Below are 56,354 nucleotides of genomic sequence, written 5' to 3' on the forward strand. Positions count from 1 at the left end.
TTGCAGGAGGCCATCAGAGCGCCCCTTAGAGGCTGAAGCGTCCGCGGCGCCGCGTCAACCGGTGGCGTGCATCCTTGCCGGCGATGGCGTGTCCAGTTCGGCGAGCAGCCGCTCGACTTCGGCCTTCACCTTCAAAATCGCGATGTCCTTCACCGGGCCATAGCCGCGGATATCCATCGGGCCTTTGGCGATCGCCACGAGATTTGGCAGATGCGCCGCATCGAGCTCGCCCAGCATCCGATCGACCAGGCCTTCATACCAGGCGATCAGTTCACGCTCGGCGCGCCGTTCCGCGGTGTAGCCGAACGGATCGAACGGCGTTCCACGCAGTGCTTTCAAGCGCGCGAGCATGGCCAGAGGCACCTGAATCCACTGGCCGAAGGCGCGTTTGCGCGGACGTCCCCGTGCATCGCGCCGCGACTTCAGAAACGGCGGGGCGAGGTGGTACTGGATGCTGAAGCCGTCCTCGAATTCACGCTTCAGCTCGTCGAGAAAGCCGCTTCGCATGTGCAGCCGCGCCACCTCGTACTCGTCCTTGTAGGCCATCAGCTTGAACAGGCCGCGAGAGACCGCCTCGGTCAGCGCCTGGCTGTTCAGCTTGGCCTCGGCATTGCGGACCTTTCCGACCATCGCCCGGTAGCGCGCCGCGTAGGCGTCGTCCTGATAGGTCGTGAGGAACTCGGCGCGCCGGGCAATGATCTGGTCGAGCGTCTCGGCTTCAGGTGCCTTGTCCGAGGTCGGCAGAAAATCCGGATCGGCAGCGGCGATCCGGCCCCAGGCAAAGGCCTGCTTGTTGCGCTCGACCGCGACGCCGTTGAGCTCGATCGCGCGGAGCAGCGCCTGCAGCGAAACAGGGACGAGACCGCGCTGCCAGGCAAAGCCCAGCATGATGATGTTGGCGTAGACGGCATCGCCGAGCAGGCGCTCGGCCAGCGCATTGGCATTGAACCTGTCGAGATTGTGCTCGCCGATGACCTGACCGATTGCGCGCAGGCGGCTTGGCGCAGCGAGATCGGCGTCGCGGAAGCGGACCACGTCGCCGGTCGGCATTTCCGCGGTGTTGACGGCGGCACGGGTGCCGCGGCGATATGTGCCTGATGCCTTGGGCGAGGAGCTGACGACGAGGTCGCAGCCGATCAGCGCATCGGCCGCGCCCTGGTCGATGCGAACCTGGTGCAGCGCCTCGGGGCTCGCGGCCAGGCGAATGTAGCTCAGCACAGGCCCGAATTTCTGCGCAAAGCCGGTGAAGTCGAGCACCGAAACGCCGCGGCGTTCCAGATGCGCGCCCATGCCGATCAGCGCGCCGACGGTGATCACGCCGGTGCCGCCGACGCCGGTCACCAAGAGATCGTAGGGCCGCTCGAGCGTTGCGGGCGCGGGCAGGGGTAGTGTGGCGGCGCGGTCGGCCGCGTCGATATGGCTCGCGCTCTTCTTCCGCCGCGTCGCGCCTTCGACCGTGACAAAGCTCGGGCAGAAGCCGTTGAGGCAGGAAAAATCCTTGTTGCAGGCCGACAGATTGATCTGCCGCTTGCGGCCGAACGGCGTCTCCTTCGGCTCGACGCTGAGGCAGTTGGATTCGACCGAGCAGTCGCCGCAGCCTTCGCAGACGAGGTCGTTGATGTAGGCGAAGCGCTTGGGATCGGCCATCTGCCCGCGCTTGCGCCGGCGCCGCTTCTCGGTGGCGCAGGTCTGCTGGTAGATCAGCACCGAGACGCCGGGAACCTCGCGCAGCTCGCGCTGCACGGCATCCATCTCCTCACGCGGATGGATGGTCACGCCGGATGGCAGGTCGGCCGGCCTGAATTGCGCGGGATCGTCCGACACCAGGGCGATGCGCTCGACACCTTCGGCGCGGACGCTGTGGGCGATGGCATGGACGCTGACGGGCCCGTCGACCGGCTGGCCGCCGGTCATGGCGACCGCGTCGTTGAACAGGACCTTATAGGTGATGTTGGCCTTGGCCGCGATCGCCTGCCGGATCGCCATCGAGCCGGAGTGATAATAGGTGCCTTCGCCGAGATTCTGGAACACGTGCTTGCGGCCGGTAAATCGCGATGAAGCAGCCCAGTTCACGCCCTCGCCGCCCATCTGGATCAGCGAGGAGGTCTCGCGGTCCATCCAGCTCGCCATGAAGTGACAGCCGATGCCGGCGAGCGCCTTCGATCCTTCCGGCACTTTGGTCGAGGTGTTGTGCGGACATCCCGAGCAGAAATAGGGCGTGCGCGTCGCGCCGCTGACATTGATCGTTCGCGCGGCTTCCGGCATCAAGGCGGCCGCGCGCGCGGCGAGATTGAGACCCGGAAACATCGGATCGAGCCGGCGCGCGAGCACGTTCGCGAGCGCGCGAGGCGACAATTCGCCGATCCAGGAGATCAGCCGTACGCCGGTTTCGTCGTGCTTGCCGACCATGCGCTCGGGCTTGCTGCCGGGATAGTCGTAAAAATACTCCTTGAACTGGCTCTCGATGATGCCGCGCTTCTCCTCGACCACCAGGATCTCGCGCTTGCCTCTCACGAACTCCATCGCGTCGTGCAGCGCCAGCGGCCAGACCATGCCGACCTTGTAGACGTCGATGCCGATGCGGCGACAGGCCGCTTCATCGAGGCCCATCAGCCGCAGCGCTTCCATCAGGTCGAGATGCGCCTTGCCGGTGGTGACGATGCCGTAGGTGGCGCTGGGGATATCGTAGATGTGCCGGTCGATCGGGTTGGCCTTGGCAAAGGCGTAGACCGCGTGCTTCTTCGCTTCCAGCCGTTCCTCGATCTGCGGGCCCGGCAAATCGGGCCAGCGATAGTGCAGGCCGCCCGGCGGCGGCGTGAAGTCTGGCGTGCGGAAGAGGCGCGGCGGGCGGAGCGCGACGGAGGCGCCCGATTCCACGATCTCGGAGATCGCCTTGAAGCCGACCCACATGCCGGAGAAGCGGCTCAGCGCGTAGCCATATTCGCCGAACGCCAGATATTCGCCGACGTCCGAGGGGTGCAACGTCGGCATGAACCAGCTCATGAAGGCGACGTCGGACTGGTGCGGCATCGAGGAGGAGACGCAGCCATGGTCGTCGCCGGCGACCACCAGCACGCCGCCATGCGGCGAGGAGCCATAAGCGTTGCCGTGCTTGAGCGCATCGCCGGACCGATCGACGCCCGGGCCCTTGCCGTACCAGAGCCCGAACACGCCATCGACCTCGCGGTCGCCTTGCGTCTCGACCTGTTGCGATCCCAGCACCGCGGTAGCCGCGAGGTCCTCGTTCACGGCGGGGAGGAATTCGATGCGGTCCCGCTTGAGCCGCTGCTGGATGCGCCAGAGCTCGAGATCGATGCCACCGAGCGGCGAGCCGCGATAGCCGGAGATGAAGCCGGCGGTGTTGAGCCCGGCCGCACGGTCTCGTCGCGCCTGGTCGAGCGCGATGCGGACGATGGCCTGCGTGCCCGTGAGGAAGACGCGGCCCTCCTCGCGTTCATAGCGATCGGAGAGCTCGTACGTGTCGAGTGACGGAGTGGCGTCCATGGCGGACCTCGCGCGGCATCCTGCCCAGTGATGGAAGGCTATGCCCGGGCCGCTGGTAGGTCTTACCTATTTATCCCTTCTGCTATGGAAATTCGGTACAATTTTGCATGCAGGCGTCCAATCTGGTAGATCTGCTCGAACTGGAGCCTCCCATGATCGAAGAGCAGGACACCCGCATTCTCGCCCATCTCCAGCGAGATGGCCGCGCCACCAATCAGCAACTCGCCGACGGGGTCGGCATGTCCACCTCGGCCTGCTGGCGGCGGGTGCGGGCGCTGGAGGAGAGCGGCGTCATCCAGGGCTATGCGGCGCTGGTCGCGCGCGAACGGGCAGGCTTTGCGATGTCCGCCATCCTCCACGTCTCGCTGGAGCGGCACGATGCAAAGTTCGTCGATGAATTCGTGGCGAGGGTCACCAAGCGCCGCGAGGTGCTGGAGTGTTTTGCGACCACCGGGGACGCCGATTATCATTTGCGCGTCGTCGTGCAGGACATGGCGGCCTACAACCGCTTCCTCGACGAGTTCATGTTCCGCATCCCCGGCATCCGCTACGTCCGCAGCAACGTGGTGCTGAAGGAGATCAAGACCAGCGTGGCGCTGCCGTTTTGAAGGAGGTGCTACGGCACAGCGATATCAACCTCCCGTAAACCAACACAGGCTGCAAAGTGGTAACTGAACATGCCATTCGTAGGCGGTTCGGCGTCGCGGCGGTATTCCGGTCAGTTTTGTCGCGCTCGTTCGCAGCTCGTTCACTTTGATCGACGGTTTGCGCCGCGCAATAACGACCACTTAGGCGATCGCCGCGCATAAAGGTCCCGGGAAAAATAGGCAGAAATGCCTGGGAGCTGAGATCGTGCCGACGACACTCGCGCGCACCTTTGCGGCGTTGAGCGCCATCAATGAAGCGATCCTGTACGCGAGATCGCCGGAGGAGCTGTACCAGAAGGTCTGCGACGCCGGGTTTTCGAGCGGGGATTTTCTGGCCGTTGCCGTTTTCCTGGTCGAGCTGGACGGCCGAAGGCTGCGCTACGCGGCCGGTTGTGGCGATGACGTTGCGCGGCTCCGCTCGATCGTGATCACGACGGAAGCCGGGACGCCTGAAGGATCCGGCGTCGGCGGCGAGGCGTTTCGCGATCAGAAGCTGTGCGTCAGCAACGACTATCTGAACGATCCGCGCTCGCTGGCGTGGCGCGAAGGCGCCGCCAAGGCGCATATCGGTGCGGCCGCGGCGCTGCCGCTGCTCTGCAATGGCAAGAGCGTCGGCGTATTGTATGTGACGCGGGGCGAGGCCAACTCGCTGAACGAGCAGATGGTGTCACTGTTCGAGCGCATGTCGGCGAACATTTCCTACGCGCTGGACAATTTCGCCCGTGAGACCGCGCGGCAGACCAGCGAGCGGGCGACGCGGCGCCTCAACCGCATGTTCGGCGCCATCAGCGCCACCAACGAAGCTATCCTGCGCGCCAAGACCGAGCGGGAGCTATACCAGCTCGTGTGCGACGCTTCGGTCCACAGCGGCAAGTCGCTGGCGACCATCGTGCTACTTCGCGAGCCGGACTCGCACTGGATGAAGCCTGTCGCCGCCACCGGGCAGAACCTCGATCTCGTCACCCAGGCACGCTATTCGGTCGATCCGGACAATCCTTACGGCAAGGGTATCTCGGGCGAGGTGTTCCGGACGCAGAAAGCCATTGTCGAGGACGATCTCGCCAGCCGCACCAGGGGCACGCCGTGGGAGCAGGCCAACGTCAACACCGGCGTCGCCGCCTGCGTGGTCGCGCCGTTGATCAGGCACGGCGAGAGCGTCGGCGTGCTGCTGTTCTTCATCAGCCGGTCCTGGGCCAAAGACGAGGAGATCGTCGCGCTGCTGCTGCGCATGGCCGAGAACGTCTCCTTCGCGATCGAGAATTTCGGCCGCGAGGCCGAGAAAGCCCGGATCTCCGCCGAAGAAGAGTGCCTGGCGCGCATGTATGCAGCGCTCAGCGCCACCAACGAGGCGATCCTGCGGGCACGGTCGCGGGCTGAGCTGTTCGACCTCGTCTGCGAGGCGACCGCAACGGGAGCAAAGTTCACCTCAGCCACCGTCGCGCTGGTCGACGATCGGACCGGGCTGCTGCGCGTCGTCGCCTGCTACGGCCCGAATGCGGATCAGGTTCGCAACTTCACGTTCTCCACCTCCGACCAGGTGCCCGAAGGGCGCGGCTTGACCGGCACCGCGTTTCGCACGCGCCAGCCCGCCGTCAGCAACGACGTGCTCGCCGACGACCGCATTGCGCCCTGGCAGGCCAGCGCCCGCCGCACCGGCATCGCATCCTCCGCGGCCTTGCCGCTGTTCAACGGTGACCGGGTCGAGGGCGTCTTTCTGTTCAACTCCCCGGAGCGCGGCACCTTCACGCCGGAGCTCGTCGAGCTGCTGCGCAAGCTTCAGGCCAACGTCGCCTTCGCGCTCGAAAGCTTCGACCGTGCCGATGAGAAGGCGCGGGCGGACAAGCAGCGCAATCGTCTGAGCGGAATGTTCGAGGCGCTGAGCGCGACCAACGAAGCCATCATGCGCGCCAAGACGCGCGAGGAGTTGTTCGACGCGGCCTGCCAGGCGGCCGTGCTCGGCGATCTGTTCGCCTCGGCGACGATCGGCATCATCGACGAAGCACGCGAACTCGTCCGCGTCGTTGCCGTCAAGGGACGCTTGCAGGAGCGCATGAGCGGGCGTACCTGCACCATTTCCGCCGACCATCCCGAGGGCCAGGGCATCATCGGCACCTCGCTGCGGACGTGCCGGCCCAGTGTGATGAACGATTATCTGAACGAGCCGCGCTCCGCATATTGGCGCGGGCAGGCCATCGAGGATGGAACGCGGGCTGCGGCGAGCTTCCCGCTTCTGAGAGCGGGACGGGAACCGGTCGGCATTCTGCTCTTCCTCGCACCGGAAGAGAATACGTTCACGCCCGATCTGGTCGAGCTGCTCGGGCGGCTCGCGGAGAACGTCTCCTTCGCACTCGACAATTTCGAGCGCGCCGAGGAGAAGGCCCGCACCGAAGCGCAGAAGGAGCGCCTGACGCGCATGTTCGCGGCGCTGAGCGCGACCAACGAGGCGATCATGCGCGCGAAGTCGCGGGCCGAGCTGTTCGACCTCGTCTGCCTTGCGGCGTCGAACGGCGCCAAGTTCACTTCGACCACGATTGCCCTGGCCAGACCCGGCACGGACCAGCTCGAGATCGTCGCCGCCGCAGGTCCCTCCGCCGGCACCACGCGCAATGTCCGTCTTTCCGTCGATCCCGAACGGCCGGAAGGGCGCGGCATGAGCGGCACGGCGTTCCGCACGCGCCAGCCCTGCATCAGCAACGATTATCTCAACGACGACCGCGTCCGTGTCTTCCACCCCATCGTGCGCGCGGACGGCGCGCGGTCGGGCGCCGCGTTTCCGCTCATCGTGCACGACCAGGCGGTCGGCGTCATGATCTACATGTCGACCGAACCGGCGACCTTCACGCCCGAATTCGTCGAGCTGTTGCAGCGCCTCGCCGACAACGTCTCCTTCGCGATGGAGAACTTCGATCGCGCCGACGAGAAGAACAAGGCCGACGAGCGCATCGAATACCTCGCCTCGCACGACAGCCTGACCGATCTGCCGAACCGCGAGACCTTCAACGCCCTGCTGCGCGAGGCGATCGATGCGGCGCAACGCCACGATCACCGCTTTGCGGTGCTGTTCATCGACCTCGACCGCTTCAAGGTCATCAACGATTCGCTGGGTCACGAGGCGGGCGACCTGCTCCTGCTCGAGGTGGCGAACCGTCTGCGCGGCGCCCTGCGGGCGAGCGACGTGGTCGCGCGGCTCGGCGGCGACGAGTTCGTGGTGATCCTCGACCAGTGCGGCGAGATCGAGGACGTCCAGCGCATCGCCACTGGGCTGCTCGCCGCGCTCGCCGAGCCCATGCAGCTGGCCGGCCACGAGTGCCATTCCACCGCCTCGATCGGCATCGCGATGTATCCGGCCAACGGCTCCGACGCCCAGACGCTGACCAAGAACGCCGACATGGCGATGTACCTCGCCAAGGAGGACGGCAAGAACGGCTATCGCTTCTTCTCCAACGAGGTGAAGACGCAGTCGATCGAGCGGCTGTCGCTGGAGAGCGCACTGCGCCGCGCGCTGGAGCGCGAGCAGTTCTCGCTCAACTACCAGCCCAAGGTGGACATGGCGACGGGTCAGATCACGGGCGTCGAGGCGCTGCTGCGCTGGACGCATCCCGATCTCGGCAGCGTCTCGCCGGCACAGTTCATTCCGCTTGCGGAGGAAACCGGGCTGATCGTGCCGATCGGCCGCTGGGTGCTGAAAGAGGCCTGCGCGCAGGCCATGGCCTGGCAGCGCCGCGGCCTGCTGCCGCTGTCGATGGCGGTCAACCTGTCGCCGCGGCAGTTTGCCGACGAGCATCTGTTGCAGGACGTGGACGAGGCGCTGGCGGCCTCCGGCATGTCGCCCGTGCTGCTCCAGCTCGAGGTCACCGAGAGCATGATGATGCGCAATGTCGGCCGCGCGCTTAAGGTGCTCGACTCCATCCAGAGCCGCGGCATCCGTCTCGCCATCGACGATTTCGGCACCGGCTATTCGTCGATGTCGCTGATGAAGCACTTCCCGATCGACACGATCAAGATCGACCGTTCCTTCGTGCGCGACCTGCCGCAGGATTCGGAGGATCAGGCCATCGCGCAGGCGATCATCAGCATGGGCAAGGCCCTCGGCATGACCGTCGTCGCCGAAGGCGTCGAGAACGCCGAGCAGGAGGCATTCCTGCGCGCCCATGGCTGCGACGAGATGCAGGGCTTCCTGATCTCCAAGCCGCTGCCGGCGCGGCAGATGGGCGAGCTGCTGCGGCCCATGGCGCTGCCCGTCGCGCCGCCGCTCCAGCCGGAAGCGGCCGACGAAGACGCAGCCTCAGGGCTGAAACGCGCTGTCGTCTGACGGCTGCGGGTGCAGCTCGCGCACCTCGTGCTCTTCCCCCTCGGCCTTGCTCGGAAAGTCCTGGGGACCGGTCAGTGAAGTCTGCTCGGTGAACAGCGCGAGAATGGCGCGCGCGCCCTCGGCGAAGCTCGTCCCTTCGCTCACGTTCAACGCGCAGCAGCTTGTTGCGCTCATCGGCTCCTGGTCGTCGACCACGGCCATCGCGGGCCCCCACCACCAGGCGGGCGCGGGCGAACGCTCGTTCTCCGGCACCACATGCCAGCGGACGAACTCCTCCATCACGCGCTCGAATTCCAGGCGGGCAGCCTGATGCATGTGGTCGATGCTCCCGGAATCGCGTCCGACGACGGGTCGACACGCTGACTAGATCGTCACGTCGCTCGGAAAAATCGGCTCGTGCAAGCGAACCGAACCATGAAAGGCCGACATGGCCGTCGGCAATGCGGATCGCGCGGCTGTCGGCAATGTGCCGGCGCAGCCGCGACAAGTCATTCTAGCCGCTGCAGGGCACGGCAAGCAAGCGATCGGAGCCGCGATTGCCTAACGCGGCCTGAACGGATGCGCCTTCTGATGCCAGGCCCAGGCCGTGCGGACGATCGTCGGTAGGTCGGAGTGACGCGGAACGAAGTTCAGCACCTTTCTTGCAGCAGAGGGATCGGCGACCAGAAAGGTGGGATCGCCGGCGCGGCGCGGCTTGATCGTGTGCGGCACCTCGCGCCCGGTCTCCTGCCTGATGGCGTCGAGGATCTCGCGCACGGAAAAGCCGGAGCCGGTGCCGAGATTGAAGCTGCCGCCGGCATGGCCTTGCTCCAAGAGCCTCAAGGCCGCCACATGCGCCGCCGCAAGGTCCGTGACATGGATGTAGTCGCGGATCGCGGTGCCGTCGGGCGTGTCGTAATCGTCGCCGAACACCGCGAACTCGACATGGCCCTGAAGCGCCATCATCGCGCGGGGAATGAGGTGGGTTTCGTTGTCGCGCAGCTCGCCGATGCCACCGGCCGGATCGGCGCCGCTGGCGTTGAAATAGCGCAGGCAGAACGCGCCGAAGCCATAGGCCGTGCGGTAGTCGGCGAGCATGCGCTCGATCATCAATTTCGACGCGCCGTAAGGATTGATCGGCGCGCAAGGAAAGTCTTCCGGCAGCGCCTTGGAATCGGCGTTACCGTAGACGGCGCCGGTCGAGGAGAACACGATGCGATGGCAGCCCGCGTTGCGCATCGCCTGCAGCAGCGACAGCGTGCCCTGGACGTTGTTGATGTAATATTTCTGCGGGTCGGACATGGATTCCCCGACGAGGCTCGCCGCCGCGAAATGCATCACCGCCGTGATCTTGTGGTCGGCGAAGGCGCGCGCCAGCGCCGTGCCGTCGAGCAGATCGCCCGTCACCAGCGGGCCCGATACGAAGCTGCGATGACCTGTCGAGAGATTGTCATAAACGACGGGCTGATAGCCGGCGGCGGACAATGCACGGCAGGCATGCGAGCCAATATAGCCAGCGCCCCCGGTGACGAGGACGGTCGGTCGGTCGGTCATGTCGTATTCTGCTCTTCTCTTAACGGAGGGGCCGGTTGCGGCTGAAGAGAAGATAGAGCGCGCGGGGGTTGGTGGTCAAATAACGCCAGAGCAGACGGCGCGGCTCGAGCAAGGTGCGCCAGGCCCATTCGAGCCCGATCTTCTGCATCCATTGCGGCGCGCGGGAACGACTGCCTGACAAGAAGTTGAACAATCCGCCGGATGTCTTGATGACGCCAACATTGGTCAGATGCGGCGTGAATTCCTTCACGAATGCCTGTTCGTTGGGCACACCGAGCGCGACCCACAGATAGTCCGGTGCCAGGGCGTTGATCTCCTCGACCTTGGCACGCAGCGCCTCGCCGCGCAGATAGCCGTGGCTGTGCCCGACGATCTTGAGATGTGGATACATTTTCTGGACGTTCGCGACCGCCGCGGCGTTCTCGGCCTCGCTTGCGCCGAACATGTAGAAGGTGCGGCCGGCGGCTTCGGCCTTGCGCGCGACGACGTGGAACAGGTCCGTGGTTGCGACGCGCTCCGGCAGCGGGAACCAGGATTGCAGCTTTGAAGCGGCGACCAGCGGCTGTCCGTCGGCGTTGATCAAATCGGCGGCACGGAACAGCTGCTCGGTCTGCGGCTCGGTCGAGCAGCGCGCCAGCACCTCGCCATTGGCCGAGGTCAGGAACAGCGGACGGCCGATACGATGGTCGGGATTCGTCGCCTCGATCATGAAATCGGCGGTCTCTTCCAGGTCGATCGCGGCCATGCGAAGTCCGCCGACGGTGATTCTCGGCACCTCGGCAGTTGCTGCCCGTCCGTCGAGGTTGACGCGGCGCTCAAGCATATTGTCTGCCTCGCTGGCGCGTTTGCATTGCAGGGGTGAGCTCGTCGAGCACGACGCCGACGAGCTTGCGCTCGGCCGGGCCGAGCGCGGCTAGGATCTCTTCCAGGCTGTCGTTGATGTCGAGGCTGGTCGGCAGCACGGCCACCAGCGAGTCGACGTCCTCAAGCAGCTTGCGGCCGCCGGCCGCGAGCGGAATGGCCGGGCCGTCGAGGATCACGAGATCATAGCCGCCCGCGGAATGGGCCTGCACAATCGCCTTGTGGATGGCATCGGCGGCTTTGCCGGCGTCGCCGTCGGCGGCCGGCAGCACCGAGATGCCGTTGACCGTCTTGATCTCGCGCGCGTCCTTGCTGCCGATCGAGAGCCAGCCGAGCCTGCTCGGCTCGCTCTTGCCGGGACGGATGACCCTGTTCGTGAGCGAGCGCGCCTGATGGTCGGCATCGATCATCAGCACGCGGGCGCCGTCGCGTGCGGCCGCCAGCGCGAAGTTCAGCGCGGCCACGCTGCGGCCGCTGGTCTTGCCGGTGCCGACGAGCGCGACGACCGGGATCGCCTTGCCGTCGGCGCGCCGCGTTACCGCGGCGCGCATGTCGCGCCAGGCGTTGAGCAAGCTCGTCATGGGAAAGCCGGGGCGCAGCGTCGGCCAACCCAGCCGCGTGAGATCGACGCCGCCGCCGGTGGGAAGTATGGCGCCGAGCGTATGGATGACGTCGGCCTCCTGGAAGCGTGCGATCAGCGGCTTCTCGATCACTGGCTGCTCGACCATCGAAGGCTGCAGCGGGGGCGCGGCGAGCTCCGGCATCGACGGCGCAGCTTCAGGAGCGCGCGGGGCCTGGCGCGGCTGAGCAACCTCCGCAGCGCGCGGGAGCTCCGGTGCTCGGGACGCCTGCGGCGCCGACGAGCGCTCACGCCGGGCGGGTGTCGGCGTCGCGGGCGCGGCTGCACCGGCGAAAAGCAAATCTGCAACGACGAACCAGCTCGATGCTGCGATCGCCCCGAAGATGAAGCCGATCATGGCGAACAGGCTCATGGCCGGCGGGAACGAGCGCCGCTGCGGCACAGTCGCCTCGCCGATGACGCGGGCGGCCGAGGTGTTCAGGCTCTCCTGCTCCTCGGTCTCGCGGGAGCGCTTGAGAAAGGATTGATAGACGTCACGGCTTGCGTCGGCCTCGCGCTCGAGCTCGCGCAGGCGCACGGCGGCCTGGCTGAGCTGAACGCTCTGCCGCTTCTGCGCTTCCAGCGCGCGGTTGAGCGAGGCCTCGAAGTCGCGGGCGCGCGTCAGATCGTTCTTGGCGGACTGGGCGAAGCGGTCGATCTCCTCGTTGATGGTGCGCTTGAGGTCCTCGACCTGCTTCTCGGTCTGGCGCAGCGCCGGATGGCGCGGGCCGAGCTCACCGGCCTGCTCCGCATATTTCTTCCGGGCGTCGGCATATTGCGCGCGCAAATTCGCAATGGTCGGCGATTGCAGCGCCTCCGGAATCGCGCCGGCATCGGCAGCGGTGCGGCGGCTCGCCTCGATCTGGTCGAGCCGGGCCTGCGCGTCCATCGTCGCCGCGCGGGCCGCGGAAAGCCGCTGGTTGCTGGCGGAGAGCTGCTGATCGCTGATCAGCGCATCCTGGGTGCCGACGAAATTGTTCTGGGCCTTGTAGGTCGCCAGCGCGGTCTCGGCGTTACGCAGCCGGTCGCGCAGCTCCTTCAGACGGCTGGAGAGATCGTTGGTGGCGCGCCGTGCCGCCGAAGCCTGCGACTTGCGGGATTCGGAGAGATAGGCATTGGTCAGCGTGTTGGCGAGCATCGCAGCCTTGGCGGGATCCGTCGACCAGACCTCGATGTCGACGATGAAGCTCTTCTCGGTTTTGCGGATCGCGATGTGCTTGTTCAACGCATCGAGCGCCGCGAGCTCCACTTCCCTCTTCTCCGCAGCGGAGGGCGCGCGCGGTTGCAGGCCGATCAGGCCGAGCAGCGACGACATCAGGCTCCCAGCCTCGCCGCCTCCGAATTCCGGATCCTTGTCGAGGCCGGCCTGCTGGATCACCTGGAGCAGCACGCTGTTGGAGGTGATCAGGCGCGCCTGGCTCTCCACCACCATGGCCATGCCGGTGACGTCCTGGGCCCGGGGCGTGAGCTCGCGGTCGACGAGCTGAAGCTCGCGCGGGTCGACATAGAGCTGAGCGGTGGCGGTGTAGCGGGGCGTCACGCTCTTGCCGATCGTGACGGCAAGCGCCGCACCGAGCAGGGCGGCCGCGGCGATCGCGACCTTCCGCCGCCAGAGCAGATTGGCGAGCTCCAGCACGTTGAAGCCGGCCTGAGGCTTCCGTTGCGCGGCCTCCGGTCTGGCTCGATCGATCGGCTGGCTATAATCAAGCATGATCCCCAGCTTTCATTCCAAGTGCCGCGGGCTGAGGGGTTACTCTTCGCTTTACGCCACGCACCCGGGATATAGGTGCCCAATCAACGCAACAGGGAAAATTAACCATACTCATTGTGGGACTATTCACCGAAATGGCAAACAAAGCGTTTAAGCGCATGCCATCCCTCGGCGCCTTCCTGTGAACCTCGCGATACCCGCTCCTTAACGGTTCGTTACCGCGCGCAGCATGGCCGCGAGCCGTCGTTCGTCCGTTGATGGGCCGCGCACGTGCCATCGCCGTCAGATCCTCCGAAGGATGACGTGATAGTCGCCGCGGCGGACGTCGGTGCCGCGCGGCAGCACGGCGTTGAGCACCGCGGCCCCGGCGTCGACCAGGGCCGCAAACAGCGGCTTGCGCCGGCGCATCTCGGGATAGCGCGGACTCTCGACCTCACGACGATAGATCATCTCAAGGCCGTTGGCGGCCGCGAATGCTTCCAGCCGCGGCAACGTCACCAAGGGATGGAAGAACGTCGGGAACGGCGGCTCGCCCGGCAGGCCGGCGTCCTTGATGCCGCGGATGTGCCGGTAGAACCAGACGTGAAACCAGTGCGGCGAATATTTGGTGACGAACCCGGAGAGCGAGCGCGGATTCGGTGCGCCGATCAGGATCATCCCCCCGCGCCTCAGCGCATCGCGGAAGTTCAAGAGCGCGGCGTCGACATGGGGCAAGTGCTCGATCACGTTGTAGCAGATCACGAGATCGAAGGTCTCGCGGGCGAAGCTGTAGGTCTGGACGTCGCCGAGGATCGCCTCGTCGGCGTAGGTGTTGTTGCGGACCTGGTCCTCGTCGATGTCGACCACGGTGACCTTGCTGCGGCTCAGCAATTCCGGTGGCAGAACGCTGCACGAGCCGCCGCCCGCCTCATAGATCGCGAGGCGGCCCTGCGGCAGCTCGCGGCACAGCACGTCGTGGACGGCGAGCAGGCTGTCGCGGGCTTCGCCCGGAACGAGATCATGGAGCGCCTCGGCATATGGTGCAGCCGCGGGGAATTGGATCGCCGTGGCTGTCGCGAAATCGATCGGGGCTGGCTTGTTCATGGATTCTGACCGCGCTTGTTCTATTCAAATTTACAGGAAAAAATGCGCCTGCCCGAAGAGCAAATCCGATGCCGCACCGTCTCACCGGTCGCAGTGCTTACGGCCCGGTTAATGCGCATGCGCATTAACTACGGTATTGTTCATGTTGGAGCGTTGTCGGCGCATGGACCGCCAATTGCAGCACGACGCGCGGCGAACTTGGTGGCTATGTGCCGCGCGGCAGCCGTTCATTTTGAAACGCATCTGTCCCGCGGCGATGTGCCGTCGTGGGATGCGCGATCGAAGCAGGGATTCTTCAATACATCTCGGACATCTAGATCTCATGACATTGATCCCGACAGACCTGTCTGCGGCCCGGATCGCGGATGCCGTGCGCGATCCCAACCGGGAGATCGTGGCGAGCTCTCGCGTCATCGACCTGTCGGTCGACATCGTCGTCTGCGTTCCATGCTTCCGTCGTCCGCAACACCTGCGCCTGACGCTGGAGTCGCTCGCGAACCAGCGCACCCCGCGTTCCTTTGCCGTCGTCATGGTCGAGAACGATGCGGTGCGGCGCGAAAGCGCGCCGGTTGCCGCGGAGTTCTTGGCCGATGGGAGGCTTCAGGGCGTCTGCCTGATCGAGAAGCGACAGGGAAATTGCCAGGCGATCAATGCTGCCTTCGAGACGGCGCAGCAGCTGTTTCCCGCCGCCACCCGTTTCCTGATGATCGACGACGACGAGATCGCATCAAGCGACTGGCTCGAACTGATGGTCCGCACCGCGGAGGCGACCGGCGCCGAAGTGGTTGGCGGGCCGGTGCTGCCGGTCTTCGACGACGACAGCAAGCCCTGGCTTTCGCGTCATCCCGCCTTCTGTCCCGCCTACGACTACAGCGGTGCGGTGCCGCTGATCTACGGCTGCGGCAATTGCCTGATCACGCGGGCCGCCTTCGAGCGGTTCGACCGTCCCGCGTTCGACCTGCGCTTCAATTTTCTTGGCGGCGGCGATTGTGATTTCTTCGTGCGGTGCCGTGACGCCGGTATGCTGTTCCACTGGACGGCGGAGGCCGTCATCACCGAGACCGTGCCGCGTAGCCGCACCAGCCTCGGCTGGATCGCAAAGCGCGGCTTGCGCATCGGCGCGATCAATTATCGTGTGCAGTACAAAGCCGCCCCGAGCGCAGCAGCGCGGGCGCGGGTGTTTGCGCAGATGCTGGGCCGCTTGCCGCTGTCGCTGCTTCGCGCCGCCGCCTTGTTGCCGTCGTCGAAAGCCGTCGTCGCGATGCATCCCGTGATGGTTGCGTTTGGCGCCGCCCTGGCGGCCCTCGGCCTCGAGCCGAAGCCTTACGAGGCCTCGAAGATCGCGTCCTGACGCGGCGAGGATTAGATACCGAAACGGGCGAGGGCGACCCGGATTGCCGAGCGTGGCAGCGATTTGAGCGACTGCCGGCCGATCATCGCGAGATAAGCGAACGCCTGGCGATACCTGCCGAAGCGGACCGCTTGCATCGCCGAGTAGGTAACGAGATGAATCTCGGCGGCAAGGCGCAGCCCGGCTGTCATGTGCTCGGGCAATCTCGCCAGGATCAATCCGTCATCGAACACCCGCGCGATGGCCGGGAAGAAGTCCTTCGGCGTCCGGATCGCGGCGTTCATGGTGTTGGTGGTGTGAAGACGATAATCGAGCAACAGCTCTGGCGCGAACGCGAACTCCCCGATCGCAGCGAGGCGGCACCAGCAATGCCAGTCCTCGCAATATTTGAGGGACGTATCGAAGCCGCCGATGGCGCGGAAAGCTTCCGCGCGTGCGAGCGCGATGCCGCCATTGACGATGAAATTGCCGGCGGCGAGCCGCGTCAGCACGTCTCCGGACGGCTTCCGGCGCCCCTTCAAGAGGCCGCGCCGGCCGATCTGGCGGCCTTCGCTGTCGATGGTGTTGTAATCGCCATAGACGAGGACGGCGCGCGGCGCGCCACGCGCAGCAGCGAGCAGCGCCGCCACCGCGCCTGGGCGCAGGCGGTCGTCGGCATCGAGGAAGAGCAACCACTCGCCGCTTGCCTGTCTTGCGCCGAGATTGCGTGCGGCCGATACGCCCGCGGAATCGTTGTGGAACAAGTGCAGCCGCGGGTCACGCATGCCGCGGACGATCGCAACGGTTTCGTCGTCCGAGCCGTCGTCCACGACGATCACCTCGGTCACCTCGCGCTGCGCCAGAGCGCTGGCAAGCGTTTCGCCGACATAGGCCGCAACGTTCTTGGCCGGAATGACGACCGATACCGGTGTGGTCGAGCCGACCTGAAGCGGCAAGCGCGCCGGCGCTGCCGCGCGGGAGGCGGCTGGCAGTTCGAGAACCTCTTCAGCGGTGATCAAGCTACGGCTCGCCTTTAATGATCCGTTAACCAGGACCCCATGTGCCGTGCTGGTAATGCTGGCGATCTGCAAGTCCGGCGTGCGCGCATGATACTCGCATTCCGCTCGAACCGTTGCCGAGAAGGGCCGTGTGCCGCCGGTTTCGTAGAATAACGTTAAGCCGCTGGCATTAAGCCTGTGGCAAATTTGGAAGAGTGCGGCGGACTGCCTCGTGCGAGAATGCGCATCGGACTGCCGCGGATGGAATCCCGTGCCCGCAAACACGTTCGAACACGCCCCCGATACGATGATCCTGAACCTCTTTTACGAGGACAAGGATGACCGCTGGTTTCCGGGCGACAGGCATCTGCGTCGCATCGCCCGCCGGTTGTTGCTCGGCGAGCCGCGCATGAGTGGCCAGCTGCGCGTGTTCCTCAATCTCTGTGCGGGGCTCGACCGGCTCGGCATCCGCTACCGCGTCAACGATTACGGTTACATCGCGGAACATCCCCACGAGCTTGCCTGTATCGTCGGGCGCACGTTCCTGCTCGACAAGTTCCTATGGAAGAACCCGATCCTGCTCGGCGCTGCCGTCCACAATCATCCGCTCGACGACCCTGATCTATTCAAGCGTCTGCCGGTGAAGAAGGTCGTGGTGCCCGGTCCCTGGTACGTCGATATGTACCGGCCATATTGGCCCGAGACCGAGGCCTGGCCTGTCGGCATCGACACGAATCTCTGGGCGCCGTCGGCTCGAGCGCAAAAGACCGTCGATGTCTTGATCTACGACAAGGTCCACTGGGACCGCGAGCGCTACGCGTCGGAGATGATCGAGCCCGTGCGCGCCCGGCTCGTTAAGGAAGGTCGCTCGTTCACGGAGCTGCGCTACGGCAGCTACAAGGAAGCCGATTTTCAGGCGGCGCTCGCGCGTTCGCGCGCGATGATCTTCCTGTGCCAAAGCGAGAGCCAGGGCATCGCCTATCAGCAGGCCTTGTCCTGCGGCGTGCCGGTGTTTGCCTGGGATCCGGGCGGGCCATGGCGCGACCCCGACTATTATCCGCATCGCGTGCAGTTCGCGCCGGTGTCGTCGGTGCCGTACTGGGACGAACGCTGCGGGGTCAAGTTCACCGACATCGCCGGCTTCGAGACGGGCTGGGACAATTTCTGGGCCGGGTGCACCGCGGGCGCGTTCGATCCGCGCGGCTACATCCTGGACAATCTCACGCTGGAGCAACGGGCGCTGCAATATTACGAGATCGCGCGGAGCATCATGCGGCAGCCCGCGATGTCGCAGACCTCCGCAAGACCCGTTGACGAAGCCTCGGAAGGGTTGAGCCGCGACCCCAAGCTTCACTGGCGTTACCGAATGTCTTGAGCCATGGACCGCAGTGCCGCCAACATGACCGATGTCGAGGCCCGATCGTTCGGCCATATCCTGCGTGATCGCCTCGCAGGGCTCGATGCCGTGCAGGTGGCGCGCTGCCTCGTCGCGGTCGGGGCGCTGCTGCTGGTGCTGGTGACACTCGATCCGTTCCCGGACCTGCGCAATCCCGACGTCACCATGATCGTCGGCGGACGAATGGCGCTGACCTATATCGCCTGGGGCCTGCTGGCTGCGGTCGCTATCCTGTGTGTCGCTGCCACCGATGCGCTCGCGCTGAAGAGCCTGGTGACGCCGCTGCATCTCTGCCTGCTGGTCTGGCTTGTGATCAACATCGTGTTCTCCGAAAGCCGCGGCGTTTCGATGCAGCGATTCGTGCTCACGGTTAGCGTGACGTCGCTCGCCATCGTGTTGCCGTTGCTGCCGCCGACGCGGCGCAGCTTCAACCTTTGCCTGGGCGGCGCCGCGCTCGTGCTGCTCGCGCTGTGCTATCTCGGCGTCTTCCTCGCGCCGCAATATGCGGTCCACACGGCGCTCGACGTCACCGAGCCGCAGCTTGCCGGCGACTGGCGCGGCAGCTTTGGCCACAAGAATATCGCCTCCGCCGTGATGACCATCCTGGTCTATGTCGGCATCTACCTGTCCGCCGTCGGCTCGTTCGTGATGGGGCCTGTGATCGCCGTGCTGGCCGGCACCTTCCTGATCTTCACCGGCGGCAAGACGTCCTCGGTGCTGTGCCTTGCGATCTACGTGCTCGCTTCGCTGGTCTATGTCACGCCAAGCCTGTGGCTGAAGCGGCTCATCTGCTTCGTGCCGCTGGTTGCGATGAACCTGTTGACCGTCGGCAGTGTCGTCAGTCCGGTGCTGGCGGCGATGACACGGCTGCTTCCGCTCGATCCCACCTTCACCGGACGCTCCGCGATCTGGGACTTCGCGCTCGCGGCCGTCGCGGAGAAGCCGATCATCGGCCACGGCTATTCTGCGTTCTGGGACGACGTGAGTGCGCGGGCCACCGCGGAAGGAGCCGAATGGGCGACATCGGCGGCGCACAGCCACAATAGCTACCTCGATCTCGCGGTCACGATCGGTCTGCCGGGGCTGCTGCTGGTGATCCTCATCTTCGTGCTCGCCCCGCTCCGCAATTTCCAGACGGCGCAGGCTCACAGCCGCAGTGGCGCACTGGCCAAGCTGTTCCTGACCGTGTGGCTGTTCGGCCTGTACTACGGTGCCACCGAGACCTTCCTGCTCGAACGACAGAATCCGATCTGGTTCATGTTCGCGCTGGCGGCGGCCGGCCTGCACTTCCTGGCGAGGTTCCAATGCATCGAGCAGACCGAGCCCCGCGCATGACGTTCCTCAGCGTTGATCAGCCCGATGATCTTGCGTCCAGCGCGTCGGCCATCGCGGTCGATTTCCTGCGTGACTGGCGGCACGCGGCCTCGCGCCTGAGCGCCGGGCACCGCACCGCCTTCCAGCATGCTAACTGGCTCGGCGCCTGGTACGAGTCGTTTCACGATGTCGCGCCACTGATCGCCGTGATCTCCGATGCTGCCACCGGCAAGGACATCGCAGTCGTGCCGATGATCAGCCATGTCAGGCGCGGCATCCGCATCGTCGAGTTCGCGGACCTCGGCGTCTCCGACAACAACGCACCGATCCTGGCGCTCGATGCCGAGTTGGACGCGGGAACGGCGGACGCGATCAACACAGCGCTGATCGGCGCGTTGCGCGCGCTGCCCGATCGTCTCGATCTGCTCCGCCTGAAGAAGATGCCGGCAGAGGTCGGCGGCAAGCCGAATCCGCTGGTATCGCTCGGCCGGATCGGATCCTCCTCGCTCAACGGCAATCTCGTGTTGATGGGCGACGACTATGGCGGCTATCAGGCCGCGATCAAGCGCCTGCAGATGCCGCGCTGCTGGCGGGTCTTCAGCCGTCTTGCCGGTGCGCGGTTCGAGATCGCCGCCGATGTCGGGCGTGCGCACGAGCTGTTGGACGTGATGGATCTCCAGCAGCAGGCACGCATGCAAAAGCTCGGCTCGCGGTTCGTTCTCAACGACGAGACCCATGCGCGATTCTATCGCGAGGTCGTCCGCCGGGGCCTCGCGGGAGGTCATGCCATGGTCTCGGCACTGGTGTGCGAGGAAGGCATTGTCGCCACCGCGCTCGGCGTCAAGCATGGCGCGACCTATGTCCTGCTGCGCATCAGCCATGGCGGCGATCAATGGTCGAGCTGCTCGCCGGGTCTGCTCGTCACCGAGCGCACCCTGGCGGCGCTGCATGCGCAAGGCCTGCGCCGTTTCGACCTCAGCATCGGCAATCAGGACTACAAGCGGCGCCTCGGCGCCGAGAGGGTGCCGCTGACCGATGTCAGCGTCGCGCTGTCCTGGCGCGGCCGGCCCTTCGCCTGGCGCGATCACGCCGCGCAGGGCCTTCGGCGCTATCCGAAGCTCGCCTCCCTCGCGGCGAGGGCGATGGGCAAGGGAGCGCGCTGACGGGCGCCGTCTGTTTCGCCATCACCTCGGAAGGCCCGCCCGGAAAGCATCCAGCAACGCGCGTCCTTGCGGCCAGTCGCCGAGCCCGCTCGCGGCATTGATGCGGCCGAGCGCGCCCGGCACGATCAGGCCGGACTGCCAGTCCTGCGCCCGCCGCCGTGTCACCTCGAGCGCTCCATATGGATCATTCGTGCTCGCGATGATCAGCGCGGGAAAGCGCAACGCGCCGCCGGGGACCGGCTTGAACGCTGCGGCCTCCGCGGGAAAATGGCCGCCATCGGGATCGGGCACGGCGACCAGAAAGGCGCCCGCAATCGCGGAAGGGAAGCGCGCGGCCCAGTGCGCCACCAAAAGGCAGGCGAGGCTGTGTGCGACCAGGAGGGGCGGCCTGGCGCAGCGCGCGACCACGTGCTCCAGGGCTTGCTCCCAGTCGTCGAGCTCCGGCTGGTCCCAGCTCGCCGGCTGGAATCGCGTGAAGCGCGCGTCAGCGCGCTCCCATAGCGTCTGCCAGTGGGTATCTCCGGAGCCGCCGAGCCCGGGCAATGTGATGATGTCGTGAATGAACGTCCCGTGATATCTGAGTTGACCGCAGTGTGACCGATCGCGGTCCTGCATCACATGGCAAGTCATCGGCGAAATCGACCATCTGCCGATGATCTCAAGGTGGAACGGAGAATTGAGTTTGGATCGCTTCGGGAGCATCGATGCCAAGGATTTGAAGATCCTCGAGGCGCTGCAGGCCAATGCGCGCGTACCGTTGTCCGAGCTCGGCCGTTCCGTCGGGCTGTCCCAGCCGGCCGTGTCCGAACGCGTCAAGCGGCTCGAGGAAGCCGGCATCATCGAGGGCTATGGCGCCCGCATCAACCCGCGCGCTCTCGGGCTCGGCCTGATGGCGCTGGTGCGCCTGCGCACCTCGCACGAGCACATCAAGACCTGCCTCAAGCGGTTCAGCGAAATCCCTCACATCATCGAAGTCCATCGCGTCACGGGCGATGACTGTTTCGTGCTCAAGGTGCTCGTTCCGGCGCCGGAGGATCTCGAGACCATCGTGGATCGCATCGCCGGTTTTGGCGCTGTGACGACCTCGCTGGTGCTACGGAGCGAACCCGTGCGGCCGATCGGCAAGGACCTCGTCAGGAAGAAAATGGAACGGAGTTGAGGCGTGGCTACGTCACGGCGCCGTCACAAAAGGCCGCGATTGCGCAAGCCTTCCGATGATCGTCCTCGTTGTGTTATCGTCGCTTCCATTCCGCGGAGGCGACATGGAAGACCGTTCGGCAAAATATCGTGCATTCTATGCGCAGTTGATTTGCGGTGCTGCGAAGGCTGCAGACCCTCGCCTCGAACAGGCCTTTCGGACCATCAGGCGCGAGCCGTTCGCCGGGCCCGGGCCGTGGTCGATCTGCCTCGGCGGCCATCCCTATGTGGTCACGCCTGACGATGATCCCGCCTTCCTCTATCAGAATGCGCTGTTGGCGCTGGACCCGGCGCGCGGTCTCAACATCGGCATGCCCGGCGCGCACGCCTACTGGCTCAGCGGCTGCGCGGTGAAGGAAGGCGAGACCGTGGTCCAGATCGGCGCCGGCAGCGGCTATTACACCGCAATTCTCGCGCATCTCGTCGGTCCCGGCGGCCGCGTTCACGCCTATGAGATCGATGAACGTCTGGCGGGACTTGCGCGCGACAATCTGAAGGACGTCGCCCATGTGGACGTGCGCGGACGCTCGGGCATCGCGGCGGATCTGCCGGAGGCCGACGTGATCTATGTCTGCGCGGGCGCGGCGCAGCCGGCGGCGGAATGGCTCGATGCGCTGCGGTCCGGCGGGCGGCTGGTGTTTCCGCTCGCGCCCGAAGGCATGTACGGCGGCATGTTGATGATCACGCGGCCGGATGACGGTGAAATCTGGCCGGCGAAATTCCTCAGTCGCGCCCAATTCATCGGCTGCGCGGGATTGCAGGATGCCGAGGCCGGCCGGCGATTGGGCGAGGCGTTCACGAAAGGTTGGGAAGGGGTGCAGTCGTTGCGGAGAGAGGGCGTCCCCGACGAGACATGCTGGTTTGCCGGCGAGGGCTGGTGGCTTTCGACGGCGCCCGCACCTCTACCGACGGAGCCGGTTCGGCCTCACGCCGACATCACGCAGATTTAATGGTGACCGTATCCCGATCCCGGATTGGGGCGGCATTCCCGGCTGAGAATGCCGCCCAGGGTCGCATCATCCATGCAGCTTTTTGGCGGTCTCCGCGATCTGGCGGCCCTGATAGCGCGCGCCGGCGAGCTCGTTGGCGCTGGGCTGGCGGCTGCCGTCGCCGCCGGTGATCGTGGTGGCGCCATAGGGCGCACCGCCCGTGACCTCGTCGAGCTTCATCTGGCCGGCAAAGCCGTAGTTCATGCCGACCACGACCATGCCGAAATGCAGCAGGTTGGTGATGATCGAGAACAGCGTGGTCTCCTGGCCGCCGTGCTGGGTCGCGGTGGCCGTGAAGGCACCGCCGACCTTGCCGTGCAGCGCGCCCTTGGCCCAGAGCCCGCCGGCCTGGTCGAGGAAGTTCGCCATCTGCGAGGCCATGCGGCCGAAGCGGGTGCCGGTGCCGACGATGATCGCGTCGTAATTGGCGAGGTCCTCGATCTTGGCGACCGGCGCGGCCTGGTCGAGCTTGTAATAGGAGGCTTTCGCGACCTCGGCCGGCACCAGCTCGGGCACGCGCTTGATGTCAACGGTCGCGCCGGCCTCGCGCGCGCCTTCGGCGACGGCATTGGCCATCGCTTCAATATGGCCATAGGCGGAATAATAGAGGACGAGAACTTTTGTCATGGTGGTCTCCGTTGGGATTGGGTGAGGTGATTGGTTGCTTGTTCGTCACGCCGCGTCGACGAGCACGAGCTCGGAATCTTCGAGCGCCGTGATCTTCAGCTTGGCCTCGTCGCGGATCGCGGCGCCGTCGCGGGCATTGACGCGGACGCCGTTGACCTCGACAACGCCTGCCGCCGGCACTAGGTAGAGATGCCGCGACGTCTGCGGCTCATACTCCGCGCTCTCGCCCGCCTTCAGCGTGGTGGCGAGCACCCGGGCATCGGCGCGGATCGGCAGTGCGTCCGTGTCGCCCGCAAAGCCGCTCGCGATGGTGACGAGCCTGCCGGAGCGGTCTGCCTTCGGAAACGGCTTCGAGCCCCAGGTCGGCTGTCCGCCGCGCATCGCCGGCTCGATCCAGATCTGGAAGATCCGCGTCCTGGTCGGCTCGAGATTGTACTCGGAGTGGCGGATGCCGCTGCCGGCGCTCATCACCTGCACGTCGCCCGCTTCGGTGCGGCCCTCGTTGCCGAGGCTGTCCTGATGGGTGATCGCGCCGTCGCGCACATAGGTGATGATCTCCATGTTGGCGTGGGGATGGGCGGGAAAGCCGGTGTTCGGCGCGATCTCGTCGTCATTCCACACCCGCAAGGCGCCGTGGCCCATGTTGTTCGGGTCGTAATGGCCAGCGAACGAGAAATGATGCTTGGCCTTGAGCCAGCCGTGATCGGCGCCGCCGAGCTTCGCGAAAGGTCTGAGTTCGATCATCTGTGCAATTCCTTGATGTCGGATTGACCTGTTGGATAAGCCTTCGCCTGTGGTATAGAAATAGAAACTGTCGAAACGCATTGTTTCCTTAAATGCCCCATCAGGACCGGCTGCCATGGCAAAACTTCCAGATTTCGAAGCGCTCGCGATCTTCGCCAAAGTCGTGGAGCTGCGATCATTTGCGGGGGCTGCGAGCGAGCTCGGGATGTCAAAGGCCACGGTGTCCAAGGCGGTCACGCGATTGGAGGAGCGGCTCGGCGCGCGGCTGTTCAACCGCACCTCGCGCCGGCTCGCGCTGACCGATGCCGGCCACAAGCTGGCCGAACGCGCGACGCGCCTCTTGGCCGACGGCGAGGCCGCCGAAAACGAGGCGTTGGCGCAGTCGGTGGCGCCGCGCGGCCTGGTGCGGCTCGCCGTCCCCATGACGTTCGGCATCAAGGCGGTGGCGCCGCTGCTGCCCGAGTTCTTCCAGGCCTATCCGGAAGTCTCCGTCGATCTGCATTTGAGCGATGCGACCGTCGACCTGATCGGCGAAGGTTTCGACATGGCGGTGCGGATCGCGCGGCTGCCGGACTCTTCGCTGATCGCGCGGCGGCTCTTCACCATGCCGCGCTACACGGTCGCCGCGCCGTCCTATCTCAAGAAGCACGGCCGGCCGACGCACCCGATGCATCTCGCCGCGCACAAATGCTTCAGCTACGCCTATCTCTCCACGCCCAACGCCTGGCACTACACCAATTCGGCCGGCGAGCAGGCCAGCGTGCGCCCGGGCGGTCAGCTTCGCGTCAACAACGGCGAAGCCGTGATGCCGGCGTTGATCGCGGGCCTCGGCATCGCCGATCTGCCGGAATTCATCGTCGGCGAGGCGATCTCGTCAGGCGAGGTCGAGGTCATCCTGAAGGACTGGAAACAGGCCGAAGGCGCCGTGCACCTCGTGACCCCGCCCGGCGGCCCCCGCCCCGCGCGCGTCGAAGCGCTCGCCGATTTCCTCGCAGCGAAGCTGCCGGGCACGTGCAAGCGCCGGCCGCGCGGGAAAAGCAAAGCGTCGTAGGAGCGCGCGCGGCTTCAACGCTCTCCGTCATTGCGAGCGCAGCGAAGCAATCCAGCATGTCTCCTCGGAGAGATTCTGGATTGCTTCGTCGCAAGAGCTCCTCGCAATGACGAACTACGACACCTTCACGCCATGGATCGCGACGACGCGCAGGCTTGGCTTCAGCGTTCCCTCCAATTGCGCCTTCAATTCGTGAACGCGTGGGTCGCTCGACCGCGCCGCACACACACCATATTGATGGACGGATCGCGCCAGCGCGCGCCGCGCTTCCGGCGTTCCCGTCAATTCGGGCGTCGAAAGCCGCAACACGATCGCTGCGAGATTCACCAGCATCTCGTCCAGCGCAACGTCGATAGTCGCCAGATTCCGCATCATCCACTCTCCCTGGGAAGGCAACAGCGGGCCCGGACATGCGTTCCTGAAGGAGCCCGATATGGCTAACGCTTCGTAAACGTCTTGTTCTTGCCGCCTGGCGCGTTAGCCTGGCAGCGAAACAAGAAAATCAGGCGAGGGCAAATCATGGATCGACGCGGTCTCTTGCGTGCGGCTGCGGCATTGCCGCTGACGGAGTTTTTGCCCAGGCAGTTTGCCAAGTTGAAGAAACGCTAGGGCCCTCGCGTTGCGGTCATGAACTTTGTTGTCTATACCCGCGCCGCGTTCTGTTTCCTGCTTCCCGTTTCTCAACAACCCGACGACCGCTACATGATGCTTCGTCTTGTTTGCCTCTTCCTCTTCGCACTGTGCCTGGCCGGCCCCGCGCAGGCGCAAACCAACCAGCCGGCGACGGTTGCCAAGCCGGCAAAGAACGCGCCTCCCAAGCCGGCACCTGCTTCGCAGTCCACGCCGCAAGCTGCAGGACCGTGCGTCGGCGTGATATCGCTGCTGGGCGATCGCTTCATCGTGAAGAAGATCGGCGTGACCGTGTTCGGCAACGAGAACAAGGAGGTTCCGGTCGACGGTTTCGGGCTCGATGACCTCGTTGTTGAACGTGTGAGGGCCGCGGTCGGCTCCGGTTTTGTCGTCCGCAGGATCGCTGCCGATAGATCCGCATTCAGTTCCTACGATCCGGGGCTTGGCATGTTCGTTCGCAGCGACAAGGCCGGCGCCATCGTCCGCCAAGTTGCCGGTCAGGCCGGATGCAAACGCTATGTCGTCGTGATCAAGGGAATACGCCAAGGTGGATTCTTCGGCATCGGTGTCATGAAGGTCAGCCCGCTGTACGACATGGCCGACATCTACGCGGTCATACGGATCTACGTTCATGACGGGCAAAGCTTCGATATTCTGAAGAGCGGCGAAGGCTCGATCAGCGGAAGCAACTTTATGACCGGGCCGCCGACGCTGCGTATCGATTGGGCGCAGTGGCCAGAACCGCCGGAAGCCGCCAACAATCCAGTGATGCGCGCGTCAACCCGGCAACTGCTCGGCAACGTCCTCGATAAGAGCCTGCCTACCCTGTTGCAGTCGCAGTAGTTGGGGAGATGCGGCCACCGGCCGCCCCCTCCAGGCCCCGCCGGGGAGGGTGCAAGCGCACGGCTATCGCAACACAATCCATTCCGGTTAGGCTGCCTCCCAATCACGAAAACAATCGGGGAGGTACCCACCAATGAACCGCCGCGAACTTCTGAAGGCCGCTGCCGTGCTGCCCCTCGCACAGGCGGCTTGCTCTCGATCAAGCTTTGCCCAAGCTCTTTACCCCTCGCGCAACATCACCATGATCGTGCCGTTCCCGGCCGGCGGGCAGGCCGATCTCGCTGCGCGACCGGTCGCGACGGCGTTGGAGCGGATCCTCGGCAAGCCCGTGATCGTCGACAACCGGGCGGGAGGCGGCGGCGGATCGGTCGGCAATGCCGCGGCCGCGCGTGCCGAGCCCGACGGTTACACGCTGCTGATGACGCTGTCCTCGCTCGCGGTGCTCCCCGAGGCCGACCGGCTGTTCGACCGACCCGTCGCCTACGAGGTCTCGCAGTTCATGCCGATCGCGCGCGTGCTCGCCGATCCCACGCTGCTCGCGGTGCCGGCCTCGGCGCCCTGGAGAACCGCGCAGGATTTCGTCGAGGATGCGAAGAAGCGGCCGGGCCAGATCGCCTATGGCTCGTCCGGGCCGTACGGCACGCTGCATGTGGCCATGGAGATGTTCGCGAGCAGCGCCGGCATCAAACTGCTGCACGTGCCGTTCCGCGGTGCAGGTCCTGCGCTGACCGCGATCCTCGGCGGCACCGTGCAGGCGATCACCGCTGCACCCGGCACGCTGAAACCGCAGGTCGACGACGGCAAGCTGCGCGTGCTCGGCAATTGCGGCGCGCAGCGCATCGCGAGCTTCCCTGATGTGCCGACCTTCCAGGAGCTCGGCTACAAGGATGTCGAGTTTTACATCTGGGCCGGGCTGTTCGCGCAGAGCGCTCTCCCTGCGCCGATCGCGATTCGCCTGCGCGAGGCGATGACGCAAGTGATGACGAGCCCTGATGTGCTCAAGGCATTCGAGACCTCGGGCAGCCTCGTCGCCTATCAGGACGCGCCGGCATTCTCTGAGTTCGTCGCGACCGACAGCAAGCGGCTGATCGCGGCGGTGAAGAAGATCGGCAAGGTGGAGTAGGGCCGTTCAGAATTCGCTGCGGACCAGGCCGCGCAGCGTGTGACGGTCGTATCCCGGCGCGAACGCGCCCTCGTACGAGGCCTTGAACGATGTCGCGGTCGTCAGGTCCCACCGGATTTCGGCGCCGGCAAGCGCCACCGTGCGCGCGCGCTCGACGCCGGTGATCGCGAACGGAATGCCGGGTGCGCCTTCCAGCGCCGCCGTCGTGGTTGCCGCGCTGCCGGTAAACTCATGACGAACGGCAATGGTCGCGCCGAACTGTGCCGCGTGGCCATTCGGCATCATCATGCGCTGGCTGCCGCGCAGGCCGGCCGTGCCATAGCCGAGGTCGAAACTGCCGCCTCGCACCAGCTGATTGACCCCCGGCGCACCGGCCTCTGAAAGACTGCCCTGGTGTGTCGCGTACCAATCAGCCTTGGCAAAGGGCTCGGCGACAAGACCCCATCCGGTCTGGAACGGCCGCGAGATGCCCAGCGAAGCGGCAAAGGTGTTTGCACGCGAGGCGGCAGTTGCCGTCTCGCCGAGGAACGCGATCGTGCGCGAGGAGTCGAGTGCCGCAAAGGAATAGCTGATCGCCGATGCGAGATTGAAGCCGCCGGCTTCGCCGCGCGCGTAGACGCCGGCATGCCCGGCATTGGCCTCGATACGGTCGGCGCGGCCGGTCATTCGCAGTTGGCCGGTCGATGCGCCGACCGCGAGGCCTGCCGTAAAGCCCGGCATGTGCCAGAGGTCGGCACCGAGCGCGGCGCCGGCGATGGTCGTGTTGGTTCCGAAGGCAATGTCGCTCGCGGCCACCTTGTCCCAATTGCCATAGCCGCCAAACCAGACGCTCTGCATCGGCGCCGCGCGGCGGCGGTTCAACGCCTTGCCGATCGGGTCCCTGGGCTCCGGCGCGTAGGCGGACGCGGTCATCCGAACGGTCTCGCCGCGCGACTGCGTCCCGGCATTCCACATGAAGCTCTGGAACATGTCGGCCTGATCCGCAACGAAGCGGCGTCCATCGGCGTGGATTTGACCGGCCAGGTCGTCGAGGCCGGCCTTGATGCCTGGCGTATTGAGCGCGGCGAGTGTGTTGATCGCAGTGGCCAGCGGTCCCGATGCGCCGCCGAGCTGTGCCTGGTCGAGTGCGCCGGCCACCGCAGCCTGGTTCGGCGTCAGCGCCGACAACGTTCCGAAGCCGCCGATCTGCTGCAGCAGGAAATAGACGTTGTTGGCATCGTAGCTGAGCTGCCCTGTGACTAGCGGGCTGCCAGAGCTCGTGAGCGCCGCGAACGTGCCGCTGACGCCGCCGGCCGCCGAGAGGATGGTGTATTGCGTATTGGCGATAAAGCCCGCGCCGAGCGGCACGATCTGCACTGTGCCGCCGTTGAGCGTCGCGGTGCCCGTTGCCGCTATTCTGTCGGACTGGCCGGCGGGGTTGATCTCGACCTGGAAGGTCGAGCCGGCATTGAAGGCGACGTTGCCGTTGACGTTAAGCGTCCCGATCGAATTGCCGGGTGCGACTATGCCGCCATTGTTGACGACGATTCCGCCGACGGTGCCGGTGCCGCCGAGATAGCCGCCATTGATCGTGACGACCGAGGGCAATGTGCCGTTCACGATCAGGCCGCCCGCGTCCACTGTCGTCGCGCCGTTGAAGGCGGTGGTGCCGGTCAGCGTCCAGACGGAGTTGCCGTTCTTCTTCAGTTGCTCGAACTCGTCATAGTGCAGGCCGGGGCCGAGATTGCCGAGGTCGAACGTGGCGCTGCCAATGCTGCCGAAGTTCAGCGTGTCGGTACCGCTCCCGCCGCGAACATTCCCGGTGATCGTCGCCCCCGGAGCGAGGCCGAGCTGATCATCACCGCCATTCAGCTCGATCGCTCCGCTGCCGCCGCCCGAGATGGTGCCGGCGTTGAAGATGGTGTCGCTGCCGGAAGAGCCCTGGATGGCGAGGAAGAAGCCGCCGGAGATCGTGCCGCCATTGACGAGCGAATTGCCGCCGGCGATGAATTGCACGCCGGTATGGCCGCCGCCGATCGATCCGCTGTCATAGACGAGGACGACATTGCCGCTCGACGTCCCGCTGATCCGCAGTCCCGTCGTGTTTCCTCCGGTGCCGACGGCCGTCCCGCGAATATTGAGGAGATTGTCGTTCGAATTGTCGATGACGATGGCTGCTTCGGCGTTGCCCGTACCCTCCGCGATCGCACCGGCGGCGATCGTCACATTGTTGTGGGTCGATCCGTTGGAGAGCAGGACCGCTCCGCTGGAGGTCGAGACTGTCGCCTGATTGTTGACGGTGACATGCGAGGCGATGGTGGCGTCGAAAACGATCGCAGGTATGCCGGCGCCGGGCAGTAGCGATGTCGTGGTGCCGTCGCCGACATTGACGGTGACGTTGGTGCCGCCGGTGGCGTTGATGTGATCGGTGTTGCCGAGGCCGGTGCAGGTTGCGACATCGCCCGAATTGAGCGCGCCGATCGTGCCGGTGCCTGCCACGGTGCAGGCGGCGCGCGCCGGGCTGGACGTCAGGACCGGGAAGGCAAGCACGAGGGGCGCCAGCGCGGTGGTGACCAGTAGCTTGCGGCGAAAGATTGCGGCCGTGGCGACGTTTTGCGCACAGACCGGTCTTGCAGTCGGCATCGACATTCCCCTCATTGCAGCCCATTGCTAGCGGGAGCGCCGTCATGATTCTTGGCGTCAGGCGAAATGCCTTATGGCGAAAGGCGCAAGAGGCCGGTTTGCTTCTGCCCTGTTGCTGGGGCGCCACGGACCAAGGCGTCAGCGGGAGCTGCCATGGTTCCAGTCGCGCTTTTCACATTTTGTTGTTGGTCCAGAACAAGCTCGCGTCTCATTGATTGAAGAGAATTCGAGAGACTTGGGAAGGATCTGGACATGCGAACAGAGCGGATCGCGCTAGGTGTGGCGCTTGCGGTCGGCGGCATCATGGCGCACAGCGCTGCATCCGCGCAGGAATACCGCGGCACGATGGAACAGCAGATGGCCTGCACACCTGATGTGTGGCGCCTGTGCAGCGATCAGATTCCCGACGTGAACCGCATCGTGGCCTGCTTGCAGCAGAATACGCCACAGCTCTCGAGCGGCTGCCGTGCGGTGTTCCAGTCCAGCAACCAGATGCCGCCGCAGCAACAGGTTCCGCGCGGCCGGGCCGCACCGCCACCACGCTACATTGCTCCGCCGCCTCCACAGCGGCCTTACGACGAGGACGAATAGCGCCGCTCAGGGCCTGTGCTCGCAGACGTCGACCCATTCAGCCGCGGTCAGCTCGGCCATCCGCTCCGGTGTGATGCGCACCGCGCTATGGGTCGAGCCGGCAGCCGGCACGACGACGTCGAATGCCTTCAGCGAGATGTCGCAATAGATCGGCAGCGGCGACTTCAGGCCGAACGGGCAGACGCCGCCGACCTCGTGTCCGGTGATGTCGGCGACTTCCTCCAGACCCAGCATCTTCGGCTTGCCGCCGAACTGCGCCTTGACCTTCTTGTTGTCCATGCGCGAGGTGCCGGCCGCGACGATCAGGATCACGCGCTCGCCGATCCGCAAGCTCAGCGTCTTGGCGATCATTCCCGGCTCGACGCCATAGGCCTCGGCCGCCAGCGCCACGGTCGCGGAGCTGATCGGGGATTCAATGACGGAGATGTCGGGGGCTTTCTCGGCGAAGAAGGCGCGAACGGATTCCAGGCTCATTCCGGGCAGCTCATTCCAATCTTACAGGCGGGCGACGACCCCTAAGCGATTCCCGGCAGCTCGGAGAGGGCGCGGACGCGATGATCCGGCTCAAAGCCGAGCTCGTCCATCTGGGTGCGGATCGCCTTGAACATGGTGAGCGGTGCCACGAGTTCGTTCTCGACGCAAGCCAGCGCCATCGCTTCGGGCGTCACCCGCTCGATCCAGGCAACCTTCAGTCCGAACGATTTTGCCCCGGCGGCGTCCCAGGGATTGGAGGAGACGAACAGAACCTCATCAGGCGCGGTGCCGAGCACCTCGCCGATCAGCTCATAGGCCTGTGGGCTCGGCTTGAAGATCTTTTTCGCGTCGACGCTGATGGTGGCATCGAGCAGGCGGTCGAGCCCGGAATTGCGTACCAGCGCATTGAGCATGTCCGGGCTGCCGTTGGAGAGGATGGCGAGCTTGCGCGGTCTTAAGGCCGCGAGCGTTTCGGCCGCATCCGGATAGAGATCGAGATGCAGATACTTCTCGATCACGCGCTCGAATGCTTCGCTCTCATAGGCGAGTCCGAGCACACGCAGCGTATAGGCGAGCGAGTCGCGCGTGACCGCGTCAAAATCCTGGTAAGCTTGCATCAGCGAGCGCAGCCAGGTGTATTCAAGCTGCTTGATGCGCCAGACCTGCGTGATGATCTCGCCGTAGCCGGGAAACGCATCCTCAGTGACGTCAGCGACCGACTGGATGTCATAGAGCGTGCCATAGGCGTCGAAGACGACGGCTTTGATGGGCATCGGCTGTCCTTCCGGGGTTGTGGTCACAAGAACTCCGATTGGGGCGTGCGTATAATTCGTCAGCTTACCAGAGCAAAGCGGACGTCTGCCACTGCAGGTGTGATCGGCAGCTTGTGACCCAAGACAGACATTGCCGGGTAGTCGCTATAATTTGAACTCTATTCTTCATGCAGACGTGCTTAATTGTAGTTGCAGGGCAAATAAGGCGCTTCGTCCCATGCCGAAATGGCTTGTTGTACTTGTCGCTCTCCTCGCGGCTACGGCCTACGTCCCTCAGGTCCGCCACAGTGTGATCAACTGGCTTAAGACGCACCCTGCGCTCATTGGACCAGCTCTGACCGTCGCCGGAATACTGGCAGTCTTGTATCTGTTCATCGATCCTACCACGGTCCTGTTCTTGGCCGTTGTCGCTGTCGTCTCCGCTCTCGCTGCATTCTTTGACCCAAGAACCTATTCGAGCCGATGAGACCCTCGTATGAACGACAGCTCGCGGCCCTTGAAGCTTCGTACAGGGAGTTGCTTCTGTCGGCACTACAGGGGTGCGCTAAGGGACAGTGGGGACTCTTCGGCTCGTACGAACGAGTTGGTTTGCGCGACCCCGCACGGGAGGAGCTCCTTGAATTAGGCTCCAAAATCGAGCGCCTGCGCCACAAGTGCGGCATTGAACCCTTCCAGCTCCACGAGCGGTTCCTGCAGATGGGCTCTCGCCTTTCAAACACTCCGGGTGAGCCGAAATTGGCTCAGCGGTGGTTGGACGAACTGACGTAAGCAATCACGCGGTTATGGCCCTTACACAAATGCGCACAGTTTTCCTGCTCTGGCATAGCTATCCGCGCGAAGATGCTCTGGATGAGAATGATACCGAAGATAAACGTCTATAGCAGCGCGGCCGAAGCAGATGCAGCAAGACTGCGCAAGCTGCGCTTTGAGGTCTTTCGCGACTATCCCGATAATTTCCAAGTCAGCGAGATGGAAATCGACAAGGACGCGTGGAGCGAAGGATTCGTCTCCGTGAAAACGTAAAGCGAATATCTCATCGAGCATGGAAGAGCACTCTTTCGTCGTGCCTAAAGAGCGTGAGAGCAATCGCTCCGATACGCGCCCGTTGATTTGGTGGTTCGTCCTCGCCCTTATAGCGCTAGTTGCGTCGCAAGTTATGCGGCTGCATCAACATCAAGCGGCAAGTTGGCTTCTCTGGGACTATGTGGGTCGGATCACTGCTCTCACCATTTTGGCGGCAGTGCCTTCCGCTCGGATCGCTGCATTTCGAACAGGTGGACGTCAAATTTCACTTTTTGAGATTGTCCTTTGGATCGTCGGAATTTGCTTGCTAGATCGCTTTGTCCAGTTGCCGCAATCTTCCCTCAATGCGGCATTCCCTACAACCGTTCTCGGCGCATATCCGCACCCGACCGGATGGCTAAAAGCGTTCGATCTTTTTTTAGGCTTAGCCTTGGTAGCTATCAGCGAAGAAGTCATATTTCGCCGATACATCCGGCTAGCATTCCAGCCTTATCTGGGTGACGGCATTTTTGCCGTTCTCACGACGTCAGTTTTGTTCGGCGCAATTCATTGGTGGGCCGGCCTTGGTAATGTCCTTTCTGCGGCTACTGTTGGCCTTTTCCTCATGTTAATGCTGCGGCGGTCGGGTGTGCTATGGCCGGTGGCGCTCGCGCATTACCTGCTAGATTTGATCAATTTCGCCTAACGCGCCTTGCAGGTTCGGAAGTCATACGACTGCTCCGGGCCCGAAGGGGCCGACGCGATACCTCCGTCGGATGTCGGCTGCTCGGGGTGTAACGGACCCGATATGCTCGACCTGAGTTCTTCCGGGCGTGACCCGAAGCGGACCTGATGCTTTCAGTTTCCGAGGCCACTCGAGCAGCCATATCCGAGGCAATAGTTGTAGATCAGGCGACCTTTGATCCCTAGTTCGCGCGGAGCCTCTGCAGCCGCTTCACGGCAAATTCGTCGCCTGGATTTAGTCTTAAGACGGTCTCGTAGTCGCGATACGCACGATCAAGCTCACCTGCCCGTTCATAGGCTAGCCCTCGGTACCTGAGGGCTGTAGTCGAATTGGGGTCGAGTTCGACAGCCTTATCCAAGCTTTCGATCGCGGCCTTCTCATTCTTCAATGTGATCTGAGCGACTCCGACGCCCACGCGAAGTCGATAGGTATCGCTTCGCGTGAGATGTCCGAGTGCCAACGCCTTGTCGTAATCCTCCAGCGCGGTTTGCGGTCGGCCCGAACGATTGTAGGCCTCGGCCCTTCCAAGCATGAATAGACCTGATGTCGGCTCAAGCTTTATCGCTTCGTCAAACCGTGTGATCGCTTCGTCAAATTTGCCCTGCTCCATAAGCGCCAGCCCCTGACCGTTGGGGAAAGCTCCGTTATCCGGGAACAGCCTCGCCGCAGCGGTGTAGTCGGCCAGCGCAAGCTCGAAGTGACCTCGGTGGTGATAGAAAAAGCCGCGGTCTCGATAAGCGCGCTGGTCGGTAGAGCCGACCATTTCGACGGCCGCGGTAAAATCGGCTTCGGCTTGGTCCCATCTTTTTGCCAGCTGAGCGGTTACACCCCTCATCAGCAGCAGCTCCGCCCGGTCCTTGAGACTGAATGGCTGCTCGAGCCCTTTGGAGTAGATTTGAATGGCTCGGTCAAAGTCCAGCTTGCTTACGGCAACGGCAGCAGCCGTCTGGTAAGTCTCGGCGTCAGACGCAATTGCCGCAGAACAGAAGGGCCAGAGCACGGACAGGAAAGCAATCCCGCGCAGGACCCGCCTTAGCTCTAAACCCACTTTCATTTGCTGCTCCGGGCTGAAAGACGCTCTTGCCGATGGTAACTCAATCGGCAGCAAGGCCCCATGGAGCACTGCAACGTTAACGCGGATTTCGGTTAAACAATCGTCAAGCGAGTAGAGGCTATTCGCCATTGCGAAGCTGGATAGCGTGGCCTTCGCATGTCATTTGTTGGCCCAAGTCGGACGCAAGTCGAGTTGCGGCAACGCGCTGCTATCAGGGGCGGAGCAGACTTCGGACGACGAGTAGCGCGAGCTAGCCGGTCGGCTGACGTCCTGGCCGCGTCCAGGTCGCCCGCTCTGCGAACACCCGGCTGACCTCCGCCATGTGCTCGGTGCCCCACGTGCAGAGCGGCACCAGCGCTTCGGCGAGGCTCTGGCCCAGAGGCGTGAGGCTGTAGTCCACCCGCGGCGGCACCTCCTTGTAGTCGGTCCGCTTCACGAGGCCATCGGCCTCCAGCTCCTTGAGCTGCTGGATCAGCACTTTGTCGCTGACGTCGCGTATGGCGCGCCGAAGCTCGCCGTAACGGGTCGGTCCGTCCTGGGCGACAAAGTACAGGATCAGCGGCTTCCACTTGCCCGAGACGACCCGCAAGGTCGCATCCAAGCCGCAGGTGAAGCCGGGCAGGTTCGGCGTGCAACGTTGGACGTCTGCTTGGGCTTGCGCCGGCGGGGAGATGAGGTCTGTACGATCTGACGACATTTTTTGAGTACTTACCAAAAGGTGCATACTTGTGGTCAGGTAGGTAGGCCGCCAGCTCAGTGCAACCTCAATGAAGGAGCACATCATGAGCAGACTACAAGGCAAGACGGCGGTGGTGACGGGCGGTGGAACGGGCATCGGGCTCGGAGCCGCGAAACGGTTCGTCGATGAGGGCGCATTCGTCTACATCTTCGGGCGACGGCAGGAGCCACTCGACGCCGCGCTCGCGCAGCTGGGGTCCTCGGCGCGCGCAGTCAGGGGATCGGTCACCGACTTGTCCGACCTCGACCGACTGTATGCGACGGTGAAGGCCGAACGCGGCAATGTCGACGTCCTGTTCGCCAATGCCGGGACCGGCGCGTTTGCGCCGCTCGGCCAGATCACCCCCGAGCACTACGATCAGATCTTCGATGTCAATGTGAGGGGGCTGGTGTTCACCGTGCAGACAGCCCTGCCGTTGATGCGGAGGGGATCGTCGATCATCCTGACCGGCTCGAGCACGGGCGTGATGGGGACGCCGCAGTTCAGCATCTACAGCGCGACCAAGGCCGCAATCCGCAATCTGGCGCGCAGCTGGGCGCTGGACCTGCGCGGCACGGGCATCCGCGTCAACGTGCTGTCGCCGGGGCCGACCAAGACGGAGCTGGCGCTGGAGGTCGTGGGCGAGGAAGCCTTCGATGCACTCGGCAGCGCCACGCCCATCGGGCGCGTCGGCGACCCCAGCGAGACCGGCGCGGTGGCCGCATTCCTGGCGTCCTCGGACAGCAGCTACATGACCGGCGGCGAGGTCTTTGTCGATGGAGGCTTGGCTCAAGTCTGAAGCCTTCGTCTGAGTGCGAGGGCTTTGGTCAATGGGATCGAAGCCCTCATGCGCTGCGATGAGGATACGATTAGAGCGAAATGGCTTTAGGTTGAATTGATCGGTGGGGCTCGTTCACCTCTCCCGCTTGCGGAGAGGCATAGGCGGCCTCTGGCCGCCGTTCTCTAAGACGCCGATGCTTCGCATCGGCTATGGCGCCGGGTGAGGGCTTTGTCCTCTTGGGGATTGTCCCTTTGCGGAAGCACCCTCTCCCGACTCGCTCCCGCAAGCCTGCGGGAGAGAGGGCACCTCTGTTGTTGCAGCGATAAAGCACTCGGCGAGCCATACGTGATGCCGCTGTCCGATCAGATGCGTCATGAGAAAGCTCCCCGCATCATCTTCGGTGGCGCCCACGCAGAGCCCGCCGTTGCATCATACTATTGCGTTGTCCCATCCGCCGTAATGGGCGGCGCTACGGGTGCCGCGTGGCAGGCTCAGCCCGATGAGGAGGACACCGGTTGCAACGTTGGCTATCGTCGCCGTTGTCGTGGCGCCGTCGAGGACAAAGGGGGAGATTGCCACCCATGCTCCGAGCGCGACGTTGGCGAACCGCGCGGCACGCGCCACCTCCGCCATCGCCGTAACGGCGACGAGGATGACAAGGCAGCCGGTGATATGGTCGCTGAAGTAGAGGATCGGGCTCGTGCCGAAGGCAAGCGGCGTGATCATCAGCAGCATTCCAAGGAAAGAGCTCGCGACCAGCGTCCAGGGAAAATTGACGCCGCCGGTGACTATGTCGCGCAGCACCGCCGATAACGGGCGGTCGAGATCGGGCGTCGGCGCCTGCTTCTCGGAGAGCGCCGGGCCACCGCGCCAGAAAGTGCGCCAGAACGGCTGGCCCGCCTGCTTCGCGCCCCAAAGATACTGACAGCTCGCCAGTACCTCATCTATCGAATAGGGGATGAGCACTATCGTGATCGCGGCCTGGATGATGCAGAGCGTACACAGTGCACCGATCAAAGGGGGCTGGATAATGATGAAGCTGACGCTCACGAGCCCGAGCGGGATAACCAGTAGGCCGAACAGAATCACCATCCATGGCATTGTGCGCCAGCGGCGACGGTCGCCGATCGCGCCTGCCAGGGCATCTAGCGCGTAGGCGAAGGCGCCAAACCCGGCATCGGCGACCGGAAAGCCCTTCGAGACCCAGGAGGTCACCACCGCCTCGCTGCCATTGGCGACCGCTGCATCACCTGGGCCGAAGAAAGGATCCCACAAGCCGTCGATATGACCGAGTTGATAGGCGGCGAGATAGCGCGAGACGAACAGGCCGACAAAGACCAGAGCAATGATGTGGAGGCGCTGGCTGAATGTGGATGGCGAGTAGGTCCAGCCGAGGGGGCGATCATCGTCGGCGGCGAGGGCTTGGCGGCTGATGCCCGGTGTTGGAGGAACCATCACCGCGAGCGTCACGATCAGCATGCCAGCAAGCGTATCGGTGGCGTAGGCTCCAGCGCTCGTGGTCCAGAACACGAGAGGTGCGAACATGACCCATATGCCGACGGCAGCGGTGAGCCACTGCAACCAGCGCCAGCGCCGACGCATGCCGATGAGTGCGAACGCGACGACAAGAATGCCGGACACGATCTCGCTGATGCCGAGCCTGCCGTCACGTGTCTCGGGCGAAGCGATCTCATGTCCCAGCGCCGGTGGAATTGGCGCCGCGGATGGATCGAAGAGACCAAGCGTGACAGGCGAGGCGACGAGCCACAGTCCAATCGCTGCATTGGTCAGCGGCGCCCAGAGCGTGCGCGCCCGATGCCGTTCCGTCTCGGCCTCAACCTCATCTTTCGAAGGCTCCACCGATTGCCGCAGTCTCTCCGCGGCCTGGTCGAGCTCGGGTTCGGAAGCGGCGACCGTCGCAGGATGAAGTTTGTTCGTCTCGTACCAGTCCGTCGGGTCGACCTTAAGCCGCCGGATCATTTCGGGCAGCGTGGCGGTCAGACTGTGTCGGGGTTTCCACCCCAAGAGGCTCCTCGCTCGCGAAGTATCGATCTCATAATGGTCGTCGGCATTCTCGATCATCCACGACTTGATGTCGGTATCCTGATCGAGAACCTTCTCCTGCATCCAAGTGCCGAGCTTCGTCATCTCTTTCGGGAGGGACATCGTCCGCCATCTCTCCCCATGCACAAGCTGGCCAATCCGCCTCTGCATCTCGTCTTAACTCGGCGTTTCCTCTTCGCCAATGAGCAGTGTCGTTTCATCAGCAAGATCATTGCGTCGATCGACCACGCGTACCACGGCCTCGACGAGGTCGTTCTTGTGGAGATAGGGCTGGCCAGTGGTGATGTCGCCGGTGAAGAGATAAGCGGTCGGCAAGCGCTCGAAGATGCGGGCGATCTGCTGCGCGATGAATGCCGCACGGCAATCCTCGTCATAGACACCTGCAAGCCTCAGGATCGCGACCTTGATGTTGCCATGCTCGTTCAGGATCAGGGTCTCGGTCTTCGCCTTTGACTGCGGATAGGCCCAAGCTGGTTCGATCGGCGAATCTTCATCGATCTTTCTTCCCTTTGCCGAGCTAGGAGCATGCACGAGCAGCGTGCTCGAGAAGACGAACTGCTCCGTGTCGAATGCCTGAAGGGCCGCCAGCAGTCGGCGCGTTCCCTGAACGGTGACGGCATCGTATCTCGGGTTGTCCTCGCCGGTCGTGTCGTAATAGGCGGCAAGGTGAATGACCGAGGCGATCCGACGGCCTGTTCGCGCACGAACCTGGTCCAGCGCCTTCGCCACGATTGCATCCGAGGTGAGGTCGATCTCAATCGTCTCGATGCCGGACAACGGCTTCTTAGGGCGGCTGACATCGAGGCCGATGACCTGGTAACGATCCATCAAGCCGCGCGCGATCGCCTGGCCGAGAAAGCCGCTGCTGCCGGTGATCAGGACGGTGGGGCGAGACATGGCATTCGCTGCTCAACGTGTCTTAGCGAACGACCCGGGTACCCGAAAGTTTCCCTCCAACCTGCTTTTGCGTCCTGGATCGCCGGAGTATCACGCGCCCCATCCACCTACTTCGACGCCGCTGGTGAGCAGCCCAAGCTTGAATCGGGTGGAATCACACAACGTCGTGAGGTCGATGTGGACCGCGGCCCGGCCGCCAGCCTGAAAGAACTGTGGGTACGATGTCGGTCGCTCTGACGTACCCAGAGGATCCGGAGCAGGCGGCGCGCGTCGTGTTCGAGGTACTCTACGCGCCGTCCGAATCCGGACCAGAGATGGAAGGGATACGCTAGGCTACGCCAGCCGAGATGTACCCCGTGGCCAAACCTAGTTGCATGCCGGTTTCATGGAAGCGGATCGTCTAGATCCCCAGCAGCTTGCGCGCGTTCGCCTTCAACACCTTCGGCCGGATTTCGTCGCGGATCTCGATCTTGGCGAAATCGGACAGCCAGCGGTCCGGCGTGATCACCGGCCAGTCCGAGCCGAACAGCATCTTGTCCTGGAGAATCGAGTTGATGTAGCGCACCAGGATCGGCGGGAAATACTTTGGCGACCAGCCCGACAGGTCGATGTAGACGTTCGGCTTGTGGGTCGCGACCGAGAGCGCCTCTTCCTGCCAGGGGAAGGATGGGTGGGCGAGAATGATCTTGAGGTCGGGGAAATCGGCCGCGACATCGTCCATGTACATCGGGTTGGAATATTTCAGCCGCATGCCCATGCCGCCGGGCATGCCGGAGCCGACGCCGGTCTGGCCGGTGTGGAACAGCGCGATCGCGCCGCCATTGTTGATCTCTTCGTAGAGCGGATAGGCCATGCGGTCGTTGGCGTAGAAGCCTTGCATGGTCGGATGGAATTTGAAGCCGCGTACGCCGTATTCCTCGATCAGCTTGCGCGCCTCGCGGGCCCCGAGCTTGCCCTTGTGCGGGTCGATCGAGACGAAGGGGATGAGCACGTCGAGATGCTCGGAGGCGATCTCCAGCATCTCCTCGTTCTTGTAGCGGCGGAAGCCGGTCTCGCGCTCGGCATCAACAGGGAAGATCACCGCGGCGATGTTCTTGGAGCGGTAATAGGCCGCGGTCTCCGGCACGGTCGGCGGATGCTTGTGCGGCGACTTGAAATACTCCGCCATCTGCGCCTGGAAATCGTCGTAGCCGTCGTCGGGATGGGTGCCGCAGGGCTCCTCGGCATGGGTGTGGATGTCGATGGCGACGACTTTGTCGATATCAGGCAGCTTCAGCTTCGGCATGGGTGTCCTCCCGACGGGTTGCCGAATTGATTATAGGATATAACGAATTTGGCAAGGCGCTGGTGGCGGCGAAAGCGCAGGTAGCGACAGTCTTTGCCGGGCCTGACCTCCAATGGGCCGGATCGGGCCGATCCGGCCGCTTCTACTGTGCATGGGGTTGTTTTCGCGATTTTGCTCGTTGGGAGCCTGGCAGTTAACATTGACATGACCTCCCGCCATGCCTTAAGAACCGCTCCGTCCCGGGCGGTCGGTCCGCCAGCGGGAAAAATCTCATTTTGCCACATTCGCGCGTGCCGAAACGGTAGTGCCGAACACGGCCTTTCGAACGTTCAGGATTCTGCCATGAAGGTCCGTAACTCGCTGAAATCGCTGCGCGGTCGCCATCGCGCCAACCGCCTGGTCCGCCGCAAGGGCCGGGTCTATGTGATCAACAAGGTGCAGCGCCGCTTCAAGGCGCGCCAAGGCTGATCTGAGCGGCTGATCACGCCCCGCCGGGAGCCTTCGCGCGCCCCGCAAGATCACTGTCTCACACGAGTTTGACGCCGCCTTTGCTTTGCAAGGGCGGCTTTGCGCGTTTAGACTTCCATCATGGCAGTGAGATTCCGTTTCGCGCACACCCTGTGCCTGGCCCTCGTGCTGGGAACCGCCGGCCTTGCGCCGGCCGCCCTGGCCCAGCAGGTCGAGCCGCCCGGCAAGCAGAAGAAGCTGCCCGAGGCGCCGTCGAAGCTGCCGAAGGTCGACCGCAGCAAGAATCTCGATTTCCTGTTCGGGGCGCTGAAGGCGGCGCCCGACGAGGCCAGCGCCAAGCATGTCGAGGCGCGGATCTGGGCGATCTGGCTGCAGACCCCGAGCGACACCGCCGCGCTCCTGATGTCTCGCGCCAAGACCGCCGTCGAAGGGAAGAAGATCGACGTCGCGATCAAGCTCCTGGATTCAATCATCAAGCTCAGGCCCGATTACATCGAGGCCTGGAACCGCCGTGCGACGCTCTATTACATGCAGAACGATTATGGCCGCTCGCTCGCGGACATTCAGCAAGTGCTGATCCGGGAGCCCCGCCATTTCGGCGCGCTCGCCGGCCTCGGCATGATCATGCAGGAGGTCGGGGATGAGAGGCGCGCGCTCGAGGCCTACCGCAAGGCGCTCGCCGTCAATCCGCACCTGGAAAAGATCCCCGACCAGGTCAAGGCGCTGACCGAGAAGGTCGAAGGCCGCGACATCTAGCTATAACTCGATCATTTCTTGAGCGATCGCGGCCGGCGCGGATTAACCACGATCCGAGCCGGGGCGTTGCAAGGACTATTGCAAGGCCTGTTGCAGGCCTACCTGCATGGCAGGAGCGAAAGCCATGAAGCATTTGATGGTCGCAGCGACGTTGCTGCTCGCGTCGGGGACGGTGAGCTTCGCCGACGGACTGTTCTGGGTGGTCGGCAACCGTGCCACCGGCAAATGCGCCATCGTGACCAGCAATCCAGTCATCATTGGCGACATCTGGTTCGGCGACGGTCCCTACAAGTCCAAGGCCGATGCCAAGCTTGCGCGCTCGACGATTCGCGTCTGTCCCCCGGTCACGCCCGAGGAAGAAAAGCAGGAGGAGGGGGCGAACTAGTCTGCGCTTAATGCAGCACGCTGCTGCCGCGCTCGACCAGGCCGCGGTCGGCGGCTGCGGCGTAGGCCTTTGCCAGCTCGGTCTCGAGATGCTCGTTGATCAGGAGCAGCGCCCGCACCGCACCGCGCAGGTCGCCGTTGCAGCTCGCGACGATTTCGTCGATTGCAGTATCGTTCGATCTGAAGCTCATCGAAATTCTCCGGTTCAAACCAGGACAATCCTGCCGGTCTTTCCCGCATCCCCCTGATGTTGCGGGGAGGATCGGCGCCCACCCGCGCCTAGATGGCGGAACCGACCATGGCGATTATATGGAAGCGGCGATGACGCCCGCATGAAGCTGGTCCGAAGCTTGCGTGCGGCTTAGAATGGCTCTGATTTCATTGAGTTTTCTCGATCAGCAATTATGCACATATCCACAGCCCCAGCATTTTTGGTGGAAGCGCGCACCGCCGGCGGCGAAACTGCCGGCCGAGCAGACCCGTAACTGCCCCGTGCCCAGGATCACCCGGATTCTCTCCATGATCGTGATGTCAGTCGTGACGGCGCTGGTCCTGCTGGCGCTGCTCACGCAGGCCGGAATCGTCGCCGTGCAGCGGGCCTTTCCGCCGCAGGGGCGCATGGTCGAGGTCGAGGGCGCCGCGCTTCACGTCGTCGAGATCGGCCCGCGCGAGGCCGCCCCGCCGATCGTGATGCTGCACGGCGCGAGCTCCAACCTCGAAGCGATGCGACGGCCGCTCGGCGATCTCCTCGCCCGGGATCATCGCGTGATTCTGATCGACCGCCCCGGCCATGGCTGGAGCACGCGCGCAAGCCGGCAGGATTCGACGCCGCAGATTCAGGCGCGCATGATCGACGAGGCGCTCGGCAAGCTCGGGATCGATCGCGCGGTCTTCGTGGTGCATTCCTGGAGCGGCGCCCTCGGCGCGCGGATCGCGCTCGATCACCCGCGCCGCGTGGCAGGTCTCGTGATGCTCGCGCCCGTCACGCATCCCTGGCGCGGCGGTGTCGGGCGCTACAACGAGATCATCGCAACGCCCGTGATCGGCCCGCTGCTCGCCTACACCATCACGCTGCCGCTCGGCTATTTCATCACCGAAGCCGGGGCCCGCAACGTGTTCCTGCCGCAGATCATGCCGGATGGTTTCGTGCAGGACTCCGCGACACCGCTCTTACTGCGCCCGCGCGAGTTCATCGCCAATGCCTATGACCTGGTGACGCTGAAGGAGTCGGTCGCCGCGCAAGTCGCGCGCTATGGCGCGATTACGGCGCCTGTTACGATCATCGCCGGCGAGCCCGACAAGACGGTGAGAACCAATATCCACGCGCGTCCGTTCGCCACGGCTGTGTCGAATGCAAAGCTGATCGTGCTGCCCGATCTCGGCCACATGGTGCAGAACGCCGTGCCGGATCTCGTGAAGGCGGAGATCGAGACGATGATCGGAAACATCGCCCCGGCGCAGGCGGTCGCCGACTAAAGCATTTTTCGAGCGAAGTGGAAACCGGTTCGCGCGAAGAAACGCGTCAGAACAAGAAAGCCAGAGCTTCGATTCTGGTCCGATCAGAACCGAAGCTCTAGCGTCCGCCTCGTGCGCGCTTACTGCTTGATCTTCCCGTCCTTGTCGTATTGGGCAAGGAAGGCCCAGAGATTGTTGATCTCGGTCTCGTTCTTGATGCCGGCGAACGCCATCTTGGTGCCGGGGATCTTGGCCTTGGGATCCTTGATGTATTCCTTGAACGTGGCCTCGTCCCAGGTGATGCCGGAATTCTTGTTGGCGTCCGTGTAGCTATAGCCCTCAACCGCGCCCGACTTGCGGCCGTTGAGGCCGTTGAGCTCCGGGCCAACCTTGTTCTTGGCGCCTTCGCCGATCGCGTGGCAGGCCAGGCACTTGTTGAACGATGTCTTGCCGGCCGCGACATCCTGCGCCATCGCGGCGGGTGCGGTGGCAATGACGGTGAGGATTGTCACCGCGCCGAAAGTCAGTTTTGTCATAAGTGTGCTCTTCGTCTCTTCCCGGGTCAGATGGAGGGTCGTGGTTTTGGCAGGTCCGGTGCAAGTGGACAAGCCGCGAAACTCTGACAGGTTTCCTGCTAGCAGACTTGCCCCAGAGAGAACTTGCGCTGCAACAAAGCAATGCGACCTTCGGAGGACCTACCCAAAGTCCGCAAGACATGATTGATTTGCCGAGATAATTCCATCCGTCGGACGAAGGCTTCTTAAAATGGCCATCATGATGCCCGCAAGCGACCAGGCCGTGCTGGCGCGTCGCAGCGAAATCGTCGCCGCCTTGCGCGCAATCGTGCCGGGCGAGGGCGTGATCGACAGCCTCGCCGAGATGCGGGCCTATGAATCCGACGGGCTGACCGCCTATCGGCAGCCGCCGATGGTCGTGGTGCTGCCCGATACGACCGAGCAGGTCTCGCTCGTCCTGAAATATTGTGCCGCGCAAGGCATCAAGGTGGTTCCGCGCGGCTCCGGCACCTCGCTGTCCGGTGGTGCGCTGCCCCTCGAGGACGGCGTGCTGCTCGGCCTCGGCAAGTTCAAGCGCATCCGCGAGATCGATTTCGACAACCGCGTCGTCGTCACCGAGCCCGGCGTCACCAACCTCGCAATCAGCCAGGCGGTCGCCCGTGCCGGCTTCTATTACGCGCCCGATCCGTCCTCGCAGATTGCCTGCTCGATCGGCGGCAACGTGGCGGAAAATTCCGGCGGCGTGCACTGCTTGAAATACGGCATGACCACCAACAACGTGCTCGGCTGCGAGATCGTGCTGATGAGCGGCGAGATCCTGCGCATCGGCGGCAAGGGCTGCGAGAATCCCGGCTATGACCTGATGGGCGTCATCACCGGTTCCGAGGGCCTGCTCGGCGTCATCACGGAGATCACGGTGCGCATCCTGCAGAAGCCCGAGACGGCGCGCGCGCTGATGGTTGGCTTCGCGCAGGTCGAGGCGGCCGGCGAATGCGTGGCGCGCATCATCGGCGCCGGCATCATCCCCGGCGGCATGGAGATGATGGACAAGCCCGCGATCCACGCCGCGGAGGCCTTCGTCCATGCCGGCTACCCGCTCGATGTCGAGGCACTGCTCATCATCGAGCTCGACGGGCCCAAGATCGAGGTCGACGAGCTGATCACGCGTGTCGAGACCATCGCGAGAGGCTGCGGCTCGGTGACGCTGCAGATCTCCAATTCCGAGGCCGAGCGCAACCTGTTCTGGGCCGGCCGCAAGGCCGCATTCCCCGCGGTGGGCCGCATCTCGCCTGATTATCTCTGCATGGACGGCACCATCCCGCGCGGCGCGCTGCCGAAGGCGCTGGCGCGCATCCGCGAGCTCTCGGAAAAGTACCAGCTCGGCTGCGCCAACGTGTTCCACGCCGGCGACGGCAATCTGCATCCCCTGATCCTCTACGATGCCAACAAGCCCGGCGAGATCGAGCGCGCCGAAGCCTTCGGCGCCGATATCCTGCGCGCCTGCGTCGAGTTCGGCGGCGTGCTCACCGGCGAGCACGGCGTCGGCATCGAGAAGCGCGACCTCATGCCCGACATGTTCAGCGAGATCGACCTCAACCAGCAGCAGCGCCTGAAATGCGCCTTCGACGCGCAGGGCCTGCTCAATCCCGGAAAAGTATTTCCGACCCTGCACCGTTGCGCCGAGCTCGGCCGCATGCACGTCCACGCGGGTAAGCTGGCGTTCCCGGATTTGCCGCGGTTCTAGGCTCCACCGTGACGGGTGCAACCTCTCCCAGCATGACGGATTTGATGCTCGGGACGACAGCGGCGTGTTGGTCGCCTACTGCGCCAGCGCCAGGATGCCGCCGGCAAATGCGTGCCACGCCGCCGTTTCGCTGACCGGCCAGTTGAGCACCTTCACCGCCAGAAGCGCGAGCGTGCCCGTGATGTACACCGGATGCATGCGGCCCTCGGCGCGCCAGTCGCGCACCATGGCGACGACGAGCAGAAGGGAGGCGACCACAGCAGGCGCGATCGTCACGGGCACCGGCGGCGGGCCGGACGGTCCTGATGGTGCGAGGAAGGTCAGGAACCAGCGCGCGATCGCGGCGTCGAGGATCGAGACCGCCGCGAGCAGCATCAGGCGCTTGTGAACCTCGAGCCTGCGCGTGTTCATGATGGCGAGCGCGAACACCACGGCAAAGAATGTGATGCCGCTCAGCGGCACGATCGAGAAGGCGATGCCTGCATCGGCCTGTCCGAGCGCCGCGGCGTTCTTCATCGAGGTCACGGACGCGAAGAAGCCAGAAATGACCATCGCGGTCGCAAGCGAGACGCCGACGATGCCGAACGAGCGGTGATTGACCACGCGGCCGGAGGCCGCGAGCCAGGTCTGGAGCACGAAATAAAGCGACCAGGTGAAGAACAAGAGTCCGTGAAAATGGATCACCGGGCTTGCGGACAATGTCCGGTGAGCGAGCGGCACCCAATAGGTCGGTGCGAAGCCGAGAAAGGCAGTGGCGGCGCAGGCGAGCGCCATGTGGAGATAAAAATATCGTGCAGGCGACGCATCACGCGCGCGTACACGACGGTCGTCAATCAGGGTCGTCATCAGGGGTGAGTCTGGAGAGGCGGGGTTTGGTTCAAGCTGCGGGATGCTGTGTGTGACTCGGCGCACATTGCAGAGCGCCCAAACTCTTGTCGGGACGACAGCGGAGAGACATCATCCGCCCGCGCTCAATTCTGCGCGATCGAGCTCCTCCTCGAGCCGATGAAACGCATCGTCGCCGATCACCTCGGTGGCGCGCAGGTCGAAGATCGCCTTGCGCGCGGCCTCGATAGCGCGGCGGCGCAGGGGATCGGCGGGCAGTTCGCCGTTGCTGATGCCGCCGTTGGGATCGGTCTCGGCCTGCATCAGGATGGCGCGATATTCGAGCCGCAGGATTTCCGCCTCCTCCGACGGATCGCTCTCGATCGCATCGAGCGCGGCGCGATAGGCCACGGCGCGGCCGCGGGCGACCTCGATGCCGACGGGATCGTCGTCCTTGAGGTTGAAAGCGAGGATCAGCGGCCGCAGCGTCAGGCCCTGGATCACCAGCGATCCCAGCACCACCGCAAACGCGATGAAGACGATGAAGTCACGATAGGGAAAGTTTTCCGGCAGGGCAAAGGCGGTGGCGAGCGTGACGAGGCCGCGCATGCCGCACCAGGAGATGATGAGCCCGCCCTTGGGCGAGGCCACCTGCTGCGGATCCTTGGGATGATAGAGCCCCTGCGCGATCAGCACCCGCAGGCTCGTGCGATAGAACGTCACCCAGAACAGGCGTACCAGGATCACCGTAAGCAGGATCCAGGCGGCGGCCACGCAATATTCCCAGCGCACGTCCGCATTCAGCCGCGTCCAGATCGGCCGCATCTGCATGCCGATCAGCATGAAGGCGAGCACGTTGAGCACGAACACGGTCGTCTCCCACACCGCATAGGACGGCACCCGCAGCCGCGCCGGGATGCGCGCCGGTGCGGTGCGCGCGACCGTGATGGCGTAGACCACGATGGTGAGGATGCCGGAGAGACCGAGATGCTCGGCGGCGATCCAGACCATGAAGGTGGTGGCGAACTGCACGATGATGGCGCTCGGCGCCTCCGTCACCCGCTCCATGAACAGCGGAATGATGCGGCCTGCGGCCAGACCAGCGATGACGCTGCCGACCAGCGCCAGCGCCATGGTCGGGGCGACCTGGCTCCAGGTCAGATGCTCGGTGGCGACCGCGCCGACGGCGATGCGATAGATCAGCAGCGCGCTGGCATCGTTGAGCAGGCTTTCGCCCTCCAGCACCTTGACCATGCGGTGGGGCAGCTTGACCTGGCTCAGGATCGCAACCGCAGCGGCCGCATCCGGCGGCGCCACGATGGCGCCGAGCGCGACCGCGGCGGCCCAGGGCATGTCGGGCATCAGCCGGTGCGCGACATAGGCCACGGCGGCCGTGGTGAGGCCGACCGCGGCCACCACCAGGGTCGAGACCGGAACCCAGTTCTTGCGAAGGTCGCGCAGCGACGTGTCGAAGGCGGCATCGAGCAGGACCGGCGCGACAAAAAGGGCAAGGGCGAGGTCCGGCTCCAGCGTCCAGGACGGGCTCGACGGCACGAAGGCGATCAGCGCGCCGCCGATGGCGAGAAAGGTCGGGTAGGGCACCTTGATCCGCCGCGCCAGCGCCGATAAGCCAACCGCGCCGAGCAGCAACACAATGATCCATTCGAATGTCGACACGATGATCCCCGAAGCCGATTTCAGCGGCGCCACAAGCTAGCACCAATCCGGCCGTATGATGGATAGTGCGGCTTCAAGGCAAGAGCTTAACATCGACGACAAGGCTTCGACTGCAACGCATGCGTTTTCTCATTCAGCTGATCGGCGCCGGACTGCTCTATGCGCTATCGTTCGCCCCGGCCGATGCCGCGACCGGCGGCGAGCCGGTGGCTGTGACGCAGGTCGATGTCGCGCCCTGCCTCGCCGCGGCCGCAGCCGATGACATGGACAAGGCCGCCACTGCCTGCGCCGAAGTGATCGACAACGAGAAGACGACGAAGGCCGATCTGATCAAGGCTCTGATCGCGCGCGGTGCGCTCTATGCGCGGCACAATCAGGTGGACCATGCCATCGCCGACGACAGCCGTGCTCTTCTGCTCGATCCCGGCCTTGCCGACGTCTTCAATGCGCGCGGCGAACTCTGGCTGAAGAAGGGTGACAAGCCGAAGGCGGTGCAGGATTTCGGCGCAGCGCTCAGGATCGATCCGAACCACGAGAAGGCCAAAGCCAATCACAAGGCGATGGCGCGCGAGATCGAGCGGATCGGCGCGCAGATGGCGGTCGCCGGCAAGCCCAGCTTCAATTGCGGGCGAGCGCGTCGGGCGGTGGAACGGGCGATCTGCGGCAATCGCGAGCTCGCCGATCTCGATCGCGAGGTCTTTGCCTCCAATGCCCGTGCGATCCGGGAGGCGCGCAATGCGGCCGAGGTCAAAGCGCTCCAGCGCGAGCAGGTCGAGTTCATCGCGCGCCGCAATGCCGATTTCGGCCGGCCGGGATACGACCTGAAGAAGGCGATGCAGCAGCGCTTGCAGCGGCTGAACGGTGTGGATGGATATTGAGATTTTCGCCTCTCCCGGCAAGCGGCAGGGCAATCGCATTTGAATATTGCAGGGGTCGTCATGCCCGGGCTTGTACCGGGCATCCACGTTCTTTGTGCCGTGTGAAAAGACGTGGATGGCCGGGACGAGCCCGGCCATGACGCTGTGGAGACAGCCGGTGCCCATAGCCACATCTCATATGCGATAGTCCTGCCCAAGCAGGGCGAGGGAGAGCCGGCAGCGCTCCGTCCCTCCCAGGCCCGGTTTGAACCCATCGCTTGCCAGCTGCGACAACGGTGAGAACCGGACGTCACGGAGCCCTATGTCATGTGCGGCACTCACGCCTCCGCGCAAGCGCTTTCGCCTGCCAAAATCTCGCTTCGCGCCCTCTTTCTCGGCGCGGCCATGAGTTTCGTTCTCGCGGCTCCCGCCGCGGCGAGCACCGAGTGCGTGCTGGGAAGCAAGGCCGCCCCGGTCGAGTTGATCTCCGCGTGCAGCGCCATCATCGACCAGACCGCCAATTCGGCCGCCGAACGCAGCGCGGCCCTCGTCGTCCGCGCCGAAGCCAATGCGCAGACCCTTGGAGGCCAGTCACAGGCGCTGCGGGATCTCGACCGCGCCATCGCGCTCGACGGCAAGAACGCGAAGGCCTGGCGCGTGCGCGGCGATCTCCTGCGCGAGGCCGGCGGCGATCTCAATCGCGCCGCGGCGGATCTGACCAAGGCGATCGAGCTCGACCCGCAGGATGCCGAAGCTTACGAGCTGCGCGGCGTCGTCTACACCAATCAGCGCCGCCTCGACCGCGCACTCGCCGATTACGACCAGGCGATCAAGCTGAAGCCGGACGATGCGCAAGCCTGGTCCGACCGTGGTGTGGCCTATTATCTCGGCGGCGACAACGAGAAGGCGATCAGAAATTTCGACGAGGCGCTGCGGCTCGATCCCGACCGCGCGCGCACCTACACCAACCGCGGCGCGGCCTACAAGAAGCTCGGCCAGCTCGAAAAGGCGGTCGCCGACGACGGCGAGGCGATCAGGCTCGACCCGAAGGTGCCGGAATATTACGACAACCGCGGCCTGACCTATGCTGCGATGGGCGAGTACGACAAGGCGATTGCCGATTACGACCAGGCGATCCGGCGGGAACAGCGCGCCAACTTCCTGACCAACCGCGGCGACTCCTACCAGTTCAAAGGCGAGCTCGGGGCGGCGCTGAGCGACTACGAGGCTGCGCTGAAGCTCGATCCGAATTTCGCGAAGACCTACAACAACCGCGCGGTGCTCTACAAGAAGATGGGCGAGCGCAAGAGGGCGCTTGCCGATTATGAGACGGCGCTGAAGCTGGATCCCGGCAACGAGAATGCAGCGAACGGCCGCCGCAGCATGATTGCCGAGATCGCCAGGTTCGGCGCGGCGTCGCCGGGCCCAATGCATGCGCGCTCGGCCGACGATAGCGGTCCGTCCTTCAAGTGCGCCACCGCCAAGCGTGAGGTCGAGAAAGTGATCTGCGCCGATCCGCAGCTCGGCGTGCTCGACCGTCAGATCGCCGAGACCTATGAACGCGTGCTGAGGGCTTCCAAAGGACGTTCCGCTAGCGACCTGCGCAAGACCCAGCGCGAGTTCCTCACGACGCGCAATGCGAGCTTCCGCCGCCCCGGATACGATCTGAAGAAGATCATGCAGGACCGCTTGCAGCGGCTGAACGCGATGGAGAGCTGAGAGGCGAAGGAGCTGAAGCCTTGCGGCTGGTTCCGTAACCTCTCCCGCCTGCGGGAGAGGTCGACGCGCTCGGAGAGCGCGGCGGGTGAGGGCTCTCTCCTCTTGGGGACCTCATGGATCTTGCACGATCCCAACGCGGAGACACCCCCACCCCAACGAGGGAGCCGACTGCCGATGCCGCGCAAGCTTCACACCTCTCCGCCAAAAACCCATCCTTTTCACCTTGAACCGCGGCCCGTTCCCGGGAAAATGGGCTCCAACAAGGCCGGCAATTGATCCTGGTCATGGCGGGGCGCCTGTCCTGCCACGAGGTTCAAGCCAGGTGAATAAAGGGAACGGGAGCGCGGGAATGAATATCCAGGGCAAAAGCAGCTATCATGAAGTCCATGCGCGCTCGCTGGCCGATCCCGAGGGCTTCTGGGCCGAGGCGGCGAAGGAGATCGACTGGATCGAGCCTGCGACGAAGGTCTTCGATCCCTCGCAAGGAACCTACGGCCGCTGGTTTGCCGGCGGCGTCGTCAACACCTGCTACAACGCCCTCGACCGCCACGTCGAGCGCGGCCGCGCCGACCAGGTCGCGCTGATCCATGATTCGCCGCTGACGGGCTCGGTCACCAAGCTCACCTATGCCGAACTGCTGAACGAGGTCCGGGCGCTCGCCGCAATCATGCAGGATTTCGGCGTCGCCAAAGGCGATCGTGTCATCCTCTATATGCCGATGGTGCCGGAGGCGGTGGTCGCGATGCTCGCCTGCGCGCGGCTCGGTGCGGTGCACTCGGTGGTGTTCGGCGGCTTTGCCGCGAAGGAGCTTGCCACCCGCATCGACGATGCGCAGCCCAAGCTGATCCTGTCCGCCAGCTGCGGCATCGAGCCCGGCCGCATCGTGCAGTACAAGCCGCTGCTCGACGAGGCGATCAAGCTTGCCAGCAGCAAGCCGAAGGCCTGCATCGTGCTGCAGCGTCCGCAGCTCACCTGCGAGATGACGCCGAGCCGCGATTACGACTGGGCCAGCCTGCGGCGCAAGGCGCTGAACGACGGCAAGCGCGCGGCGTGCGTGCCTGTCGCCGCGACAGACCCGCTCTACATCCTCTATACCTCGGGCACAACAGGCGTGCCGAAGGGCGTCGTGCGCGACAATGGCGGGCATCTCGTCGCGGTGAAATGGTCGATGTTCAACCTCTACGGCGTCAAGCCGGGCGAGGTCTGGTGGTGCGGCTCCGACATCGGCTGGGTGGTCGGCCACAGCTACATCGTTTACGGCCCGCTGCTGCATGGCGCGACCACGATCATGTACGAGGGCAAGCCGGTCGGCACGCCCGACGCCGGCGCGTTCTGGCGCGTGATCTCCGAGCACAAGGCGGTGGCCTTCTTCACCGCGCCGACGGCCTTCCGCGCCATCCGCAAGGACGACCCGGAAGGGAAATTCATCCGGCAGTACGACCTCTCGCAATTCCGCACCCTGTTTCTCGCCGGCGAGCGCGCCGATCCGCCGACCGTGGAATGGGCGGAGCAGCAGCTGAAGGTACCGGTGATCGACCATTGGTGGCAGACCGAGACCGGCTGGTGCATCGCCGGCAATCCGGTCGGCCTCGGCATGCTGCCGGTGAAGCACGGCTCGCCGACGGTGCCGATGCCGGGCTATCAGGTCGATGTCGTCGACGAAGCGGCAAAGCCGGTCGGCCCCAACACCATGGGCTCGATCGTCATCAGGCTGCCGATGCCGCCGGGCTGCCTGCCGACGCTGTGGAATCAGGACGCGCGCTTCAAGGAGGCTTACCTGAACGAATTCCCCGGCTATTACAAAACCTCCGACGCCGGCTACAAGGACGAGGACGGCTATATCTTCGTGATGGGCCGCACCGACGACATCATCAACGTCGCCGGGCATCGCCTCTCCACCGGCGGCATGGAGGAGATCCTGGCCTCGCATCCCGATGTCGCCGAATGCGCCGTGCTCGGCGTCAAGGACGCGATCAAGGGCGAGGTGCCCTGCGGCTTCCTGGTGCTGAAGGCAGGCGTGAAGCGCCCGCCGGCCGAGATCGAGAAGGAGATCATCGCGCTGGTGCGCGACAAGCTCGGCCCGGTCGCGGCGTTCAAGCTCGCCATCACCGTCGGCCGCCTGCCCAAGACGCGCTCCGGAAAGATTCTGCGCGGCACCATCAAGAAGATCGCCGACGGAGAATCCTGGACCATGCCGGCGACGATCGAGGATCCCAAGGCACTCGAGGAGATCGGCGAGGCGCTGAAGGGACGGATGTGAGGCGAAGCGTCATCCCGGGGCGGGAAGGGCGTTGCTTCACCGCTCTCCACTGTCATCGCCCGCCTGTGCGGGGAACGACAGCGAGCGTGGAACGGCGTCCAGGGACTTACAATCTCCGCATTCCGCGCTAAACAGGGCCGGCCGATAGGGGACCTCGTATGCCACTTGCCGCCGCGCCACGCCTGCTGACCGCCTTAGCTCTCGCCGTCGCTCTCTCCGCCTGCTCGGCGCGCTACCAGAATCCGGTGGCGGCGGGCGGCGATGATGACGACGCCGTCTGCCAGAGCCGCGGCTATGCGCAGGGCTCGCCGGAATACGTAGCCTGCCGCAAGGACCGCGACGTCCAGCGCAACGCGGCCACCGCGCGCGCCGACCGCCGCCAGCGCGATCTCGGCGAGTACATGCTGAACAACCCCGTGCGCCCGTGATGTGAGCTGCGGCACTATGCTGCCGCGCCACCCGCTTTGCATTCGCGGTTTCCGTGACACATCTGCAACGCCGGGGCCAAATCGCGTCGCGATAGTCCTGGTTTGATCGGCATCAAATCCTTCACCATTCTCTTTCTGCTCTGACGCTGATGTCGCGCAACGACGCGTCGACATGGTTGAAGGGGATTGAAAATGGATGGAACGATAAGAAACTTGGCGCGGGTCGCGACGCTCGGCGCGATGCTCGTGGGCACTTTTGCATCAGTGCAGGCGGCAGATCTGCCGGTCTACAAGAAGGCGCCGGTGCCGGTGGAGGCGTTCAATCCGTGGATGATCCGCCTGCGGGTGCTCGGCGTATTGCCGGATGCGGGCGGGAGCACCGTCAATGTCGCGGGCGTGCCTTCGCTGTCGTCGCCGAATTCAGGCCTGTCGATCAGCGACCAGGTCGTCCCCGAGCTCGACATCAGCTATTTCTTCACCAAGAACATCGCTGCCGAATTGATCCTGGGCGTGACCAGGCATTCGATCAGCGGCACCGGCTCGCTCGCGAATCTGCCGATCGGCAAGACCACGCTGCTGCCGCCGACGCTGACGCTGCAATATCACTTCGACCAGTTCGGCGCGTTCAAGCCGTATGTCGGCGCGGGCGTGAACTACACCGTGTTCTTCAACAATTCCGCGGCCAATGCGCCTTCCGCGATCGCCGGTCCGCCCGCGATCGTCGCCACCACCACCAACCTGCACGTCAGCAACGCCTGGGGCGGCGCCGTCCAGTTCGGCTTCGACTACATGATCGACCGGCACTGGGGTCTCAATGTCGACGTCAAGAAGCTCTGGCTGCGCCCGAACTACAGCGCCATCGTCTCCGGCCTGCCGGTCACCGGCACCGCGCATATCGATCCGTGGCTTGTCGGCGCGGGTGTGACCTACAAGTTCTGACCTGAAGCCCAGCTCGGGCGTACAAACAAAACGCGGCAGGTTTTCCTGCCGCGTTTGCGTTGATGGTGGATGAACGAGAGGAATTACTCCTCCTCGTCCTCGTGCTTCTTGCCGCCGAGCGTCTTCAGCTTGGCAAACACGGCGTCGACGTTGAGGTCGTCGCTGGACTTCTCCGCGGGCTCGTACTCGTCCTTGCGGGTGGTCTCGGAGGCCGGCAGCAGGGTGGCGCCGCCATAGGCTGCGTCGATCGGCTTCTCCTTCGCCGCGCGCTGCACCTCGAAATCGAGCTCGATCTGCGAGCATAGGCCGAGCGTGACCGGGTCGATCGGGGTCAGCGCCGAGGTGTTCCAGTGGGTACGGTCGCGCACGCTCGCGATCGTGCTCTTGGTGGTGCCGACCAGGCGCATGATCTGGGCGTCCTTGAGCTCCGCATGGTTGCGCAGCAGCCAGAGGATGGCGCTCGGGCGCTCATGGCGGCGCGAGACCGGGGTATAACGCGGGCCCTTGCGCTTGGGCTGGGGCGGCAGCACCACCTTGCTCTCCTGGAGGCGGAGCCGGTAGTCCGGGTTCTTCTCGCCCTTCTCGATTTCCTCGCGGGTCAGCTGGCCATTGGAGAGGGGATCCATGCCCTTGATGCCCTGGGCGGCGTCGCCGTCGGCGATGGCGCGCACCTCGAGGGGATGCATCTTGGTGAAATCGGCGACCTGGTCGAATGTCAGCGCGGTGTTGTCGAGCAGCCAAACGGCGGTCGCCTTGGGCATCAGAGGTGCGTTGCTCATGGCAAATCTCCTTTGTGCTTCGCCCACCCCTCTGGAGGCGAAACCGGTGGTCATCAGCGATGACAGGGAATTCGCGCTATATAAGCCCGGAGGGGGTAGCCATGCAATGGTTCTGCTATAGATAGTGCCTTGACACCGCCCGAAAGGGGGCCCAATTCCCTTTGAACCGCTGTAAGGTTCAAGCCGACAGTTTTAAGCCAAATTCCCATCCATCGACCGCCCCGGCAGAACGCGATCGGGTGATTCGGTCCCGAGATCGCTCAATGTCAGCCAAACCAGACCTCAAGATCGTGCTTTGTTCTCCCCGCGGCTTCTGTGCCGGGGTGGTCCGGGCGATCGACACCGTGGAACGGGCGCTCGATAAGTACGGCGCCCCCGTCTATGTTCGCCACGAGATTGTGCACAACAAGTACGTCGTCGATGGGTTGAAGAAGAAGGGCGCCATCTTCGTCGAGGAGCTCGCCGAAATCCCCGAGAATACCACCGCCCCGGTGGTGTTCTCGGCCCATGGCGTACCGAAATCGGTTCCGGCCGACGCCCAGTCCCGCAACCTGTTCTCGCTGGATGCGACTTGCCCGCTGGTGACCAAGGTGCATCGCGAGGCCGCGATCCATTTCAAGCGCGGCCGCGAGATCTTCCTGATCGGCCATTCCCACCATCCCGAGGTAGTCGGTACGCTCGGCCAGCTGCCGCCCGGCGCAGTGACCCTGATCGAGACCGCCGAGGATGCCAAGACCATCACGCCGAAGGACCCCGACAACCTCGCCTTCGTGACGCAGACCACGCTGTCGATCGACGACACCGCGGAGATCGTCGCGCTGCTCAAGGAACGCTTCCCCAACATCAACGGGCCGCACAAGGAAGACA

48 protein-coding genes and 1 pseudogene (1 of these 49 running past the window's edge) are annotated in these 56,354 nt (G+C 64.4%); 26 read left to right on the forward strand and 23 right to left on the reverse strand.

What is annotated here, in order from left to right:
• Positions 1-54 precede the first annotated feature (54 nt).
• Entirely contained in the window at positions 55-3,504 is a 3,450-nt protein-coding gene (locus ACTEK7_RS17545; protein WP_036021072.1) for an indolepyruvate ferredoxin oxidoreductase family protein, read from the reverse strand.
• Between the two features lie 152 nt (positions 3,505-3,656).
• Between ACTEK7_RS17545 and ACTEK7_RS17550 the strand changes: the two genes are divergently transcribed.
• The gene (locus ACTEK7_RS17550) at positions 3,657-4,112 is read left to right on the forward strand and encodes an Lrp/AsnC family transcriptional regulator (RefSeq protein WP_036021113.1); all 456 of its coding nucleotides are present in this window, start codon (positions 3,657-3,659) and stop codon (positions 4,110-4,112) included.
• A 244-nt stretch (positions 4,113-4,356) separates the two neighbouring features.
• Entirely contained in the window at positions 4,357-8,463 is a 4,107-nt protein-coding gene (locus tag ACTEK7_RS17555; RefSeq protein WP_225146294.1) for a bifunctional diguanylate cyclase/phosphodiesterase, read from the forward strand.
• Here ACTEK7_RS17555 and ACTEK7_RS17560 read toward each other — a convergent pair.
• The 5 genes from ACTEK7_RS17560 to ACTEK7_RS17580 form a co-directional block, all read right to left on the reverse strand.
• The gene (locus ACTEK7_RS17560) at positions 8,437-8,778 is read right to left on the reverse strand and encodes a hypothetical protein (RefSeq protein WP_035997356.1); all 342 of its coding nucleotides are present in this window, start codon (positions 8,776-8,778) and stop codon (positions 8,437-8,439) included. The two genes, ACTEK7_RS17555 and ACTEK7_RS17560, sit on opposite strands and share 27 nt — an antisense overlap.
• Before the next feature lie 225 nt (positions 8,779-9,003).
• Positions 9,004-9,996 carry a UDP-glucose 4-epimerase GalE gene (gene galE / locus ACTEK7_RS17565; RefSeq protein WP_225126571.1) on the reverse strand — a complete coding sequence of 331 codons (993 nt, stop codon included), beginning with the start codon at positions 9,994-9,996 and terminating at the stop codon, positions 9,004-9,006.
• A gap of 19 nt (positions 9,997-10,015) precedes the next feature.
• A complete protein-coding gene (locus ACTEK7_RS17570) occupies positions 10,016-10,819 on the reverse strand; it encodes a WecB/TagA/CpsF family glycosyltransferase (RefSeq protein ID WP_035997366.1) in 804 nt (267 codons plus the stop codon).
• Positions 10,812-13,187: a Wzz/FepE/Etk N-terminal domain-containing protein gene (locus tag ACTEK7_RS17575; protein WP_225146295.1), complete on the reverse strand. Its 2,376-nt coding sequence runs from the start codon at positions 13,185-13,187 to the stop codon at positions 10,812-10,814. The genes ACTEK7_RS17570 and ACTEK7_RS17575 overlap by 8 nt, the downstream gene beginning before the upstream one ends.
• A gap of 282 nt (positions 13,188-13,469) precedes the next feature.
• Positions 13,470-14,270 carry a class I SAM-dependent methyltransferase gene (locus ACTEK7_RS17580; RefSeq protein ID WP_109142329.1) on the reverse strand — a complete coding sequence of 267 codons (801 nt, stop codon included), beginning with the start codon at positions 14,268-14,270 and terminating at the stop codon, positions 13,470-13,472.
• Positions 14,271-14,592: 322 nt separating this feature from the next.
• On the opposite strand from ACTEK7_RS17580, the gene ACTEK7_RS17585 reads away from it, so the two are divergent.
• A complete protein-coding gene (locus ACTEK7_RS17585; RefSeq protein ID WP_109142330.1) occupies positions 14,593-15,621 on the forward strand; it encodes a glycosyltransferase family 2 protein in 1,029 nt (342 codons plus the stop codon).
• An 11-nt stretch (positions 15,622-15,632) separates the two neighbouring features.
• Here ACTEK7_RS17585 and ACTEK7_RS17590 read toward each other — a convergent pair whose 3' ends face one another.
• Positions 15,633-16,619, reverse strand: coding sequence for a glycosyltransferase (locus ACTEK7_RS17590; protein ID WP_035997380.1), 987 nt, complete (start codon positions 16,617-16,619; stop codon positions 15,633-15,635).
• A gap of 250 nt (positions 16,620-16,869) precedes the next feature.
• Between ACTEK7_RS17590 and ACTEK7_RS17595 the strand changes: the two genes are divergently transcribed.
• The 3 genes from ACTEK7_RS17595 to ACTEK7_RS17605 are packed head-to-tail and all read left to right on the forward strand — an operon-like array spanning position 16,870 to position 20,471.
• On the forward strand, positions 16,870-17,973 hold the full coding sequence (locus ACTEK7_RS17595; RefSeq protein ID WP_225126568.1) for a glycosyltransferase: 1,104 nt from the start codon (positions 16,870-16,872) through the stop codon (positions 17,971-17,973).
• Positions 17,974-17,976: 3 nt separating this feature from the next.
• Positions 17,977-19,329 carry an O-antigen ligase family protein gene (locus tag ACTEK7_RS17600; protein ID WP_225140906.1) on the forward strand — a complete coding sequence of 451 codons (1,353 nt, stop codon included), beginning with the start codon at positions 17,977-17,979 and terminating at the stop codon, positions 19,327-19,329.
• Positions 19,326-20,471, forward strand: a complete 1,146-nt coding sequence (locus ACTEK7_RS17605) for a GNAT family N-acetyltransferase (RefSeq protein WP_225146296.1) — start codon at positions 19,326-19,328, stop codon at positions 20,469-20,471. The genes ACTEK7_RS17600 and ACTEK7_RS17605 overlap by 4 nt, the downstream gene beginning before the upstream one ends.
• Before the next feature lie 21 nt (positions 20,472-20,492).
• On the opposite strand, the gene ACTEK7_RS17610 is transcribed toward ACTEK7_RS17605, so the two are convergent.
• Positions 20,493-21,032: an RBBP9/YdeN family alpha/beta hydrolase gene (locus ACTEK7_RS17610; protein ID WP_225146503.1), complete on the reverse strand. Its 540-nt coding sequence runs from the start codon at positions 21,030-21,032 to the stop codon at positions 20,493-20,495.
• 121 nt (positions 21,033-21,153) lie between these two features.
• On the opposite strand from ACTEK7_RS17610, the gene ACTEK7_RS17615 reads away from it, so the two are divergent.
• Together ACTEK7_RS17615 and ACTEK7_RS17620 are read left to right on the forward strand one after the other, a co-directional pair.
• A complete protein-coding gene (locus tag ACTEK7_RS17615) occupies positions 21,154-21,630 on the forward strand; it encodes an Lrp/AsnC family transcriptional regulator (protein WP_036021132.1) in 477 nt (158 codons plus the stop codon).
• Between the two features lie 103 nt (positions 21,631-21,733).
• Positions 21,734-22,618 (forward strand): protein-L-isoaspartate O-methyltransferase family protein, encoded by an 885-nt coding sequence (locus tag ACTEK7_RS17620; RefSeq protein ID WP_225146297.1) that lies wholly within the window; start codon positions 21,734-21,736, stop codon positions 22,616-22,618.
• A gap of 66 nt (positions 22,619-22,684) precedes the next feature.
• Here ACTEK7_RS17620 and wrbA read toward each other — a convergent pair whose 3' ends face one another.
• Together wrbA and ACTEK7_RS17630 are read right to left on the reverse strand one after the other, a co-directional pair.
• Complete coding sequence (wrbA, locus tag ACTEK7_RS17625) at positions 22,685-23,284, reverse strand: NAD(P)H:quinone oxidoreductase (protein ID WP_057028278.1); 600 nt, start codon at positions 23,282-23,284, stop codon at positions 22,685-22,687.
• A gap of 45 nt (positions 23,285-23,329) precedes the next feature.
• The gene (locus ACTEK7_RS17630) at positions 23,330-24,028 is read right to left on the reverse strand and encodes a pirin family protein (protein ID WP_225146298.1); all 699 of its coding nucleotides are present in this window, start codon (positions 24,026-24,028) and stop codon (positions 23,330-23,332) included.
• Between the two features lie 115 nt (positions 24,029-24,143).
• Here ACTEK7_RS17630 and ACTEK7_RS17635 point away from each other — a divergent pair, with 115 nt between their 5' ends.
• Positions 24,144-25,079 (forward strand): LysR family transcriptional regulator, encoded by a 936-nt coding sequence (locus tag ACTEK7_RS17635; protein WP_225146299.1) that lies wholly within the window; start codon positions 24,144-24,146, stop codon positions 25,077-25,079.
• A gap of 114 nt (positions 25,080-25,193) precedes the next feature.
• On the opposite strand, the gene ACTEK7_RS17640 is transcribed toward ACTEK7_RS17635, so the two are convergent.
• A complete protein-coding gene (locus tag ACTEK7_RS17640) occupies positions 25,194-25,451 on the reverse strand; it encodes a hypothetical protein (RefSeq protein ID WP_036021169.1) in 258 nt (85 codons plus the stop codon).
• A gap of 255 nt (positions 25,452-25,706) precedes the next feature.
• On the opposite strand from ACTEK7_RS17640, the gene ACTEK7_RS17645 reads away from it, so the two are divergent.
• Together ACTEK7_RS17645 and ACTEK7_RS17650 are read left to right on the forward strand one after the other, a co-directional pair.
• Positions 25,707-26,552, forward strand: coding sequence for an alpha/beta hydrolase family protein (locus ACTEK7_RS17645; protein WP_225146300.1), 846 nt, complete (start codon positions 25,707-25,709; stop codon positions 26,550-26,552).
• Between the two features lie 133 nt (positions 26,553-26,685).
• The gene (locus ACTEK7_RS17650) at positions 26,686-27,675 is read left to right on the forward strand and encodes a Bug family tripartite tricarboxylate transporter substrate binding protein (RefSeq protein ID WP_225146301.1); all 990 of its coding nucleotides are present in this window, start codon (positions 26,686-26,688) and stop codon (positions 27,673-27,675) included.
• Between the two features lie 6 nt (positions 27,676-27,681).
• Here ACTEK7_RS17650 and ACTEK7_RS17655 read toward each other — a convergent pair whose 3' ends face one another.
• Complete coding sequence (locus ACTEK7_RS17655) at positions 27,682-30,297, reverse strand: autotransporter outer membrane beta-barrel domain-containing protein (RefSeq protein ID WP_225146302.1); 2,616 nt, start codon at positions 30,295-30,297, stop codon at positions 27,682-27,684.
• Positions 30,298-30,549: 252 nt separating this feature from the next.
• Here ACTEK7_RS17655 and ACTEK7_RS17660 point away from each other — a divergent pair, with 252 nt between their 5' ends.
• The gene (locus tag ACTEK7_RS17660) at positions 30,550-30,888 is read left to right on the forward strand and encodes a hypothetical protein (RefSeq protein WP_035997417.1); all 339 of its coding nucleotides are present in this window, start codon (positions 30,550-30,552) and stop codon (positions 30,886-30,888) included.
• 6 nt (positions 30,889-30,894) lie between these two features.
• Here the strand turns inward: ACTEK7_RS17660 and ACTEK7_RS17665 are convergent, their stop codons facing one another.
• Positions 30,895-31,362, reverse strand: coding sequence for a YbaK/EbsC family protein (locus ACTEK7_RS17665; protein WP_035997420.1), 468 nt, complete (start codon positions 31,360-31,362; stop codon positions 30,895-30,897).
• A gap of 41 nt (positions 31,363-31,403) precedes the next feature.
• A complete protein-coding gene (locus ACTEK7_RS17670) occupies positions 31,404-32,135 on the reverse strand; it encodes a haloacid dehalogenase type II (RefSeq protein WP_035997422.1) in 732 nt (243 codons plus the stop codon).
• An 849-nt stretch (positions 32,136-32,984) separates the two neighbouring features.
• Between ACTEK7_RS17670 and ACTEK7_RS17675 the strand changes: the two genes are divergently transcribed.
• Positions 32,985-33,158 carry a hypothetical protein gene (locus ACTEK7_RS17675; protein ID WP_225146303.1) on the forward strand — a complete coding sequence of 58 codons (174 nt, stop codon included), beginning with the start codon at positions 32,985-32,987 and terminating at the stop codon, positions 33,156-33,158.
• A gap of 19 nt (positions 33,159-33,177) precedes the next feature.
• A complete protein-coding gene (locus ACTEK7_RS17680; RefSeq protein ID WP_225146304.1) occupies positions 33,178-33,843 on the forward strand; it encodes a CPBP family intramembrane glutamic endopeptidase in 666 nt (221 codons plus the stop codon).
• Positions 33,844-34,063: 220 nt separating this feature from the next.
• Here ACTEK7_RS17680 and ACTEK7_RS17685 read toward each other — a convergent pair whose 3' ends face one another.
• The gene (locus ACTEK7_RS17685; protein WP_162131141.1) at positions 34,064-34,936 is read right to left on the reverse strand and encodes a tetratricopeptide repeat protein; all 873 of its coding nucleotides are present in this window, start codon (positions 34,934-34,936) and stop codon (positions 34,064-34,066) included.
• A 250-nt stretch (positions 34,937-35,186) separates the two neighbouring features.
• Positions 35,187-35,558 carry a winged helix-turn-helix transcriptional regulator gene (locus tag ACTEK7_RS17690; protein ID WP_036021178.1) on the reverse strand — a complete coding sequence of 124 codons (372 nt, stop codon included), beginning with the start codon at positions 35,556-35,558 and terminating at the stop codon, positions 35,187-35,189.
• Between the two features lie 160 nt (positions 35,559-35,718).
• Here ACTEK7_RS17690 and ACTEK7_RS17695 point away from each other — a divergent pair, with 160 nt between their 5' ends.
• A complete protein-coding gene (locus ACTEK7_RS17695) occupies positions 35,719-36,453 on the forward strand; it encodes an SDR family NAD(P)-dependent oxidoreductase (RefSeq protein WP_225146305.1) in 735 nt (244 codons plus the stop codon).
• 411 nt (positions 36,454-36,864) lie between these two features.
• Here the strand turns inward: ACTEK7_RS17695 and ACTEK7_RS17700 are convergent.
• Positions 36,865-39,396, reverse strand: a pseudogene (locus tag ACTEK7_RS17700) (NAD-dependent epimerase/dehydratase family protein).
• A 400-nt stretch (positions 39,397-39,796) separates the two neighbouring features.
• On the reverse strand, positions 39,797-40,681 hold the full coding sequence (locus ACTEK7_RS17705) for an amidohydrolase family protein (RefSeq protein WP_036021159.1): 885 nt from the start codon (positions 40,679-40,681) through the stop codon (positions 39,797-39,799).
• 342 nt (positions 40,682-41,023) lie between these two features.
• Here ACTEK7_RS17705 and ykgO point away from each other — a divergent pair, with 342 nt between their 5' ends.
• From ykgO to ACTEK7_RS17720, 3 genes are all read left to right on the forward strand, one after another.
• Positions 41,024-41,149 (forward strand): type B 50S ribosomal protein L36, encoded by a 126-nt coding sequence (gene ykgO, locus ACTEK7_RS17710; RefSeq protein ID WP_006611362.1) that lies wholly within the window; start codon positions 41,024-41,026, stop codon positions 41,147-41,149.
• A 120-nt stretch (positions 41,150-41,269) separates the two neighbouring features.
• Positions 41,270-41,905 carry a tetratricopeptide repeat protein gene (locus ACTEK7_RS17715; protein ID WP_225146306.1) on the forward strand — a complete coding sequence of 212 codons (636 nt, stop codon included), beginning with the start codon at positions 41,270-41,272 and terminating at the stop codon, positions 41,903-41,905.
• Positions 41,906-42,029: 124 nt separating this feature from the next.
• The gene (locus ACTEK7_RS17720) at positions 42,030-42,290 is read left to right on the forward strand and encodes a hypothetical protein (RefSeq protein WP_036021163.1); all 261 of its coding nucleotides are present in this window, start codon (positions 42,030-42,032) and stop codon (positions 42,288-42,290) included.
• A 7-nt stretch (positions 42,291-42,297) separates the two neighbouring features.
• Here ACTEK7_RS17720 and ACTEK7_RS17725 read toward each other — a convergent pair whose 3' ends face one another.
• A complete protein-coding gene (locus ACTEK7_RS17725) occupies positions 42,298-42,480 on the reverse strand; it encodes a hypothetical protein (RefSeq protein WP_028180446.1) in 183 nt (60 codons plus the stop codon).
• Between the two features lie 328 nt (positions 42,481-42,808).
• On the opposite strand from ACTEK7_RS17725, the gene ACTEK7_RS17730 reads away from it, so the two are divergent.
• Positions 42,809-43,765, forward strand: coding sequence for an alpha/beta fold hydrolase (locus ACTEK7_RS17730; protein WP_225146307.1), 957 nt, complete (start codon positions 42,809-42,811; stop codon positions 43,763-43,765).
• A gap of 119 nt (positions 43,766-43,884) precedes the next feature.
• Here the strand turns inward: ACTEK7_RS17730 and cycA are convergent, their stop codons facing one another.
• Positions 43,885-44,280 (reverse strand): cytochrome c-550 CycA, encoded by a 396-nt coding sequence (gene cycA / locus ACTEK7_RS17735; protein WP_035997470.1) that lies wholly within the window; start codon positions 44,278-44,280, stop codon positions 43,885-43,887.
• Positions 44,281-44,509: 229 nt separating this feature from the next.
• Here cycA and ACTEK7_RS17740 point away from each other — a divergent pair, with 229 nt between their 5' ends.
• The gene (locus tag ACTEK7_RS17740) at positions 44,510-46,003 is read left to right on the forward strand and encodes an FAD-linked oxidase C-terminal domain-containing protein (protein ID WP_225146308.1); all 1,494 of its coding nucleotides are present in this window, start codon (positions 44,510-44,512) and stop codon (positions 46,001-46,003) included.
• Positions 46,004-46,078: 75 nt separating this feature from the next.
• On the opposite strand, the gene ACTEK7_RS17745 is transcribed toward ACTEK7_RS17740, so the two are convergent.
• Together ACTEK7_RS17745 and ACTEK7_RS17750 are read right to left on the reverse strand one after the other, a co-directional pair.
• Complete coding sequence (locus ACTEK7_RS17745; RefSeq protein WP_225146309.1) at positions 46,079-46,849, reverse strand: hypothetical protein; 771 nt, start codon at positions 46,847-46,849, stop codon at positions 46,079-46,081.
• Positions 46,850-46,960: 111 nt separating this feature from the next.
• Entirely contained in the window at positions 46,961-48,538 is a 1,578-nt protein-coding gene (locus ACTEK7_RS17750) for a cation:proton antiporter (protein ID WP_225146310.1), read from the reverse strand.
• Between the two features lie 86 nt (positions 48,539-48,624).
• On the opposite strand from ACTEK7_RS17750, the gene ACTEK7_RS17755 reads away from it, so the two are divergent.
• From ACTEK7_RS17755 to ACTEK7_RS17775, 5 genes are all read left to right on the forward strand, one after another.
• Entirely contained in the window at positions 48,625-49,383 is a 759-nt protein-coding gene (locus ACTEK7_RS17755) for a tetratricopeptide repeat protein (protein ID WP_225146311.1), read from the forward strand.
• A gap of 306 nt (positions 49,384-49,689) precedes the next feature.
• On the forward strand, positions 49,690-51,081 hold the full coding sequence (locus ACTEK7_RS17760; RefSeq protein ID WP_225146312.1) for a tetratricopeptide repeat protein: 1,392 nt from the start codon (positions 49,690-49,692) through the stop codon (positions 51,079-51,081).
• Positions 51,082-51,430: 349 nt separating this feature from the next.
• Entirely contained in the window at positions 51,431-53,341 is a 1,911-nt protein-coding gene (locus tag ACTEK7_RS17765) for a propionyl-CoA synthetase (protein ID WP_225146313.1), read from the forward strand.
• Between the two features lie 158 nt (positions 53,342-53,499).
• Positions 53,500-53,769 (forward strand): hypothetical protein, encoded by a 270-nt coding sequence (locus ACTEK7_RS17770; protein ID WP_225126530.1) that lies wholly within the window; start codon positions 53,500-53,502, stop codon positions 53,767-53,769.
• Positions 53,770-53,961: 192 nt separating this feature from the next.
• Entirely contained in the window at positions 53,962-54,708 is a 747-nt protein-coding gene (locus ACTEK7_RS17775; RefSeq protein ID WP_225126527.1) for an OmpW/AlkL family protein, read from the forward strand.
• Positions 54,709-54,791: 83 nt separating this feature from the next.
• Here the strand turns inward: ACTEK7_RS17775 and ACTEK7_RS17780 are convergent, their stop codons facing one another.
• Positions 54,792-55,487: a DUF1013 domain-containing protein gene (locus ACTEK7_RS17780; RefSeq protein ID WP_035997500.1), complete on the reverse strand. Its 696-nt coding sequence runs from the start codon at positions 55,485-55,487 to the stop codon at positions 54,792-54,794.
• Between the two features lie 263 nt (positions 55,488-55,750).
• Between ACTEK7_RS17780 and ispH the strand changes: the two genes are divergently transcribed.
• On the forward strand, positions 55,751-56,354 hold the 5' portion of the coding sequence (gene ispH / locus ACTEK7_RS17785) for a 4-hydroxy-3-methylbut-2-enyl diphosphate reductase (protein ID WP_035997503.1). 365 nt of this gene lie beyond the right edge of the window; 604 of the gene's 969 nt are visible here — the first part of the coding sequence; it begins with the start codon at positions 55,751-55,753; the stop codon falls past the right edge of the window.

The organism is Bradyrhizobium sp. JHI2711 (genome assembly GCF_056156565.1).

Bases quoted from the DNA above. Each gene is read 5' to 3' on its own strand.
- ACTEK7_RS17545 (WP_036021072.1), bottom strand. From the start codon at position 3,504: ATGGACGCCACTCCGTCACTCGACACGTACGAGCTCTCCGATCGCTAT.
- ACTEK7_RS17550 (WP_036021113.1), top strand. From the start codon at position 3,657: ATGATCGAAGAGCAGGACACCCGCATTCTCGCCCATCTCCAGCGAGAT.
- ACTEK7_RS17560 (WP_035997356.1), bottom strand. From the start codon at position 8,778: ATGCATCAGGCTGCCCGCCTGGAATTCGAGCGCGTGATGGAGGAGTTC.
- galE (WP_225126571.1), bottom strand. From the start codon at position 9,996: ATGACCGACCGACCGACCGTCCTCGTCACCGGGGGCGCTGGCTATATT.
- ACTEK7_RS17570 (WP_035997366.1), bottom strand. From the start codon at position 10,819: ATGCTTGAGCGCCGCGTCAACCTCGACGGACGGGCAGCAACTGCCGAG.
- ACTEK7_RS17575 (WP_225146295.1), bottom strand. From the start codon at position 13,187: ATGCTTGATTATAGCCAGCCGATCGATCGAGCCAGACCGGAGGCCGCG.
- ACTEK7_RS17580 (WP_109142329.1), bottom strand. From the start codon at position 14,270: ATGAACAAGCCAGCCCCGATCGATTTCGCGACAGCCACGGCGATCCAA.
- ACTEK7_RS17585 (WP_109142330.1), top strand. From the start codon at position 14,593: ATGACATTGATCCCGACAGACCTGTCTGCGGCCCGGATCGCGGATGCC.
- ACTEK7_RS17600 (WP_225140906.1), top strand. From the start codon at position 17,977: ATGGACCGCAGTGCCGCCAACATGACCGATGTCGAGGCCCGATCGTTC.
- ACTEK7_RS17605 (WP_225146296.1), top strand. From the start codon at position 19,326: ATGACGTTCCTCAGCGTTGATCAGCCCGATGATCTTGCGTCCAGCGCG.
- ACTEK7_RS17620 (WP_225146297.1), top strand. From the start codon at position 21,734: ATGGAAGACCGTTCGGCAAAATATCGTGCATTCTATGCGCAGTTGATT.
- wrbA (WP_057028278.1), bottom strand. From the start codon at position 23,284: ATGACAAAAGTTCTCGTCCTCTATTATTCCGCCTATGGCCATATTGAA.
- ACTEK7_RS17630 (WP_225146298.1), bottom strand. From the start codon at position 24,028: ATGATCGAACTCAGACCTTTCGCGAAGCTCGGCGGCGCCGATCACGGC.
- ACTEK7_RS17635 (WP_225146299.1), top strand. From the start codon at position 24,144: ATGGCAAAACTTCCAGATTTCGAAGCGCTCGCGATCTTCGCCAAAGTC.
- ACTEK7_RS17640 (WP_036021169.1), bottom strand. From the start codon at position 25,451: ATGCGGAATCTGGCGACTATCGACGTTGCGCTGGACGAGATGCTGGTG.
- ACTEK7_RS17645 (WP_225146300.1), top strand. From the start codon at position 25,707: ATGAACTTTGTTGTCTATACCCGCGCCGCGTTCTGTTTCCTGCTTCCC.
- ACTEK7_RS17650 (WP_225146301.1), top strand. From the start codon at position 26,686: ATGAACCGCCGCGAACTTCTGAAGGCCGCTGCCGTGCTGCCCCTCGCA.
- ACTEK7_RS17655 (WP_225146302.1), bottom strand. From the start codon at position 30,297: ATGCCGACTGCAAGACCGGTCTGTGCGCAAAACGTCGCCACGGCCGCA.
- ACTEK7_RS17660 (WP_035997417.1), top strand. From the start codon at position 30,550: ATGCGAACAGAGCGGATCGCGCTAGGTGTGGCGCTTGCGGTCGGCGGC.
- ACTEK7_RS17665 (WP_035997420.1), bottom strand. From the start codon at position 31,362: ATGAGCCTGGAATCCGTTCGCGCCTTCTTCGCCGAGAAAGCCCCCGAC.
- ACTEK7_RS17670 (WP_035997422.1), bottom strand. From the start codon at position 32,135: ATGCCCATCAAAGCCGTCGTCTTCGACGCCTATGGCACGCTCTATGAC.
- ACTEK7_RS17675 (WP_225146303.1), top strand. From the start codon at position 32,985: ATGAGAATGATACCGAAGATAAACGTCTATAGCAGCGCGGCCGAAGCA.
- ACTEK7_RS17680 (WP_225146304.1), top strand. From the start codon at position 33,178: ATGGAAGAGCACTCTTTCGTCGTGCCTAAAGAGCGTGAGAGCAATCGC.
- ACTEK7_RS17685 (WP_162131141.1), bottom strand. From the start codon at position 34,936: ATGAAAGTGGGTTTAGAGCTAAGGCGGGTCCTGCGCGGGATTGCTTTC.
- ACTEK7_RS17695 (WP_225146305.1), top strand. From the start codon at position 35,719: ATGAGCAGACTACAAGGCAAGACGGCGGTGGTGACGGGCGGTGGAACG.
- ACTEK7_RS17705 (WP_036021159.1), bottom strand. From the start codon at position 40,681: ATGCCGAAGCTGAAGCTGCCTGATATCGACAAAGTCGTCGCCATCGAC.
- ykgO (WP_006611362.1), top strand. From the start codon at position 41,024: ATGAAGGTCCGTAACTCGCTGAAATCGCTGCGCGGTCGCCATCGCGCC.
- ACTEK7_RS17715 (WP_225146306.1), top strand. From the start codon at position 41,270: ATGGCAGTGAGATTCCGTTTCGCGCACACCCTGTGCCTGGCCCTCGTG.
- ACTEK7_RS17720 (WP_036021163.1), top strand. From the start codon at position 42,030: ATGAAGCATTTGATGGTCGCAGCGACGTTGCTGCTCGCGTCGGGGACG.
- ACTEK7_RS17725 (WP_028180446.1), bottom strand. From the start codon at position 42,480: ATGAGCTTCAGATCGAACGATACTGCAATCGACGAAATCGTCGCGAGC.
- ACTEK7_RS17730 (WP_225146307.1), top strand. From the start codon at position 42,809: ATGATCGTGATGTCAGTCGTGACGGCGCTGGTCCTGCTGGCGCTGCTC.
- cycA (WP_035997470.1), bottom strand. From the start codon at position 44,280: ATGACAAAACTGACTTTCGGCGCGGTGACAATCCTCACCGTCATTGCC.
- ACTEK7_RS17740 (WP_225146308.1), top strand. From the start codon at position 44,510: ATGGCCATCATGATGCCCGCAAGCGACCAGGCCGTGCTGGCGCGTCGC.
- ACTEK7_RS17745 (WP_225146309.1), bottom strand. From the start codon at position 46,849: ATGACGACCCTGATTGACGACCGTCGTGTACGCGCGCGTGATGCGTCG.
- ACTEK7_RS17755 (WP_225146311.1), top strand. From the start codon at position 48,625: ATGCGTTTTCTCATTCAGCTGATCGGCGCCGGACTGCTCTATGCGCTA.
- ACTEK7_RS17760 (WP_225146312.1), top strand. From the start codon at position 49,690: ATGTGCGGCACTCACGCCTCCGCGCAAGCGCTTTCGCCTGCCAAAATC.
- ACTEK7_RS17765 (WP_225146313.1), top strand. From the start codon at position 51,431: ATGAATATCCAGGGCAAAAGCAGCTATCATGAAGTCCATGCGCGCTCG.
- ACTEK7_RS17770 (WP_225126530.1), top strand. From the start codon at position 53,500: ATGCCACTTGCCGCCGCGCCACGCCTGCTGACCGCCTTAGCTCTCGCC.
- ACTEK7_RS17775 (WP_225126527.1), top strand. From the start codon at position 53,962: ATGGATGGAACGATAAGAAACTTGGCGCGGGTCGCGACGCTCGGCGCG.
- ACTEK7_RS17780 (WP_035997500.1), bottom strand. From the start codon at position 55,487: ATGAGCAACGCACCTCTGATGCCCAAGGCGACCGCCGTTTGGCTGCTC.